Origin of the sequence: Agromyces lapidis (assembly GCF_009749405.1) — a bacterium.
GTDB classification, from domain to species: domain Bacteria; phylum Actinomycetota; class Actinomycetes; order Actinomycetales; family Microbacteriaceae; genus Agromyces; species Agromyces lapidis.
Window position 1 is genome coordinate 1 of the sequence record NZ_WBIQ01000002.1, and the last position, 56,125, is coordinate 56,125.

The window sequence follows — 56,125 nt, forward strand, 5'->3', positions numbered from 1 at the left end:
CAGGGCGGCCGCGGGCGCCGACAGCGGCTCGCCGGCTCGCCACACCGCCCGGAGCCGACGGCGCAGGTCGAGCCCGTCGACCGGCACCTCGACGAGCTCGCCGCGCGCGACCCACGGGCGCGCGGCGAGCTCGCTGAGCACGGCGGGCCCGGCGCCGGATGCCGCCGAGATGAGCACGGCGGCGTTGCTCGAGAGCACCATCGCCGGGGCGGCGAGCTCGTGCCCCTCTGCACCCGTCGCCGGGCCGAGCGCCTCGGCGAGCGTCGAGCGGGTGCCCGATCCGGCCTCGCGGGTGACGAGCGGCGTTGCGGCGAGTTCGGCCGCGGTGACGTGGGTGCGCCTCGTCCACGGGTGGGTGGGGGCGACGACCACGACGAGCCGGTCGCGCGCGACGATGCGGCTGCGCGGTCCGTGCGGCACCGACGGCGATTCGACGAAGCCCAGCTCGATCTCGCGAGCCGCCAGCAGCTCGAACACCTGGCTCGAGTTCTCGACGCGCACCCTGACGTCGAGCTCGGGGTGGGCGTGCCGGAGCCCCGCGATCCACGCGGGCAGCAGGTACTCGGCGACGGTGAGGCTCGCCGCGAGGTCGAGCCGGGCCTCGTGCCGTTCGCGCAGCGCGGTGGCGGTCGCGAGCAGTTCGGCGGCGCCGTCGACGAGGCGCCCGGCGAGTTCGGCGACGACGAGGCCGTCGGCCGTGAGCCGCGAGCCGCGGGGGTGGCGTTCGACGAGCGTGAGCCCGAGGTTGCGCTCGAGGTTCGCGAGCGAGCGGCTCGCATTGGGCTGCGCCATGCCGACGGCGCGGGCGGCGGCGCCGAGGCTGCCGTGCACGCCCACGGCGGCGAGCAGTTCGAGCACGGGCAGCTCCGGCCAGCGAGTGGGCATATCTGAATGATATGCCTCGATGCCTGAACGACGGCTACCGGAGGCGTGACCGCGCTGCGAGTGTGGAGGCATGCTCCACCCCGCACCACCGCCGACGCGCTCCCTCACCGAGCGGGTCGTCGCCCGGATCCGGCTGCTCGGCCCCGGCCTGGCGCTCTGCGCCGCCGCCGCGGGCCTCGCGCTCGCCGCGACGCTCGTCCTCCCCACCCTCAGCGCGCTGCTCACGGCGATCGTGCTCGGCGTGCTCCTGCGCAACCTCGTGCCCCTCTCGCCGCGGCTCGAGCCCGGGCTCGCGTTCGCGGCGAAGCCGCTGCTCCGCCTCGGGATCGTGCTGCTGGGCCTGCAACTCGTGCTCGGGGACATCCTCGCCCTCGGGCCCGGCATGATCGCCGTCGTGATCGCGATCGTCGTCGGCGGCATCGCCGCGACCCTCCTCATCGGCCGTTGGCTCGGAATCGGCGCGACCCAGCGCCTGCTCATCGCCTGCGGATTCTCGATCTGCGGCGCGGCCGCGGTCGCCGCAGTCGACGGGGTCGTCGACGCCGAAGAGGAGGAGGTCGTCACCGCCGTGGCCCTCGTCGTCATCTTCGGCACGCTCATGATCCCGCTCGTGCCCTTCGTCGCGGGCCTCATCGGCCTCGACGATCGGCAGGCCGGAATGTGGGCCGGCGGGTCGATCCACGAGGTCGCGCAGGTCGTCGCCGTCGGCGGCGCACTCGGCGGCACCGCGCTCGGCGTCGCGGTCGTCGTGAAGCTCGCGCGCGTACTCATGCTCGCCCCCGTGATGGCCGTCATCGGCCTGCAGCAGCGTCGGGCGCTCGCGAAGGCCGAGTTCGAGAGCGGTGCGGATGCCCCGGGCGGCCGTCGTGCCGTGAAGCGCCCGCCGCTCGTGCCGCTCTTCGTCGTCGGCTTCATCGTGATGGTCGCGATCCGCTCGCTCGGCATCGTGCCGCCCGCCGTCGTCGTCGGCGCGGGCGTCGCGCAGACGATCCTGCTCGCCGCCGCGATGTTCGCGCTCGGCACGGGCGTGCGGTTCAGCATGTTCCGGCGGGTCGGCGTGCGCCCCTTCGTTCTCGCCGGGGCGTCGACGGTCGTCGTCGCCGGCATCGCGCTCGCCGGGGTCGCGCTCGTCGGCTGAGGGGAGGGGAGGGGCAGGCGCCCCCCGCCGATCAGTCCTCGAGGCGCAGGTGACGCGAGGCCTGCTCGTCGCGCTGGCGCTGCTCGCGGTTCTCGGCGATGACGCGGTCGTCGCGGAGCGGCAGCTGCACCCGCTCCTCGGCGATGACACCAGCGCGCAACTGGCGGGCGCGTTCGACCTCGGTGTCGAGCACGCCGCCGAACAGCAGCGCGAGGTTCGACAGCCACACCCAGAGCAGGAACGCGATCGCCCCGCCGAGGACGCCGTAGTTGCGCTGGAACGCGCCGATGCCGAAGACGTACAGGCCGAACAGCGCGGTGACGATCACCCAGGCGAGCAGTGCGCCGACCGCGCCGATGCTGAACCAGCGCAGGTGCCGTCGCTTCACGTTCGGGGCCGCCCAGTAGAGGAGCGCGATCATGGCGATGCCGATCGCCGCGAGCACCGGCACCTTGCCGAGATCCCACCAGAAGGCGACGCCCTCGTCGAGGCCGAGCGTGCGGGCGAGCGCCTCGGCCACCGGCCCCGACACGACGAGACCGATCGCCGCGAGCGTCGCGAGCACCACGACGACGGCCGAGACCGCGAGCATCGCCGGTCGCATCGCCCAGAACGGGCGGCCCTCGTCGACGCCGTAGAGGCGGTTCAGGCCACGGCCGAGGGAGCCGACGTAGCCCGACGTCGCCCAGATCAGGCCGACGAGGCCCGTCGCGAAGGCGAGGCCCGCGTGCGAGGCGTCGAGCAGCTGCTCGAGCGGGGTGCGAAGGGCGGCGACGACCTCGTCGCCGCCGAGCTGGTCGACGACGTCGAGGAACACGCCGACCGCGGCCTCGGCGCTGCCGAAGATGCCGATCGCGGCGAGCACCGCGAGCAGGCCGGGGAGGGTCGCGAGCACCGCGTAGAAGGTGAGGGCGGCCGCGATGTCCTGCACCTGGTTGATGCGGTACTCGTGCGCGGTGCGGGTGAGGATGACCCGCCAGTCCTCGCGCGACAGCCGTACGGGTGAGTCGTGGTCGGGCATGCGCGGTCTCCGATCGGGGCAGTGCCGAGCCTATGGCGTGCCGCCCGCATGCGGCAGGGGGTTGCGGGGCGGTCGCGTTCGACACCGCGCCGCTCGTGGGCGAAGATATGCCGACGGCCACCGCCGCACGCGACCGACGCCCACTCGACTCGAACCCGAACGACAGACCGGAGCCGCAGCCCATGTACGACCTCCCCCGTCCCGACCGGCCCCCGGCCTACCAGCTCAACCCGCTGCGCGTGCGCCGGGCCTCGCTGAAGGTCGCCTTCGTGCTCGTCACGGGCGGCCTGCTGCTCGCGGTCATCGCGGGGCTCTCGGGCGCTGGGCTCGGCGGAACCATCACGCAGGTCGCACTCGAGGCCGGCTGGTGGATCATGCTCGCCAGGTGCCTGCGCTCCGAAGAGGAGGAGCTCGACCCGTCGCGGCCGTGGTGGCAGGCGACCTACCGCCCGACGGCGAGCTTCGCGATCACGGCCTACTTCGCGTTCGGCATCGCCTTCGCGACGATCAACTTCATGCCGCTCATCGAGCACCTGCCGATGGACGACGTGCTCGGCTTCGCGATCCGGCAGATCGTGAACATCCTGCTCGGGCTGTTCTACCTGCACTCCGCCGTGCGATTGAAGATCCGCGAACTCCGTCGACGGGCCGACGGCGCCGGTCGCTGAACCGGGCGGGTGAGCGCGAGAGCCAGGAGGGCGAGCGCGATCACCGCGGGCCCCGGGCTGAAGCCCGCGACGAGCAGCACCGCGACGCCGCCGACGGCGCAGATCGCCTCGAGCCCGGTCGTCGCAGCGCCTGGGCCGGTACGGGCACCCGCCTCCGAACCGCGCCCGCGCCGCCCGCCGGCCCGCTCGAACCGGGCGAACACGAGTACGACCGCCGCCACCACGACCGCCGAGACGACGAGCCAGATCGGACGACTCGCCCACCAGCCGGCGGTGAGCGGCTCGGGCAGCGCCAGCCCGAGCGCGGCGTTCGCGGCGAGCGCCGCACCCGCGAGGCCCACGAGCACCGGCATGTGCCAGAGGTAGACGGTCATCGCCCGTTCGCCGACGAACGAGATCGCGCGCGAGGCATCCCGCTCGGCGACCCAAGCGCGGATGCGCGGGCGGGCGAGCTCGAACAGCGCGAGCTGCGCGACGCCGAGCACGACGAGGCACAGGGTCGGCGGGTTGAGGTTCACGAGCATGTCGACCGGGTAGGGCCCGGCGAGCGTGAGCACTGCGAGCAGCGTCAGCGATGCGCCGGCGAGGCCCCAGAGGGTGCGGCGTGCGAGGCCGTCGAGGGCGCCGTCGGCGAGGTGGAAGCCGAGCTGCTGCACGAGCAGCCAGACGAGCAGCAGGTTGAGGTAGCCGATCGGTTCGACCCCCGTCGAGAGCCGCAGCAGGTCGACCGCGACGACGCCGCCGAGCAGGGCGATCGGGGCGAGCACCGGTGCTCGTTCGTGCAGCCTCACCATCGTCGGCACGAGCGCCGACACGGCGAGGTAGACGCCGAGGAACCAGAGCGGCTGCCCGACGCGGAACCCGGCGATGCCGACCGTCTCGGCCGGCACGCCCGCGAGCGACAGCGCAGCGAGCGCGGCGGCGACGACCGCGACGAGCACGATCGCGGGGCGCACGAGGCGTTCGACGCGGGCTCGCACGTACTCCGCACCGCTCGCGCCGCGGGTACGCATCGAGCGCCAGTGCGTGATGCTCGAGAACCCGCCGACGATGAAGAACAGCGGCATGATCTGCACGACCCAGCTCACCGGGCCGAACCAGGCCTGATGCTCGAGGGCGTTCTCGAGCACCGGCCCGTCGGGGCCGACGCTCACGCCGACCATCATCGCGTGCAGCGCGAAGACGACGGCGAGCAGCATCACACGGACCGCGTCCACGCTGACATCGCGTCGCACACCGGCGCGTTCGCGAACGGATGCCTCGGGGCGGGTCGTCGCCCGCGGACGTTCGACTGTCTGGCTCATGGCGAGAGGCTACGAACGCGGTGCCGTCGGCAGCATCACCCCGGCGAGCGGTTCGCGGGCGGTACCGCGGTACCGGCCCCGGCCGCCCGTCAGCCGGCGGAGGGAGTGACGAGACCGGTGTCGTACGCGAGCACCACCGCGTGCACGCGGTCGCGCAGGCCGAGCTTCTGCAGGATCTTCGAGACGTGCGTCTTCACCGTCTGCTCGGCGATGAAGAGCGCTGCGGCGATCTCGGAGTTCGACATGCCCCGGCCGACGAGGGTCAGCACCTCGAGCTCGCGCTCGGTGAGCTCGGCGAGTCGGTTGCCCGTGGGCTTCCGCGGCGGGCCCGATCGGGCGAAGTCCTCGATGAGCCGCCGGGTGACGCTCGGGGCCAGCAGCGCATCGCCGCCGGCCACGACGCGCACCGCCTGCACGAGCTCGTCGGGCGTGGCATCCTTCAGCAGGAAGCCGCTCGCGCCCGCCCGAAGCGCGTCGTACACGTACTCGTCGATGTCGAAGGTGGTGAGCATCAGCACCCGCGGCACGTAGTCGGAGCTGCGGGGCGGCGTCTGCAGGGCTCGAGTCGCCTCGATGCCGTTCTGCTGCGGCATCCGCACGTCCATGAGCACGACATCGGGGCGCAGCTCGTGCGCGAGCGACACCGCCTCGACCCCGTCGGCGGCCTGCCCGACGACCTCGATGCCGGGCTGTGCCGCGAGCACCGCCGCGAATCCCGCGCGCACCATCGCCTGGTCGTCGGCGATGAGTACCGAGATCGTCACCACTGGCCTCCATCCGACCCGAGCGGGAGGGTCGCGAGTACACGGTATCCGCCGCCGGGCCGGGGGCCGTGCTCGGCGCGCCCGCCGAGCAGCGCGGCGCGCTCGTCGATGCCGACGAGGCCGTGGCCGCCGCCGGTGCGTTCGGCCGGCTCGGCACCCGGTGCCGGCTCGCCCTCGACCGGCGCAGGCGGAGGCTCGTTCTCCACGGCGACGACGAGATCATCGCCGAGCAGCTCGACCGACACGTGCGTCGCCGCACCGGGCGCATGGCGCACGACATTGCTCAGCGCCTCCTGCACTATCCGGTAGGCGGCGGTGCCGGCCAGGCCGCCGGCCGGGAGCGCGGGGTCGACGTCGAGGGTGACCGGAACCCCGGCGCGCTCGACCGAGCCGACGAGCGCCGGCAGCTCGCCGAGACCGGGCTGCGGTGCGGTCTCGGCCTCGGCCTCGGCGCTGCGGAGGACGCTCAGGAGCTGTCGCATCTCGACCATCGCGGTGCGTGCCGAGTCGGCGATCTCGGCGAACTCGGTGCGAGCCGCGTCGCTCAGACCCTCGACCCGGTACGGTGCGCTCGTCGCCTGCACGTGGATGATCGAGAGGCCGTGCGCGACGACGTCGTGCAGCTCGCGAGCGATTCGGTTGCGCTCCTCGACGAGCACCCGGCGCTCCTGCTCCGCCGCGGAGACGGCGCGCTCGCGGAAGAGTTCGCCGGCGATCACCCGCCACTGGGCGACGAGCAGCGAGACCGGCAGGGCGATCGCGGTGAGCGAGGCTGCCGCGATCTCGTTCGCGGTCGCACCGGCATCGGTGAACGCGAACGGCAGCGTGACGACGACCCCCGCGAGCCAGGCGACGAACATGCCCCGCCAGCTCATGCCCAGCAGGCCGAGCACGAACAGCAGCGCGGCCTGGCCGATGATCGTCGTCACCGGCCACGGCCACGGTGCGCCGTCGGAGCCCGAGGAGAGCAGGGCGAACACGAGGATGCCGCTCGTCGCGATGACGACGGCGGTCTTGGGGAATCGCATCGCGAGCGGCAGCGGGATCGCGAGGGCGAGCCCCGTGCCGAACGCGGCGAGGAGGTGGACTTCGTAGATCGTCGCCGCGAGCGGCACGAAGACGACGAACAGCACCAGTGCGAGCAGGGAGGTCGCCACCCAGAGCCACGCGAGGAAGCGGCGCTCGGGGTCGCGCGGAGTCGACCTCGCGCGTGCCAGCGTCAGCTTCGGCCACTGCCGCGCGGGTCGGGTGCGCGACTCGGGCGCGGTCGGTGCAGGAGGGGTCGACGGCGCGGGAGGCGCGGGCGGCTCGGGCGCCCGCGGCGAAGCCGCCTGGCGACCGCTCGTCGGCTCGGGCTGGATGGTGTCCATGATGCGAGTCAGCCTGCCACGGTCGGTCGCCCGCAGCATCCCCCCGGGGAGCGATTTCCGCGACGGTACCGGCGTACGGGTTCGTCATCGCGATCCCCGACGCACCGTCTCCTCCAGCCGTTCGGCGAGGAAGGTCCGTTCGACCTCGTTGTCGGTCTGCTCGAGCGCTTCGCGATATGCCGCAGCCGCTTCCGTCCATCGGCACGACTGTCGAAGGAAGTCGGCGCGGGCAGCGCTGAGATAGGCGTACCTGGCGAGCACCGGATCGGCCGCCAACGGTGCCAGCGCGTCGAGACCCGCCTGCGGGCCGTCGCGCAGTCCCACGGCGACCGCCCGATTCAGCGCCACCACGGGCGACGGCCACCGCTCGTCGAGCAGGTCGTAGAGGCCCACGATCTCGTCCCAGTCGGTCTGCTCCCAGCTCGGCGCCTCGGCGTGCACGGCGGCGATCGCCGCCTCGACCGCGTATCGGGTCGGCGGCCGCTGCTGCAAGGCGGAGACCAGCAGGCCGATGCCCTCCGCGATCACCCGTCCGTCCCAGCGGGTCCGATCCTGTTCGGCGAGCAGCGCGAGCTGCCCGGAGTCGGAGACCCGGGTGCCGGCCCGCGCATCGATGAGCAGCATGAGTGCGAGCAGCGCGGCGACCTCGGACTCGGTCGGCATCAGCGAGTGCAGCAGTCGCGCGAGGCCCAACGCGCGGTCGACGAGGTCGCGGCGGACCAGCCGCTCGGCGACGGGTGCGGTGTGACCGGTCGTGAAGATCAGGTAGACGACGTCGAGCACGGCGCCGAGTCGCTCGCCGAGGCGATCGGGTGCCGGCACCCGATAGGCGATGCGCGCCAGGGCGATCTTCTTCTTCGCCCGGGTGATGCGCGCCGCCATCGTGGTCTCCGACACGAGCAGGGCACGGGCGACCTCGGCGGTCGACAGCCCGCACACGACTCGGAGCGTCAGGGCGATCTGCGCCTCGCGGGACAACGCCGGATGGCAGCACGTGAAGACGAGCCGCAGGCGGTCGTCGTCGAAGGCGTCCGCGTCGGGTTGCGCCGTCGCCGTCTCGTCGACGACGAGCTCCGGGAGTCGCTGCGCAAGCCGCGTGCGACGGCGAAGCTCGTCTCGTGCCCGGTTGCGTGCCGTGGTGGTGAGCCAGGCGCCGGGCCGGTCGGGCACGCCCGAGACCCGCCAGTGCTGCAGTGCCTGCACGTACGCGTCCTGGGCGCATTCCTCGGCGAGATCGAAATCGCGGGTCATGCGGGCGGTCGCGGCGAACACGCGGACCCATTCGTCACGATGGGCCCGCGCGACCGCGTCGGCGACCTCATCGGCCATCGGCGCCCGCCACCGGGCGGATCTCGACCCCGCCGTGATCGGCCGAGGCCTCGGAGAGCAGTGAGGCCAGCCCGATCACCTCGTCGAGGTCGTTCGCCTCGATCAGGTAGAACCCGCCCACCGCCTCCTTGGTCTCGAGGAACGGGCCGTCGGTCACGGTGACCGTCCCATCGGCGCCCGCGCGCAGCGTCGTCGCGACCTCGGCGGGCGTCAGCTCGCGGGTGTCGAGAACAGCCGGCCCGGCCGCCTCGACCAGTGCGCGATGGCCGGCCGCGAGGTCGCTGCGGGCCTGTGCCGACATCGCGGCCCACCGCTGCTCGTCGCCGTAGATCAGGATCAGGTACTTCGCCATGACATCTCCCATGCCCGTGGAGAGCCCCGGATGGGCTCACCTGAACAGACGACGATTTCCCCACCGCCGAAATCGACAGCTCGGGAGAAATGTCTCACGTCCGGGCGGAGTTGTCAGCCGAGGTGCTCGTGGAGGAACGCTGCGACGCGCACGCGCAGCGCCTCGTCGAGGATGCCGATCGAGTGCTCGCCGCCCGGCACGACGGCGAACTCGACGGGCACGCCCGCACTCCGAAGCTCGTCGGCGAGTCGCTGCGACTGGCCGAGCGGCACGATCTCGTCTTCGGCGTGCCCGATGAAGACGGGCGGGTCGCTCTCGTCGGCATGGGTCGCGGGCGAGGCATCCGCCGCCTGGGGGCATTGCTCGTCGTCGACGCCCGGTTCGCAGCCGAGGTACGCCGCGATGATGCTGCGCAGCCAGACGGATGCCCCGTCGGCGGCCAGCTCGTCGGCCCCGAGCCCGACGGGGCCCGAGAGCTCGACGACCGCGGCGACCCGCGATCCCTCGTCGAGCGCGCCCTCGCCCGAGGTGCCGAGCAGCGCCGCGAGGTTGCCGCCCGCCGATCCGCCGAAGGCGCCGATGCGCGCGGGGTCGATGCCGAACCGCTCGAACTGCTCGGGTTCGCGCAGCCACTCGACGGCGAGCGCCACGTCGTCGATCGCGGAGGGGAAGATCGCGTCGGGCACGAGCCGGTAGTCGACCGAGACGGCGACGAATCCCTCGCTCGCGAGCCAGCGGCAGACGTTCCGCCAGTCGGTGTTCGCCTTGTCGCCGCGCTGCCAACTGCCGCCGTGGATCGAGACGACGGCGGGCAGGCTCGGCGCGACATCGGTCGCGGCGCCGGCTTCGGCCGGGACCGCCGGGCCGGTGCCCGTATCGCCGAGGTCGGCGGCGGTGGAGACCGCGGTGACCGGGGTCGCCGGGTGGCAGACGTCGAGCGTCAGCAGGGTGCCGTCCTCGCGGACTCCGTACTCGAGGTCGGCGTCGACGACGATGCCCTCGGGCGGCGTGAAGGTGCGGATGCCGACGCGGTCGTTGCCGGCGACCTCGCTCGCCGAATCGAAGCCCGGCGGGTCGATCTCGCGAAGCTGCTGGTGGAAGCCCGAGAGCGCGACGATGCCCGCGATGGCGGCCGTCACGGCCGTCGCGGCCACTGCGACCCGCCTGCGGCGGTCGCCGGAGCCGCCTGTGCGTCGGGTCGAGTTCACACCGGGCTCCGGGTTCAGGGGTGGAGCGATGCTAACCCACGCGCAGGGACTTCGCCATGCAGACGCTGAACTGCTCGCCGACGTACGGGCCGAACTGCTCGATGTGCCGGTAGCCGTGCTTCTCGTACAGCGCGAGGGCGGCCAGGTGCCGCGGCCCCGTCTCGAGGACGATCTCGTCGAGGCCGAGCCCCGCGGCATCCGCCTCGATGCGCGCGAGCAGCGCGCCTGCGACGCCGAGTCCGCGACCCGACGGGGCGACGAACATCCGCTTGAGCTCGCCGCGGGCCGGCGATCCGGCCGAGCCGGCAGCACCGCCGCCGACCGTGCCGGCGACGAGCGCGGCGACGCCGAGGGCGGTGCCGCTCGCGTCGCGCGCGACGTACAGCCGCACGTCGGGTCGCTCGAGCTGCCCGACATCGAGCAGGAAGCAGGCCTCGGGCGGGTACAGGCTTCGCGAGTACTCGGTGCTGCCCTCGAGGAGGCGCTCCACCTCGGGTTGCCGGGGCGGTTCGATCGAGATCGCGACGGATGCTTCGGAGCGGAGTCGTTCGGACTGCATGCGCCGAGCGTAGGCGGGGCGCGTTTCGCGCAGGTTTCGCCCGGTGCACGGGGGTTTCCCAGCCGTTTTCCGCTATCGTGGTCGAGTCGGTTCTGGACACCGTGCGTTGCACGGATGGGTTTGTGAGTCTGTAGGGCCGGTTTCGAGACGTTCGGTCTCGGATAGTCACCGTATGTGAACGGCCCCGGTCGACGAAGTTCCGGGTTCTCAGTGTGCTGCGCTCGCAGTGGCGCTGCCATGTACATCGAGTACAACCCAGGAAGTCACCACCATGCCCAAGAACAAGAAGCCCAAGGGCGGCCGACCGGCCGCCAATTTCGACCCCTCGTACGCGAAGGGCGGCAAGGGCCGCGGCGCCCAGAAGACCGGCTCGCGCAGCCCCGGCCACCGCGGCTACCGCCCCGAGGAGGAGTCGCCCCGCAAGGAGCGCTGGTCGCGTGACGAGCGCGTCGCCTCGGGCCGCACCCCCCACCGCGCCGACCGTGAGGGCCGTGCCGCGAACGACCGCGACGACCGCGCCCCCCGCCGCGAGTACGGCGACCGCCCGGCCCGCCCGCACTACCGGGAGGACCGTCCCGCGCGTTCGTACGATCGCGACGACCGCGCCCCGCGCTCGTTCGACCGCAACGAACGTCCGGCCCGTTCGTTCGACCGCAACGACCGCAACGACCGTCCGGCTCGTTCGTACGATCGCGACGAGCGTGCGCCGCGTCGCTTCGACCGCGACGAGCGTCCTGCTCGCTCGTTCGACCGCAACGATCGCAATGACCGTCCGGCTCGTTCGTTCGATCGGAACGACCGCAACGACCGTCCTGCTCGCTCGTTCGACCGCAACGACCGTCCGGCGCGTTCGTACGATCGCGACGACCGGGCTCCCCGCCGCTTCGATCGTGATGAGCGTCCTGCGCGTTCCTTCGACCGCGACGAGCGCCCGGCTCGTTCGTTCGATCGGAACGACCGCAACGACCGTCCTGCTCGCTCGTTCGACCGCAACGATCGTCCGGCGCGTTCGTACGACCGCGACGACCGGGCTCCCCGTCGCTTCGATCGTGATGAGCGTCCCGCACGTTCCTTCGACCGCAACGACCGCGGCCCGCGCCGTGAGTTCGACCGTCCCGGCTTCCAGGACTCGGGCCGTCGCCCCTCGAACTTCTACCCGGCTCGCGACGAGGCCCCGCGCTTCTCGGCGAACGACGACGTCGTGCTCGAGCGTCTCGAGGCCCAGGCCATTCAGGCCGACGCCGTCGACGGCGTGAGCTTCGGCGACCTCGGCCTCGGCGGCAACGTCGTCGCCGCGCTCGGACAGCTCGGCGCCGTGTCGCCGTTCCCGATCCAGGCTGCGACGATCCCCGTCGTGCTCGAGGGTCGCGACGTGCTCGGCCGCGGCAAGACCGGCTCGGGCAAGACGATCGCCTTCGGCGCCCCCGCCGTCGAGCGGCTCATGCAGCTCTGGTCCGCCTCCGGCAAGGCCGGCGGCCGTCGCCAGATGGGCCGCAAGCCCCGCGCGCTCATCCTCGCGCCGACCCGTGAACTCGCCCTGCAGATCGACCGCACCGTGCAGCCCATCGCGCAGAGCGTCGGCCTCTTCACCACGCAGATCTACGGCGGCGTTCCCCAGGGGCGCCAGGTCGGTGCGCTGCAGCGCGGCGTCGACATCGTGATCGGCACCCCCGGCCGCATCGAGGACCTCATCGAGCAGGGCCGCCTCGACCTCTCCGAGGTCGTCATCACGGTGCTCGACGAGGCCGACCACATGTGCGACCTCGGCTTCCTCGAGCCGGTGCAGCGCATCATCCGACGCACCGCCGAGGGCGGCCAGAAGCTGCTCTTCTCGGCGACCCTCGACAAGGGCGTGGCGACGCTCGTCGACGAGTTCCTCGTCGACCCGGCCGTGCACGAGGTCGCCGGTGAAGACCAGGCCTCCTCGACGATCGACCACCGCGTCTTCGTCATCGAGAACCGCGACAAGCGCGACATCGTCGCCGAGCTCGCGAACCGCGAGGGCAAGACGCTCGTCTTCAGCCGCACCCGCGCCTTCGCCGAGGACCTCACCGACCACCTCGAGGACCGCGGCATCCGTGCCGTCGCCCTGCACGGCGACCTCAACCAGTCTCGCCGCACCCGTAACCTGCAGCAGCTCACGAGCGGCCGGGTCGACGTGCTCGTCGCGACCGACGTCGCAGCCCGGGGCATCCACGTCGACGACATCGACCTGGTGATCCAAGCCGACGCCCCCGACGAGTACAAGACGTACCTGCACCGCGCCGGCCGCACCGGCCGCGCCGGCAAGCAGGGCCGCGTCGTGACCCTCATTCCGCGCAACCGCCAGCGCCGCCTGAGCGAGCTGCTCGACCGCGCCGAGATCGACGTCGACTTCGTCGACGTGCGACTCGGCGACGACCTGCACGGCGAACTCGCGCGCGAAGCGTTCGTCGAGGCCGTCGAGGCCGTCGAGGTTGTCGAGACCGTCGAGGTCGTCGACACGATCGAAGCCATCGAGACCGAGGATGCCGCGGAGCAGACCGCCGTCTGAGTCGCGACCGACCGAGCCGAGGGCCCGCATCCGATGGATGCGGGCCCTCGTCGTTCCGGCACCTCGGGGTGCGAGCAGGGCGGGTCGTCCGTCGCGCGGCGGGCCGCATCGATACGATGGGCGCGACGCGCGGGGTCGTCGTCTCGGCGACCGGGTTCCGGCGTGAGACCTGGAGGTCGAGCATGAGTGATCCCGGCGCCGCGCAGAACTCCGAACCGGCCCACGCATCCGAACCGGCGGCTTCGTCCGCACCGCCGGCCGCGTCGGCAGCCGCACCGCCGGCGACGGTCAGCCGCACGATGCTCATCTGGTTCGGCATCGCGATCGTCGTGCTCTCGTTCGTCGCGGCGTTCCTCGGGTCGACGCTCGCCCGTTCGGCCGACGCCGCGGATGCCGCAGCCACGCCGACCCCGACGGTCGACGAGGCCGCCTACGAGGAGGCGCTCGAAGAGATCCTCCCGGCGGGCTCGGCCGTGCGTGCCGGCTCCGGCGCTCCCGAGTCCGGCAAAGGCTACGAGGGCGACGTCTACCTCGACATGGCCAGCTCCGACGTCTACGTGTTCCAGAACGGCGACTGGGCCATCGCCGGCAACATCCGAGCGGAGGCGGCTGAGAACCTCACGGGCGCGACCGGAGCGACGGGGGCGACCGGGGCGACGGGGGCGACCGGGGCGACGGGTGCGACCGGGGAGACGGGCGCCACGGGCGCTCCCGGGGCACCGGGCACGCAGGTCCTCCTCGGTGCGGGAACGCCCCAGGACGAGACCTGCACGGCCGACGGCGACGTCTACATCGACACCTCGGTTTCGGCCTTCTACCAGTGCGACGCCGGTGCGTGGGTGCTCTTCGGGCCGCCGTCCGCTCCGCCCACGGCCACCGACGAGGCCACCGAGGAGCCCGCCGAGGGCTGACCCGCACCGCGGCCGGCCGGAGGACGCGCCCGCGATGATCTGATCGTGGTGTCGTGGTGTCGTGGTGTCGTGGTGTCGTGGTGTCGTGGTGTCGTGGTGTCGCGATGCCGACTCAGGTGGCGATGACGGCGATCGGCTCGGTCGTGGGCTCCGGCGAGCCGCCCGCGGGTTCGACCGTGATGCCCACGGCGGTGCCCGAGGCGAACTCGCCCTCGAGGAGGCGCCAGGCCTCGTCGCCCCGCACATCGAACGTCCCGGCCGAGACCGCGCCGGACTCGTCGATGTACCAGAGCTCGTAGGTGTGCTCGTCGCCCACATCGGGGAGGCCCTCGGCGACGATCGCGCTGCGGCCCTGCTCGGCCGACCAGACGAGCGTCACCTCGCCGCCGCCGGGCACGTCGGCACTGGCCTGCTCGGCGTCGGGCGCTTCGGCGAGCGCCGTCATCTCGCGCTGCGCCCCCCATCCGTTGGGGCCGACCCAGTTCGTGCCGACGACCACGCCGACGACGAGCAGCACGAGGGCCGCAGCCGACGACAGCACCGCAGCGAGACGGCGACGGCGACGGCGTGCCGCGAGCTCGTCGACGAGCGGCGCAGGCTCGACCGGCGCGGGCTCGACCGGCGCGACATAGTCTGACCGCGGACGGCCGGACCCCCCGGCCGGGCGCTCCTGCGGGGCCGTGTCCAGGCGGGCGAAGAGATCGGCCTTCAGGCCCGGCGGCGGCGCGAGCGGCGGCAGTGACTCGCCGAGCGACGCGGCGGCAGCGCGGAACGCCTCGACCTCGGCCCGCAGCTCGGCCGAGCTCTCGAGCGCGTGCTCGAAGCGGAGACGGTCGGGTTCGTCGAGCGCTCCGAGCGCGTACGCCGGGGTGAGCTCGCGCAATTCGTCGAACTCGCTCCCTGGCCGGTCATCGGCTCCGCTCATGTCGTCACCCCCAGCAGTTCGCGCAATCGGATCATGCCATCGCGCAGTCGGGTCTTCACCGTACCGAGCGGGAGATCGAGGCGCGCGGCGATCTCGGATTGGGTGCAGCCGCCGTAGTAGGCCAGTGCGAGGCATTCACGCTGGGCAGGGCTGAGCTCGGCGAGCGCGCCGCTCACGCGTTCGTGCTCGACGGCGATCTCGGCCGCCTCTGCGACTTCGTCGACGGGCACCTCGAGGTCGCGGATGCCGGTGCGCAGGTCGCGCTCCCGCGACGCCTGCGCCGAGCGAACCCGGTCGACGGCGCGACGGTGCGCGAGGGTCAACAGCCAAGCGGTCGCAGCGCCCCGGGCGGGATCGAACCGGGCGGCGGTCTGCCATGCCTCGAGGAACACGTCCTGCGTCACCTCCTCGGCCTGGGCGGCGTCGACGAGCACTCGGCGGACCAGCCCGAAGACGCGGGGTGCGGTCTCGTCGTATAACCGGCTGAACGCGTCACGGTCGCCCGCCGCAGTCGCGACGAGCAGCTCGTCGAGCGTGGCGGAGCGCACCTCGAGTTGCTCTCCGTCGTCGACCACGGGATCCAGCATGCCAGAGCGCGTCGGTCCTGGCCCCCTCCTTCGCGGCGGCATCGATCGCGGTACCAGGACATGGGTCATCCGAACGTGAAGGAGAAGGCCTCGACCCCGACCGGGATCTCGACGGTGAGCGAGCCGGGTGCCGAAGCATCCGTCTCGTGCAGCGCATACGATCTCGGCACGCCCGAGACCTCGACCCGACGTACTTGGCTGCCCTCGCGGAGGATGACCGTCCCCTCGCCGGCGAGGACCATGCGAACCTCGCGCGCGCTGTATTCCAGGTGCACGGATGCCCCGTCCGAGCCTGCGCCGGGCGTGATCGACTGGGTGCCGAGCGCCCATTCGCCATCGAGCGAGAAGGTGTCCGCAGGCTGTTCCTCGGGCGTGGTGAAGGTCGTCGTCGATCGGCGATACTGCTCGTCGCCCGCGAAGTTCACCTGCTTCGTGGTGCCGAGATAGGTCTCGGGCGTCGTGGAGCCGGCCGGCGGGGTGTCGTCGTCGAGGTCGGTCGGCGACTGCAGCGCTACGTCGGAGTCGGCGTCGACGAGGAGCTCGCGGATCAGCCGCTCGGTGCGGTCGTAGTGCCCCTCGCCGAAGGAGACCTGCCGCACGGTGCCGTCGGCGTCGATCAGGTAGTGCGCGGGCCAGTACCGGTTGCGGTAGTTGGTCCAGGTGGCGAGAGAGTTGTCGAGTGCGACCGGGTAGTCGATGCCGAACGACTCGATGCCGGCGGCGACGTTGCGGGGCTCCTTCTCGAAGGCGTACTCGGGGGAGTGGACGCCGATGACGGTGAGCCCCGCCTCCCGATACGCCTCGTCCCAGGCGACGACGTGCGGAATCGAGCGCTGGCAGTTGATGCACGAGTATGCCCAGAAGTCGATGAGCACCACCCGACCGCGCAGATCGTCGAGATCGATCGCCGCGCCGTCGGCGGTGTTGAACCACTGCTGGATACCGCGGATCGACGGCGCTTCACCGCAGGACTCGAGTTCGGCCGCACCGTTCGTGCAGTTCGACAGCTCGCGGTTCTCGTCGGTGACGAGGCCGCCGAGATCGAGGGCCTCCGTGACCTCCTCGGATTGCGCGAGGCTGCGCTGCAGATCGGCCGTGTAGTCGGGCACGAGCCGCTGCAGCGCCTGCGGCAGGTTGAACGCGAGGCCCACCGCGAGCGCGATCATCACGATGCCGCCGGCGATGCGGATGCCTCGTTGATGACGCCGGAAGGTCGAGAGGCGCTCGGCCATCCGGCGGCCCGCGAGCGCGAAGAAGAGGAGGGGCGCGGCGGCGCCGATCGCGAAGGAGATCGTGAGCACGACCGTCTCGACGCCGATGCGGCCGGTCGAACCCGCGACGGTGATCGCCGCGAGCACGGGGCCTGCGCACGGCACGTACACCGCGCCGAGCGCGAAGCCGAGGCCGAAGCCTCCGCGGTCGGTGCCGACCGCCTTGCGCGGGATCCACGAGAACGGCTTCTCGAGCAGTTCCTCGAAGCGGGGCACGATGAGGCCGATGCCGATCAGGGCGAGCACGACGAGGCCGGCCCAGCGGAGCACGTCCTGCGGGAGTCCGAGGAGGCCGAGCAGCAACGATCCGGCGAGCGTCACCAGGCTGAAGCTCACGACGAGGCCGGCGATCACGAGGTAGGGGCGCCAGGGGCTCGGTGCGCGGATCTCGCCCGTGGTCGCGGACGACGCCCCGCTGCGCGCGCTCTGCGCGCCGCCGGAGAGCAGGATGACGGGCAGTACCGGCAGAATGCACGGCGAGATGCCGGTGATCAGGCCGCCGGCGAGTCCGATGAGAGCGAGAGCGAGCACGGGTTCCTCGTTTCGTGGGTCGAACGTGATTCGGAGCCGACGGCCGAACCGATTGGTCGAAGAAGTTCCAATCCGCGTCGGGGTCGCCTCCGAATCCCCTGTGACGGCCCGCTCGGGGCCGCGATCCGAAGGAGGAGATCCATGCGATCGATCCGCAGCACCCGCACCGCCCTCGCCGTGTTCTCGATCACGGCGGTCGCCGCACTCGGCCTCGCCGGGTGCAGCATGGGCGGCACCGCGACCGAGTCCGACGAGCCCGCCATGTCCGAGGAGGCGACGCCGAGTGAGGAGGCCATGGAGGTCGACCCCGCAGCCGACCTCGTCGGCCCCGGCTGCGCGGCCTATGCGGAGACGGTGCCCGACGGCCCCGGTTCCGTCGTCGGAATGTCCCAGGACCCCGTCGCCGTGGCGGCATCCAACAACCCGCTCCTGACGACCCTCGTCGCCGCCGTGTCGGGTCAGCTCAACCCGGAGGTCGACCTCGTCGACACCCTGAACGGCGACGAGTTCACCGTCTTCGCGCCCGTCGACGACGCCTTCGCGAAGATCGACCCGGCCACCATCGAGTCGCTGAAGACCGACACCGAGACGCTCAGCTCGATCCTCACCTACCACGTGGTGCCCGGTCAGCTCTCGCCCGACGAGGTGGTCGGAACGCAGACCACCGTGCAGGGCGGCACCGTCGAGGTCACGGGTTCGGGCGACGAGCTCATGGTGAACGACGCGGCCGTGATCTGCGGCGGCGTGCACACGGCGAACGCGACGGTCTACCTCGTCGACTCGGTGCTGATGCCGGCGATGTGAGCCCCGGTCGCCGCGCCGCGCCCGTCCCCCCGGCCCGACGGGAGCCGGCCGGCGCGGCGACCGGTACAGCACCACCATCCATGCGGCATCCGCCGCCTGCACTTCAGGAGGAACTCATTCGCAACTCACCGAACCGCATCGTCGGTACCGTCTTCGGCGCGGTCTACCTGCTCGTCGGCCTGCTCGGCTTCGCCGTCACCGGCGGCATGGACTTCATCGCGACCCAGGGCGGCCTGCTGCTCGGGGTGTTCGCCGTCAACCCGCTGCACAACGTCGCCCACCTGTTGATCGGTGGAGCTCTGCTCATCGCCGGGCTCGTGAGCGCACGCGCAGCGAAGGCGACCAACGCGGTCGTCGGGGCGGCCTACCTGCTGCTCGGCGTCGTCGGCTTCTTCCTCGCCGGGACGGCGGCCAACATCCTCGCGTTGAACACCGCCGACCACTTCCTGCATCTTGCGAGTGCGCTCGTGCTGCTCGGGGTCGGCCTCGGCACCGAGCGTGCGGGCGACGCGCGGCCGGTGACGGCGTAGGCCCGGTCGTGGCGGTGCGGTCGATGCTGCGCGACTTCGTGCGCGGCTGGCCGATGCTCGCCGCCCTCGGCGCCGGGCTCGTGCTGACCGCGACCGCTGCGGGCGTGAGCGGCACCGCCGGCAGCCCAGGGGGAACGGGTGCCGGCGGTGTCGTGGTGGGAGCCGTCCTGGCCGGGTGCGGCATCGCCGCGCTCGGCTGGGCGGTGTTCGCGTTGCGGAAGGGGAGCCTCGTGGCCCCACGGTCGGCACTCGCGGTCTCCCTCGGGGTGCTCGGGGCGCCGGGCGCCCTGCTCGCCACCGGCGCGGCGGCCGAGCTCGGCGTGGCAGTGCTGCCCATGCTCGCCGCAGGGCTCTTCGCCATCGTCGTGGCCGTGGGGGCAGCGGTCGAGATCCGGCGGCTGCGTCGCCGCCGGCGCACCGCCCTGCCGCCGAGGCGCCCGGCGATCGGCCTCGTCGCCGGTGCCGCCCTCGTCGCGGCGCTCGCGACCCCCGCGCTCGCCGGCACCGCTGCGGGCGAGCTCGCGGTGCCGCATGGCGAGCTGCACGGCACGGGCCACCAGCACCCGTGAGTGGCTCGCCCCGGCCGCCGAGTGGCGGACGGGGCATCCGTTTGCCATAATTACTTCCTGAACGGTCGGTCAGGAATTCCGACCGTGCGGATGCCGCGAACCCCTGCCTACGCTGGGAGCAGCGTTCTCGAAGACAGTGCGGTCAGGAGTGGACATGGCAGAGGCCTACCTCGTCGGCGGGGTGCGCACCCCGGTCGGCCGTTACGGCGGCGCGCTTGCAGGCGTGCGACCCGACGACCTCGCGGCGCTCGTCGTCGGCGAGGCCGTGCGGCGCGCAGGGCTCGACGTCGCCGGAGAGCTCGGCGCGATCGACGAGGTCATCCTCGGCGCGGCCAACCAGGCCGGCGAGGACAACCGCAACGTCGCCCGCATGGCCGTGCTGCTCGCCGGTTTGCCCGACGAGGTGCCGGGCGTCACCGTGAACCGCCTCTGCGCCTCGGGCATGTCGGCCATCACCATGGCCGCGCAGGCGGTGCGCGCGGGCGATGCCGACCTCGTCCTCGCGGGCGGCGTCGAGTCGATGACCCGTGCGCCCTGGGTGCAGCAGAAGCCCGAGCGGGCCTTCGCCAAGCCGGGTGCGCAGTACGACACCTCGATCGGCTGGCGGTTCCCGAACCCGAAGCTGCTCGCCCGCGACAAGGCCACCTTCTCGATGCCCGAGACGGCCGAGGAGGTCGCCCGGGTCGACGGCATCACCCGCGACGAGGCCGACGCCTTCGCCCTGCGATCGCAGCAGCGGGCCGTCGCGGCCATCGCGGCCGGGCGCTTCGAGGCCGAGATCGTCGGCGTGCCGACGCACCGCGGCGAGGTGCTCGTCGACGAGGGCCCCCGCCCCGAGACCACCCTCGAGGTGCTCGCCGGGCTCCGGCCCGTCGTCCCGGGCGGCTCGGTCGTGACCGCCGGCAACTCGAGCGCCCTGAACGACGGTGCGAGCGCGATCTTCGTCGCGAGCGGCGCGGCCGTCGAACGCTACGGGCTCACGCCCCGAGCGCGCATCGTCGTCGGCGCCTCGGCGGGCCTCGCCCCCGAGATCATGGGCCTCGGCCCGGTTCCCGCGACCGAGAAGGCGCTCGAGCGTGCCGGGATCGACCTCGACGACATCGGCTCGGTCGAGCTCAACGAGGCGTTCGCGACGCAGTCGCTCGCCTCGATGCGCCGCCTCGGGCTCGACCCCGAGCGGGTGAACGGCGACGGCGGTGCGATCGCCCTGGGGCATCCGCTCGGCTCGTCGGGCTCGCGCCTCGTCGTGACGCTGCTCGGCCGCATGGAGCGCGAGGGCTCGCGCTACGGCCTCGCCACCATGTGCGTCGGCGTCGGACAGGGCAGCGCCCTCATCGTGGAGCGCGTCTGATGCGGGCGGATGCCACGGGGCCGCTGCTCGTCGAACGGCACGACGACCGCGTGGTCGCCACGCTCAACCGGCCCGACAAGCGCAACGCGATCGACCAGTCGACGATCGACGCCCTGCACGTGCTCTGCGCCGAGCTCGAGGCGATCCCGCGCACGCTCATCCTCACCGGCGCCGGGGGAGTGTTCGCCTCGGGCGCCGACATCTCCCAGCTCCGCGATCGCCGTGCCGACGACGCCCGCGCCGGCATCAACGCGAACGCCTTCGTGCGCATCGCGCTGCTGCCGATGCCGGTGATCGCCGCGCTCGACGGCTACGCCCTCGGTGGCGGCGCCGAGCTCGCGTACGCGGCCGACATCCGCATCGCGACGCCCTCGCTCAAGATCGGCAACCCCGAGACCGGCCTCGGCATCATCGCGGCGGCCGGCGCGAGCTGGCGTCTCAAAGAGATCGTGGGCGACGCCCGGGCGATCGAGCTGCTGCTCACCGGCCGCGTCATCGGTGCCGAGGAGGCGCGCGAGATCGGGCTCGTCGGCGAGGTGCACCCCGCCGACGAACTGCTGCCCGCCGCGCACGCGATCGCCGACCGGATCGCCCGCAACGACCGCGCCGCGACGATGGCGACGAAGCGGGTGTTCCGCGCGCCGCGCGAAGCGCACCCCGCCGTCGACCTCGAGGAGCAGGCCGTGCTCTTCGAGAGCCCCGAGAAGATGCGGCGGATGACCGAGTTCCTCGAGAGGAAGCAGAAGTGAGCGACGTGCACGAACAGGGTCCGGCGACGGCGGCAGGCGCCCCCGCCGCCGTCGGCGTGCTCGGCGGCGGTCGCATGGGCGCGGGCATCGCGCACGCGTTCCTGCTCGCGGGCTCCCGCGTCACGGTCGTCGAGCGCGACGCCGACGCCGCCGCGGCGGCCGCGCAGCGCGTGCTCGACTCGGTCGAGGCCTCAGTCGCGCGCGGCACCGCCGACGAGGATGCCGCGGCGTATGCCGCCCGCTTCGCCACGAGCACCGAGGTCGCCGACTTCGCGAGCTGCGGGCTCGTCGTCGAGGCCGTGCCCGAAGACCTCGAGCTGAAGCTCGACGCCCTCACCCGCGTCGAGCGGGTGCTCGGCCCCGAGGCGGCCCTCGCCTCGAACACCTCGTCGATCTCGATCGACCAGCTCGCCGCCCTGCTCGACCGGCCCGCGCGCTTCGTCGGCATGCACTTCTTCAACCCCGTGCCGGCGTCGACCCTCGTCGAGATCGTGCGCGGCGAGGCATCCGACCCGGCGCTCGTCGACGAGGCGCGCGGCTGGGTGCGCGCGATCGGCAAGACGCCCATCGTCGTCGCGGATGCCCCGGGGTTCGCCTCGTCGCGCCTCGGCGTCATGCTCGGGCTCGAGGCGATCCGCATGCTCGAGGAGGGCGTCGCCTCGGCCGAGGACGTCGACGCCGCGATGACCCTCGGCTACAAGCACCCCGTCGGGCCGCTGAAGCTGACCGACCTCGTCGGGCTCGACGTGCGGCTCGGCATCGCCGAGTACCTCGCGCAGACGCTCGGCGACCGCTTCGAACCGCCCGCCCTGCTGCGACGCATGGTCGCCGAGGGCAAGCTCGGCCGCAAGAGCGGCGAGGGCTTCTACCAGTGGGATGCCTCGTGAGGCATGAAGGGAACACGATGACCGAGATGCTGCCGAGCTACGTCAACGGCGAATGGTGGACGCCCGACGCCTCCGCCGAGGGGGCCGCGACCGAGGTGCGCGACGCCTCGACCGGCGAGGTCGTCGCGCGGGTGTCGACCGAGGGACTCGACCTCGGCGCAGCACTCGAGTACGCGCGCACCGTCGGCCAGGCCTCGCTCGGTGCACTCACCTTCCACCAGCGCGCCGTGCTGCTGAAGCAGATGGCCCTCGTGCTGACCGAGCGCAAGGCCGAGCTGTACGCGCTGTCGAGCCGCACCGGCGCCACCAAGCAGGACTCCTGGGTCGACATCGACGGCGGCATCGGTGTGCTCTTCACCTTCTCGGGCAAGGGCCGCCGCGAGATGCCGAACGCCAGGGTGTACCTCGACGGTGCCGTCGAGAACCTCTCGAAGGACGGCTCATTCCTCGGCCGGCATATCTACACCCGCCTGCCCGGGGTGGCCGTGCAGATCAACGCCTTCAACTTCCCGGTGTGGGGCTCGCTCGAGAAGTTCGCGCCCGCCTTCCTCGCCGGCATGCCCACCGTGGTGAAGCCCGCCACCCCGACCGGCTACCTCGCCGAGGCGTTCGTGCGGATCCTCGCCGAGTCGGGCCTGCTTCCCGAGGGCTCGTTGCAGCTCGTCTCGGGCAGCGTGCCCACGCTCTTCGATCACCTGCGGCTCGGCGACCTCGTCGCGTTCACGGGTTCGGCGTCGACGGCCGAGCGGCTGCGCGCGCACGACGCCGTGCAGACCGGCGGGGTGCGCTTCACGAGCGAGACCGACTCGATCAACGCGAGCGTGCTCGGCACCGACGCGGTCGCCGGCACCCCCGAGTTCGACGCCTACGTCAAGCAGCTCGTCGTCGAGATGACGACGAAGGCGGGGCAGAAGTGCACCGCGATCCGCCGGGCGATCGTGCCCGAGGGCTCGGTCGACGCCGTCATCGATGCGGTGCGCGCGCGCATCGCCGAGCGGGTCGTCGTCGGAGACCCGCGCGCCGAGGGCGTCACCATGGGTCCGCTCGCCTCGACTGCCCAGCGCGACGAGGTGCTGCGCCAGGTCGGCCGGCTCACCGCCGCGGGCGGCGAGCTCGTGATCGGTTCGACGGATGCCCCGACGGTCGCACTCGCTGACGGCTCGACCGGCGCGGCGCCCGACGGCGCCTTCGTCGCGCCGATGCTGCTGCGATTCGCGGATGCCGCGAGCCCGGCCCTGCACGAGGTCGAGGCCTTCGGCCCGGTGTCGTCGATCGTCGGCTACGGCTCGCTCGCGGAGGCCTCGGCGCTCGTCGCCCGTGGTGGCGGTTCGCTCGTCACGAGCGTCGCGACCCACGACCCCGAGGTCGCGGTCGAACTCGCCTCGGGCATCGCCGCGTACAACGGCCGGGTGCTCTTCCTCGACCGCGACGACGCCCGCAGCTCGACCGGTCACGGCTCGCCGCTGCCGAACCTCGTGCACGGCGGCCCCGGCCGCGCCGGCGGTGGTGAGGAGCTCGGCGGCATTCGTGCCGTGCTGCACCACATGCAGCGCACCGCCGTGCAGGGCTCGCCCGAGATGCTCACGGCGCTCACGGGGGTGTGGCATGCGGGGGCCGCCTCGCAGCCCGGCGGCGAGCACCCGTTCCGCAAGTCGCTCGCAGAGCTGCGCCTCGGCGACCAGGTCGTGAGCGGCTCGCGCACGGTGACGCTCGACGACATCGAGACCTTCGCGAACTTCACCGGCGACACCTTCTACGCCCACATGGACGAGGAGGCCGCGGCGGCCAACCCGTTCTTCCCGGGCCGGGTCGCGCACGGGTACCTGCTCGTCTCGTGGGCGGCCGGGCTCTTCGTCGACGCGGCACCGGGCCCGGTGCTCGCGAACTACGGCCTCGAGAACCTGCGCTTCGTGACGCCCGTGTCGCCCGGCGACGCGATCCGCGTCGAGCTCACGGCCAAGCAGATCACCCCGCGCGAGACCGACGAGTACGGCGAGGTGCGGTGGGACGCGGTGCTGCGCAACCAGAACGACGAGCTCGTGGCCTCGTACGACGTGCTGACGCTCGTCGCGAAGGAGCAGGCGCCGGCTGCGTGAGGTGCGCCGTGACGGCGATAGCGGCGTCGCTGTCGCTGTCGCTGTCGCGGTCGCCACCGTGGTTCACACTCGGGGACTTCTCGTTCCAGGGGAGCGGTACCGGAGTGCCGAAGTACCGAGGCGCGGGAGTGGAGGCACCGCTGACCGGCCGTCGCGAACTCCGGGCGGCACCCTCCGGTCGGAGCGGGCGTCACGACTTCCGCGTTCGAACGAGCTGTGATCGGAGCCCGGCCAGGAGCGCGCTCCGGGTTCACCCTCGCAGCGCGAGGGCGAAGGGAAGCACCTCGGCCGCGCCCGCGAGGCGGAGCTCGCGGGCGGCGATCGTGAGGGTCCACCGGCTGTCGGCGAGGTCGTCGACGAGCAGCACCGGCCCGGCCGGCACCTCGAGCCCGGCGGCCGAGAACCGGCCCCACACGCCCGCGAGCCGGAACGCGCTGTTGCCGCCGGGCTGCCCGCTCGGCCCGCCGTCGACGGGTTCGAGCGCGCCGAGGTAGGGGAGCCGGCCGACCTCGGCGAGGCCGTGGGCGAGGGAACCGACGAGCTGCGGCTTCGAGCGCGACGGCATCGCCACGACCGCGACCGGCCGCTCGCTCCAGCCCCAGTCGGCGAGCACCCGCACGCAGGCGGCGAGCAGCTGCGGTGAGACCGGCGCATCTGCCGCGCCCGCCGCGAAGAGCTCGCGCAGCGTGCCGCCCCAGCCGAGGTCGGTGAGGCGGGCGAGCGCCCGACCCTCGCCAGCCTGCTCGGCCGGAGAGATGCGACCCTTCACCGGAACCCCGAGCCGGTCGGCGCCGGTCGGCCAGGCGCGGCGCGGCTCGATCGGAACGCCGACCCGGTCGAGCGCCTTCGCCGCGGTCGCCGACGCCTCAGCGCCGATCTCGGACGGATACCAGACGCCCGCGCAGTTGTCGCAGCGCCCGCACGGTGCTGCGGTGGCATCGTCGAGGGAGCGCTGCAGGAACTCCATGCGGCACCCGCTCGTCGTCTCGTACTCGATCATGTGCTGCTGCTCGGCAACGCGCTCGGCGGCGATGCGCCGGTAGCGCTCTTCGTCGTAGACCCACGGCTCGCCCGTCGCGACCCAGCCGCCCTGCACGCGCCGCACGGCGCCGTCGACGTCGAGCACCTTCAGCAGCAGTTCGAGCGGCGTTCGCCGGAGGTCGACCATCGCCTCGAGCGCCGGCGTCGACACGGGGGAGCCAGAGAGCGCCCCGATGACCCGCTCCGCCCGCTCGCGATCGGGCATCGAGGCGGTCGCGAAGTAGTGCCAGATCTCGCGGTCTTCGACGCCGGGCAGCAGGAGCACATCGGCCGATTCGGTCGCGCGGCCCGCGCGGCCGACCTGCTGGTAGTACGCGACGGGCGACGACGGCGCCCCGAGGTGCAGCACGAAGCCGAGGTCGGGCTTGTCGAAGCCCATGCCGAGCGCGCTCGTCGCGACGAGCGCCTTGACTTCGTTGCGCTTCAGCATGCCCTCGGACTCGGCCCGCTCGTCGGGGTCGGTCTGCCCCGTGTACGCCCGCACCTCGTGCCCGCGCTCGCGCAGCAGCCGGGCGGTGTCGTTCGCCGCAGCCACCGTCAGCGTGTAGATGATGCCCGAGCCGGGCAGCTCATCGAGATGCCCGACGAGCCATGCCAGCCGGCTCGCCGAGTCGGGCAGTCGCAGCACCCCGAGCCGCAGCGAGGTGCGGGCGAGGGGGCCGCGAATGGTGACGACCCCGCCGCCCGCACCGTCGGGCGAGCCGGATGCCTCACCGCCGAGCTGCTCGGCGACGTCGGCGACCACCCGGCTGTTCGCCGTCGCGGTGGTGGCGAGCACGGGCACCTCGGCCGGCATCTGCGCGATCAGCTCGCGCAGTCGCCGGTAGTCGGGGCGGAAGTCGTGCCCCCAGTCGCTGATGCAGTGCGCCTCGTCGACGACGAGCATGCCGATGCGGCGCACGAGCGCGGGCAGCTGCTCGTCGCGGAACGAGGGGTTGTTGAGCCGCTCGGGCGAGACGAGCAGCACGTCGACCTCGTCGCGCTCGAGCCGTGCGAGCACCTCGCCCCACTCGTGCGGGTTGGTCGAGTTGATGGCGACGGCCCGCACGCCCGCCCGCTCGGCCGCGGCGATCTGGTCGCGCATGAGCGCGAGCAGCGGCGACACGAGCACGGTGGGGCCGCCGCCCCGACGGCGCAGCAGCAGGGTCGCGACGAAGTACACGGCCGACTTGCCCCAGCCGGTGCGCTGCACGACGAGGGCGCGGCGCCGGCCCTCGACGAGCGCCTCGATCGCCTCGAACTGGCCGTCGTGGAACTCGGCGTCGTCGCGCCCGACGAGCTCGCGCAGTGCCCCGAGGGCGGCGGTTCGGGTCTCGGTCTCGGCCGGCGGCGTCATGCCCTCCAGCCTGCCCGATGCCGCCGACAGACCGGGCGCCGAGCGGCGCCGCGACGCTCCGATCTCGGCGCTCACAGGGGATTCTCAGGGGCATCCGTCGCGGAACCGCGTCATGAACCGGCCGCCCGGCCGTCTCCTCCATGACGGCGATGACCGCCGTCCGTCCTCACCCGAGGGGACCGTCTCTGCGGCCGCGCACCCGAATGCCCGGCCGTCTCGCACGCGCGCTTCCGCGCGCGTGCCGTGCTGCCGCGCCTTCCCGGGTCGCGGGATCGTCGCCCGTCGACGCATCCCGTTCCGGACGCCCGTAACGGAAGGAATGGTCTGTTGACGACCGTTGAGAGTGGAACACCCCCCAACCGCCTCGCCCGCGCGAGGAAGGCGATCGCGATGCTCGTCGCGATCCTGCTCGGCGTCGCGGCGAACGTGCTCGCCGTCGGCGTCGCGGCCAACGCGGCCGAGGGCTCGCCGATCTCGATCGACGACGTCGCATTCGTGAACAGCGAGTTCGACGACGGCAGCAGCCAGGAACTCACGGTGCGGTGGAGCGTGCCCGGCGAGGCGGTGAACCCCGTCAGCGTCACCATGGACCTGCCCGAGGGGCTCACCGGCCACGAGGACCGCTTCGCGATGCTGGACCCCGACGGCGAGCCCGCCGGCGAGTGCCTCGTGACCTCGTCGAAGATCACCTGCACGGTCGACCCCGACTACGTCGAGGGCCACGAGCTCGAGATGAGCGGCGAGTTCACCTTCCGTGCGCAGGTCTGGCTCGAGAACCTCGAGACCGAGGAGCACGTCTTCGACTTCGGCGACGTCGAGGCGCCCGCCACGGTGCATCCCAACCCCTCGCGCTGCTTCGAGGACTGCGCGTTCGGCGGCTGGAACGGCTGGAAGAGCGGCAGCTACCACAACCTCGACGACACCATCACCTGGTGGGTCATCCTGCCGACCGGGCCCGACGGCATCCCCGCCGGCCGGCACATCTCCGTCGTCGACGACCTCGACGAGTCCGCGTTCGAGATCATCGGCGACCCGCAGGTGCACGAGGCCCGCTCGCTCGCCTACGACTCCCTCGGCCGGCAGCAGCCGGTCTTCCGCGACAAGCCCGCCGGCGAGGTCACCGTCTCCGCCGACCGCACGCGCGTCGACTTCACCTCCGTCGCCGGGCTCGGCTCGGCCGCGCCCGAGGGCGAGCAGGGCATCTCGGGGTCGGCCTACGAGGTCGTGTGGAAGGTTCGCGTGCTCGACGAGGGCAAGGCGAAGACCTACAAGAACACCGCGAGCTACGAGATCGACGGCGTCGACCCCGGCACCCTCACCGGCACCGCCACCCGCTATTCGGGTTCGGGCACCGTCGTCGGACGCAACTTCGGCAAGTTCGAGCTCACCAAGGAGCTCGCCGGCGACACCACGCTGACGCCCGAGTTCACGGTGAACTACACGGCCTCGCTCGACGGCGAGGTCACCGAGCAGCGCACCATCTCGCTGCGCGCGGGCGAGTCGTTCATGAGCGACGAGCTCTTCAAGGGCACCACGATCACGCTCGACGAGGTCGTGCCCGTCGAACCGGCGAACGTCACCTGGGCCGACCCGGTGTTCGTGCTCCCCGACGGCACCGAGTCCGAGCGGCTGGAGCTGACGTTCTCGTCGGCGAACGGCAACCTCGGCAAGGTGACCGAGATCCGCCTCCAGAACCGGGCGACCCTCGACACCGGCTCGCTCGGTGCGCGCAAGGCCGTCGTCAACGACGACGGCATGCGGATCCCCGAGGACACGACGTTCACGCTGGGCTACCGCTGGGCCGCGAACCTCGCGAAGGGCATCCCGGCCGGCAGCGGTTCGGTGCAGCTGCCCCTCGGCGGTGAGCGGGTCGAGATCGGCGGGCTCCCGGTCGGTGCGGTCGTGACGTTCGACGAACCGGGCCCGGCGACGATCCCCGGCGCGAGCTGGCAGACGCCGGTGATCGAGCCCGCCCAGGTCACGATCGGTGCCGACACCGACGACGTCGAGGTGTCGGTGATGAACACCCTGGTCCGCGACCGCGGGGCGTTCGAGATCGTGAAGCGCCTCGACGGCGACGGTGCGGGGCTCGTCGACGACCCCACCTTCACCGTGAAGTGGTCGTACCCGGCCGACGTCGAACGGGGCATCTACGAAGGTGCGGAGGGCACCGTCGAGGTGACCGCCGGCGGCGACGCCGCACTCGTCGAGGGTCTGCCCGCCGGTGCCGTCGTCACGCTCGAGGAGGTGCTCGAGGAGGTCGAGGGCGGCACCTGGCAGGAGCCCGTCTTCAGCGAGAAGACCTTCACGGTCGTGAAGGACAACCGCATCACGGTCGACCTCGACAACGAGCTGACGCTCGACTCCGGGTACTTCTCGGCCGTCAAGGTGCTCGACGGCACCGGTGCCGCGCTCGTGCCCGAGACCGACACCTTCACCATCCGCTACGCGTACGACGCGGGCGTCGGCTTCCAGGCGGGCGAGGGCGAGCTCGCCGTCTCGGCCGACGGCTCGGTGGCGACGAGCGGGCCGCTGCCGTACGGCGCCGTGCTGCGCCTCAGCGAGGCGGAGCCGGCCCCCGTCGTCGGCGGCACCTGGACCGGGCTCGGCGGTTTCTCGCCCGAGACCGTCACGATCGGCGACGGCACCACCGTGGCCGTCACGGTGACCAACACGATCAGCCGCGATGTCGGCGCCTTCAGCCTGCAGAAGCGGGTCGAGGGCAGCGGCGCGCACCTCGCTGCACCCGATGACGAGTACACCTTCACGTACGAGTACCCCGCGGGGCCGGGCTTCGAGGCGCTCGAGCCGACCGAGCTCGTCGTGCCCGGCGACGGCAGCGCGGTGACGGTCGACGAGCTGCCGGCCGGCGCCGTCGTGACCCTGCGCGAGCTCGCCCCCGGCGCGGTCGACGGCGGAACCTGGACGACGCCCCGCTTCGAGGCGTCGAACACCTTCGTCGTCACGAAGGACGAGCAGCTCGACGTCGTCGCGGTGAACACGCTCGAGCTGAACTCGGGGGCGTTCTCGGTGCGCAAGGACGTGGTCGGCTCCGGCGCGGGCGAGCTGCCGGCCGACGCGCAGTTCACCGTGCACTACGAGTTCCCCGCAGGCACCGGCTTCGCGGGCGGCTCCGGCATGCTCACGGTGCGCGCCGACGGCGAGGCCGTGACGAGCGAGCCGATTCCGTTCGGCGCGGTCGTCACCCTGACCGAGGCCGTGCCGGCCGAGGTCGACGGCGCGAGCTGGACGGGCGCCGAGTTCAGCGAGGACACGGTCGTGATCGGCGACGGCACCGTCGTCGAGGTCACCCTCACGAACACGCTCGAACTGCCCGCAGCGAACCAGATCGCCTCGACGGGCGTCGAGGGTCTCGTGCCCGCGCTCGCCGCCGGCGCCCTGGCGATGCTCGCCGGCGCCGTGCTGTTCGTCGTGGCGCGCCGCCGCCGCGCATAGCGGCAGCCGACGAGCGGGCCGCGCATTCCTCGGGGTGCGCGGCCCGTTCCGGCTCCGGCTCAGGGGCTCGATCGCGAAGTTAAGGCGATCGCCGGATGCCGCGCCGCCGCCTCAGAGCGCAGTCTCGAAGTCGACCGAGCAGGAGGAGTCGACATGTTGATCTCGGAGAGCACCTTCCCCCACCTTCGCGCCGCCGAGGAGGCCCGGCTCGCGCACGAGCTCGAGCGCCGCCGGGTCGCGGCCGAACGGCTGGCCGAACCGGCACGCCCCGAGCCGCGGCGGCACCGCCCGCGGCGTGCTCGCCGCGCGGCCGCCGCAGCGGGTGGCTGGGCGACGGCCTGACGCCGCGCGTCAGCCGAGCAGCTCCTGCACGCGGTTCGAGGCGGGCATGCGCAGCCCGTCGAGTGCGATCGCGATGACGTCGTCGGCGAGCTTGTCGGCATCTTCGCGGCCGCCCGGCCGGTACCACTCGACGATCGAGTTGATCATGCCGAAGACGAGTCGCGCGACGACGCTCGCGTCGAGGTCGCTGCGCAGCGTGCCCTCGGCCTGCGCCTCTTCGACGAGCGCCGTGATGGCCCGGTCGAAGGCGCGCCGGCGTGCGAGGGCGCGGCGCTCGACCTCGGTGTTGCCGCGCACGCGCAGCAGCAGCGTGACGGTCGGCAGCTTCGCGACGAGCACGTGCACCGCACCGCGGAGTGCGAGGTCGAGGCGATCGGCCGGGCGGCCGCCCGAGGCATCCGCGTCGTGGAGCACCCCCTCGAGTGCGCTCAGCGCGTCGTCGAGGGCGCGCTCGAGGATCTCGTCCTTCGAGGCGAAGTGGTGGTAGATGGCCGACTTCGAGAGGCCGAGCCGATCGGCGAGCACGCCCATCGAGGTCGCGTCGTAGCCGTACTGGTTGAAGGCGGCGACGGCGACGTCGAGGATGCCCTGCTGGTCGTAGCCCGGGCGGCCCCGTCGGAGTGATCCGTTCTCGCTCATCGCCCCAAGTCTCTCACCCGTCGGCCGCGGCGCCCGCTGCGCCACCTCGGCGCGCGGCGACCGCCCTCACTGGCCCCGCAGGTCGTAGACCCGCTTGTACTTGCCCTCGCTGCGCGGCAGCGCACCCGGCTCCTCGAGCCGCACCTCGACGGTCGAGCCGATGAGCACCTTGATGCGCTTCGCGAGCACCTCGGTCGCCGCCTCGCACACCTCGCGCGAGAGGTCGGGGTGCCGCTCGATGCGCACCGCCATGGCGTCCATGCGGCCCTCGCGGGTGAGTTCGAGGATGAAGTGGGGGGTGAGCTGCTCGATGCCGAGCACGATCTCCTCGATCTGCGTCGGGAAGAGGTTCACCCCGCGCAGGATGATCATGTCGTCGTTGCGGCCCGTGATCTTCTCGATGCGGCGCATCGCGGGGCGCGCGGTGCCGGGCAGCAGGCGCGTGAGGTCGCGCGTGCGGTAGCGGATGACCGGGAAGGCCTCCTTCGTGAGCGAGGTGAAGACGAGCTCGCCCATCTCGCCGTCGCCGAGCACCGCGCCCGAGTCGCCGTCGATGATCTCGGGCAGGAAGTGGTCCTCCCAGATGTGCGGGCCGTCCTTCGTCTCGATGCACTCGTTGCCGACGCCCGGCCCCATGACCTCGCTGAGCCCGTAGATGTCGAGCGCGTCGATGCCGAGCCGCTGCTCGAGTTCGTGGCGCATCTCGTTCGTCCAGGGCTCGGCGCCGAGCACGGCCGTCTTGAGCGAGGTCGAGCGCGGATCGACGCCCGCCGCGATCATGGCGTCGGCGATCGTGAGCAGGTAGCTCGGCGTGCAGAGGATCGCGTCGGGCTCGAAGTCGACGATGAGCTGCACCTGGCGGGCCGTCTGGCCGCCCGACATCGGGATGACGGTGGCCCCGAGCTTCTCGATGCCGGCGTGGGCCCCGAGGCCGCCGGTGAACAGCCCGTAGCCGTAGGCGTTGTGCACCTTCATGCCGGGGCGCACGCCGCTCGCGCGGAGCGAGCGGGCGATGAGCGTCGCCCACCGTTCGAGGTCGCCCTTCGTGTAGCCGACGACCGTGGGGCGCCCGGTGGTGCCGCTCGAGGCGTGGATGCGCGCGACCTCGGCCATCGGCACGGCGAACATGCCGAAGGGGTAGGTCTGGCGCAGGTCCTCCTTCGTCGTGAAGGGCAGTTTCGCGACGTCGGCGAGGCGCTGGATGTCACGGGGGTGCACCCCCGCCGCGTCGAACTTCGCCGTGTAGAGGGGCACGTTCGCGTACGCGTGCGCGACGGTCTGCTGCAGCCGCTCGAGCTGCAGCGCCTCGAGCTCGGAGCGGGTCATCCGCTCTTCGGGGTCGAGCTCGTCGGGGCGAGGGGGCACGAGGCCCGAGACGGTGGGGGAGGTGGTCGTCGTCGACACGTGGGACTCCGTGCTGCTCAGAGGGTGCGGTTGGTGGAGAGGGAGCGGCCGCGGAACTCGGCGACCGCGTCGCCGTGCTCGTCGACGACCGAGACGTCGTAGAGTCCGGTGCGGCCCGACCGGGTGCGGCGGACGGCGGTCGCGGTGAGGGTCTGCCCCGCGACGGTGGACTTCAGGAAGGTGATGTCGGCGCCCGCGGCGACGGTGACGGTCTCGTCTTCGTTGCAGGCGATCGCGAAGGCGGTGTCGGCGAGGGTGAAGACGAGGCCGCCGTGGGTGATGCCGAAGCCGTTGGTCATGTCGTCGCGCACCTGCATCGACACGACGGCGTGGCCGGGGTCGTCGTGCTCGACGACCATGCCGAGCGCCGCTGAGGCGAGGTCGCGCTGCATCATCGCGCGGTTCGGGGCGGTCGCGGCATCCGTCATGTTCGACTCCTCTTCGAGTTCGGCGTCGTTGCTGCGACGCTGACGATGACTATATACTAACTGAACGATCGGTTAGTAATGCCGGATGCCCCGTGGTGCCGTCATTCGCGAATCACCCGATCCCCACGAAGACACAGGAGTCGATGATGACCGCAGCCGCCGTGCTCAGCCCGGTCGCCGATCAGGCGTCCGACGAGGAAGGCCGGGCCCTCTTCGACGAGCTCATCGCGAAGGACTCGCGCATCGAGCCCCGCGACTGGATGCCCGAGGCGTACCGCAAGACCCTCATCCGCCAGATCAGCCAGCACGCCCACTCCGAGATCATCGGCATGCAGCCCGAGTCGAACTGGATCACGCGGGCGCCGAGCCTCAAGCGCAAGGCCATCCTCATGGCCAAGGTGCAAGACGAGGCGGGCCACGGGCTCTACCTCTACTCGGCGGCGCAGACCCTCGGCATCGGCCGCGACGAGATGATGGACCAGCTCATCGAGGGGCGTGCGCGCTACTCGTCGATCTTCAACTACACGACCCCGACCTGGGCCGACATGGGCGCGATCGGCTGGCTCGTCGACGGCGCTGCGATCTGCAACCAGGTGCCGCTCTGCCGCGCCTCGTACGGCCCGTACGGCCGCGCGATGGTGCGCATCTGCAAAGAGGAGTCGTTCCACCAGCGGCAGGGCTTCGAGATCCTGCTCGAGCTCATGCAGGGCACCCCCGAGCAGCGGCAGATGGCCCAGGACTCGGTGAACCGCTGGTACTGGCCGGCGCTGCAGATGTTCGGCCCGCCCGACGACCAGTCGCCGAACTCGGCCCAGTCGATGGCGTGGAACATCAAGCGCTTCTCGAACGACGAACTGCGCCAGCGCTTCGTCGGCATGCTCGTGCCGCAGGCCGAGGTGCTCGGGGTCACCCTGCCCGACCCGAACCTCGCCTGGAACGAGGAGAAGCAGGCCTACGACATGAGCGAGATCGACTGGACCGAGTTCAACGAGGTGCTCGCCGGCCGCGGCCCCGCCAACGCCGAGCGCCTGCGCCGTCGCCGCGAGGCGCACGAAGAAGGCGCATGGGTGCGCGAGGCCGCCGCCGAGTACGCCCGAAAGCAGTCCGAGCGAGTGAAGGCGGTGGCGTGATGTCGACCCCCGGTGAGATGGGAACCGAGCCCTGGCCCCTGTGGGAGGTCTTCGTGCGCGCCAACCGCGGCCTCAGCCACGTGCACGTCGGCTCGCTGCACGCGCCCGACGCCGACATGGCCGTGCGCAACGCCCGCGACCTCTACACCCGTCGCAACGAGGGCGTCTCGATCTGGGTCGTGCCGGCCGACGCCGTCACGACGAGCGACCCCGACGCGAAGGGCGCCTTCTTCGAGAGCCCGGCCGGCAAGAACTACCGGCACGCGGTGTACTACACGAAGAGCGAAGGGGTGAAGCACCTGTGAGCGGCGCCGATCTCGACCCGCACGGCGAGGTCTCGGTCGACCGGCTCGCGCTCGCCGAGGAGCTCGCCGGCGCGGGCGCGGGCGAGGGCGCGGTCGCCTCCGAGGATGCCGCGGAGTACGCCCTTCGCCTCGGCGACGACGCGCTCGTGCTGGCCCAGCAGCTCGGCATGTGGATCACCCGTGCGCCCGAGCTCGAGGAGGACATCGCCCTCGGCAACATCGGTCTCGACCTCATCGGCCACGCCCGCTCGCTGCTGCACTACGCCGGCAGCGCCACGGGCCGCAGCGAAGACGAGCTCGCCTACTGGCGCGACGAGCCCGAGTGGCGCAACGCCTGGCTCTTCGAGCAGCCGAACGGCGACTTCGCGTGCACGATCGCGCGTCAGCTCGTGGCATCCCTCTACCTCTTCGAGCTGTACAGCGCGCTCGCCGATTCGACCGACCCGACCCTCGCAGCGATCGCCGCGAAGTCGGTGAAGGAGGTCGACTACCACCGCGACCACTCGACGCAGTGGGTGCTGCGGCTCGCGGGCGGCACCGAGGAGTCGCGCCGCCGCATGATTCGCGGCGTCGAGGTCACCTGGCCGTACGTCGACGAGCTGTTCGCCGACGACGAGCTCACCGAGCGGCTCGCCGCCGACGGCGTCGCCGTGCTGCCCTCGACGCTGCGACCCGCCTTCGAGTCGGCCGTCGACGAGGTCTTCGCGGAGGCCGCGCTCGAGCGGCCCACCGGCCGAACCGCCTACACCGCCTCGGGCGGCGGACGCCGGGGCTCGCACACCGAGCACCTCGGGCCGCTGCTCGCCGAGATGCAGGTGCTCGCCCGCCAGCACCCGGGGGCATCGTGGTGACCGCGACCGGTGGTCTCGATACGGCGCTGCGCGCCCACTCGACCGACCATGCCTGGCAGGTCGCGGCGACCGTGACCGACCCCGAGATCCCCGTGCTGACCATCGAAGACCTGGGCGTGCTGCGCACGGTCGAGGTCGCCGACGACGGCGCGGTGCACGTCGAACTCACGCCGACGTACAGCGGATGCCCCGCGATGGACGCCATGCGCGACGACGTCGTGCTCGCACTCACCCACGCGGGCTACGACGAGGTGCGGGTCGACCTCGTGCTCGCTCCCGCCTGGACCACCGACTGGATGACCGACGCCGGCAAGCAGAAGCTGCGCCGCTACGGAATCCAGGCGCCCACGGGGCTCGCCGCCGCGCGCGGCGCGGGACCGGTGCGCGTGCAGCTCGCCGTGAAGTGCCCCCGCTGCGACTCGCTCGACACCCGCGAGATCGCCCGCTTCGGCTCGACCTCGTGCAAGGCGCTCTACGAGTGCCGCGCCTGCCTCGAGCCCTTCGACTACTTCAAGGTGATCTGATGGCGGCGAGAAACCTGGGCTCGACCGAGACGGCGGCCGAGGCGTTCCTCAACGCGACCGTCGGCGGCGAGGCTGCGACCACCGAAGCGGCGACGAAGCGCCGTCGCGCACGATTCCACTCGCTCGAGGTCGCCGAGGTGCGCCCGCTCACGAGCGATGCCGTCGAGGTGACCTTCACCGTGCCGGTCGAGCTGGCCGAGGAGTACAGCTACCTGCCCGGGCAGTACGTCGCCCTCCGCAAGGAGCTCGAGGGGCACGAGCGCCGCCGCAGCTACTCGATCTGCCGCCCGCCGCGGGTCGCCGACGACGGCACCGGCCTCATCTCGGTCGGCATCAAGCGCGACCTCGGCGGCATCTTCTCGAGCTGGGCGAACAGCGAACTGCAGCCGGGCGACACCCTCGACGTGATGAGCCCGCAGGGCACCTTCACCTCGACCCTCGACGCGCTCGACGGCAAGCACGTCGTCGCGATCGCGGCGGGCTCGGGCATCACGCCGCTCATGGCGCTCGCGCAGACGGTGCTCGCCCGCTCCGAGACCTCCGAGTTCGAGCTCGTCTACACGAACCGCTCGACGCTCGACGTGATGTTCCTCGAGGAGCTCGCCGAGCTCAAGGATCGCTACCCCTCACGGCTCGCGCTGCACCACGTGCTCTCGCGCGAGCAGCGCACGGCGCCGATCCTCTCCGGGCGCATCGACGCCGAGAAGCTCGGGACGATGCTCGACGTGCTGATCCGGCCCGAGACGGTCGACGAGTGGTTCCTCTGCGGGCCGTTCGAGCTCGTGCAGCTCGCCCGCGACACCCTCGAGGCGCGCGGCGTGCCCGCGGCGCACGTGCGCTACGAGCTGTTCACGACCGACGCCGATCGGGTCGAGCCGCGCCACGGGCGGCCGGTCGAGGTGAAGCAGGGCGAGGACACGGTCGCGATCGAGTTCACCCTCGACGGGCAGTCGTCGACCGTCGAGAGCCCGGTGTCGGCGAACGAGTCGATCCTGAACGCCGCGCTGCGGGTGCGTCCCGACGTGCCGTTCGCCTGCGCCGGCGGCGTGTGCGGCACTTGCCGTGCGCGGGTCGTCGAGGGCAGTGTGAACATGACCGAGAACTACGCGCTCGAACCCGACGAGCTCGAGCGCGGCTACGTGCTCACCTGCCAGTCGCACCCGAAGTCCGAGCGCGTCGTCGTCGACTACGACGTCTAGCAGTTCGCGCCTGGCGCTCCGGGGGTCGTTCTCCGGCAGAGGCAGCGTGCGTGGCCCATGCGGGTGGCGGAGAACGACCCCCGGAACGCAATTGGAGGATCGAAGATGATCGAACTGAGCACCATGGACGGCGTCGCCGAGATCGTGCTGAACGCGCCCGAGAAGCTCAACTCGCTCGATGCGGCGGCGCTCGGCGAGCTCAGCGCCGCCTACGCGGAGGCAGAGCGCCTCGCGGGAAGCGGAGACATCCGGGCGCTCGTGCTGCGCGGCGAGGGGCGCGCGTTCTGCGCGGGCCGCGACATCTCGGGCGTCGACCCCCGCGAGGACGACGTGCAGGGCTACCTCGGCGGGCTCGTCGAGCCGCTGCTGCAGCGCATGGCCGCGATCCCGGTGCCGACGTTCGCCGTCGCGCACGGTGCGTGCCTCGGCGTCGGACTCGGGCTGCTCATCGCGAGCGACATCGTCTACGTCGCCGACACCGCCAAGATCGGCTCGCCGTTCGCGAACCTCGGCGCGACCCTCGATTCGGGCGGCCACGCCCTCTTCGTCGAGCGCCTCGGCGCGCACCGCACGATGGACCTCATCGTCAGCGGCCGGCTCATGACGGGTGCCGAGGCAGTCGCCGCGGGCCTGTTCTCCCAGGTGTTCCCCGCCGACGAGGTGCTGGATGCCACCCGCTCCGCGGCAGCTCGGGCGGCGCAGGGCGCCACGCAGGCGTTCGTCGCCTCGAAGCGGCTCGTCGCGTCGCTGCGCGACCAGCGGCTCGGGCTCTGGGCGTCGATGGTCGAGGAGAACCGTGCGCAGGCCGCGCTCTGCGACACCGCCGACTACCGCGAGGGCTTCGCCGCGTTCCAGGAGAAGCGGAAGCCCGAGTTCACGGGGCGCGGCTGAGCCAAGAGCGGAGGAGCGCGCCGTGCCCGCTAGGCTGGCGGTCACGTTCATCGGAGCTGTGGGGGATTGTGCCGAATCTGCTGATCGAGCGCTCAGCGCTCGACGAGGTGACGCGCGGGCTCGAGCGCACGGCTGAACTCATCGACCGCCGCCGCGAGGTCGCCCGGTGCGAGGGCGCGATGTTCGGCTCGACGATCGTCGAAGCCGCCGTCGAGGAGGCCGTCTCGGTGCTCGAAGCGCGTCGCTCGGTCATCGAACGACTGCTTCGCGAGTTCGCCGCACATCCCACACGAGTGGTCGACGACTTCGCCGACCTCGACGTGGCGATCGCCGGTGGCATCTGATGGCGTGGACCTGGGAAAATCCCGGCGCTGGTTCGCCCGGTTCGGTCCGCGAGGCGGCCGGTGTGCGCAGCGACGCCGCCGTCGACGCCGGTGAAGCGAGGCGGCGTGTGGGCGAAGCCGGGGCCGTGTCCGACGAGGTGTGGCTCGGTGCGGCGAAAGAGAGGTTCTCGGCCAGGGCCTCGGAGATCGGTCCCGAACTTCGGCACCTCGCCGACGGCTGGAGCGAGCAGGCCAAGGTGCTTGCGGTCTTCGCCGACGAACTCGAAGCGTTGCGTGCACGCCAGGCATCGCTCGATCGGGAGCGCCTCAACACCGACGAGGAGCTCGCGACCCTCTTCGCGGAGCTCGCGACGGTCTCACGCGACGAGGCACTCATGATGAAGGACCCGCTGCTCTTCGCCGATTGGGATCGCAACCGCGATGACGTCCAATGGCGGATCGATCGAGCCGAGGCGCGGCAGGCCCAACTGACCGCGAACTGGAACCGACTCGTCGCAGATCGCGAAGACCTCGACCGTCGCACGGTCGCGGCGTTGCAGTCGCGTGAGATCGTCGGCGGTATGTGGGGCTTCGGCGCAGCGGCGAGTTCTCCCAGCGGTCGAGCGCTTCGATCGAATGGCACGGATGTCCGAAGTCGAGCTTGCGATCCTCTTCGAGAGCCACCCCGAACTGCTCGCAGAAGCTGAAGCGAACGATCCCTCGGTGATCGCCGAATGGTGGGGCTCGCTCGACAACGGTCAACGTGTGTCGCTGTTCGCCGGTGCGACCGCGCTCGTGGGCGCACTCAACGGGCTTCCGATCCTCGTGCGCGTCGCGGCGAACCGGCGAAACGCGAGGCGCATCCTCGATGCGTCCCGGCAGCGACTGGACACCTTGGAAGAACGGCGCGAACTCCGCGAGCGAGTGCCGCACGGTGGGCGGAGCGAGGAGACAGACCTCCTGAGGAAACAGATCGCCTACCTCGAACAAGTGGTCGACGGAGACATCCAGCTGTACCTCTACCAACCCGAGAACGATCGCATCATCGAGTTGATCGGCGACCCGACGACCGCGAAGCGCGTCATGTCATTCATGCCGGGCACGAATGCCAGTCTGGAGCTCATGTACGACGGACTGGTCGATCCGGATGATCCCTACCGTTCGGGTTCTCAACAGGAGTTCACCGCATGGCAGGTCGCGAACGGCGGCGGGGACCTGCTCGGCTTCGTGTTCAAGGACGGGACCTTCCCGCAGCTCGATGAGTTGGTGTGGAACGGCCCGCAGCTGAACGGAGCCGCCGATTCGATCGGGTCGAAGTACGCGGCGTTCCACCAGGGGCTCGATTCCGTCGGCTTCGCCGATTTTCCGCGGGCCAGCATCGAGCACAGTTTCGGCTCGGCCCCCGCCGGAGAGGCAGAGAAGGTGGTCGACTTCGATACCAGAGTCCTGTTGGCGCCGATCGGGATGAAGGCCGGCTGGCAAGCCGACCCGAAGACCGAGTACTTCGTGTACGCGGCCGAGGATGACATCAACAAACGCTTCTACAACGCGCACATTCCGTTGCCTGTGATCGACGGGCTCGGCTACGGGTTCTCGCCTGAGTCGGGAGGTGCGCTCGTGGTCCGCGAGAGCGGTATCCCGGCAGAGAACGAGTTCTGGAAGGGGGCCACAACGGTCGGCGGTCCGGTAGGTGCGTTCGTCGGCGAGGTCTGGCGGATCGGCGACTCGATCGATCATCACAATCGGATCATCTCCTCGACGGACAATCAACGAGTTCTAGGCGATGTCCGCGAGCTGATCCGGAGGACGAGATGAGACAGAACTACTGCCTCGGCGTGACGTTGGTCGTCGCGGGCCTTTCGCTGACCGGGTGCGCGACTGTACCTGACTTTGATTCGGCGCGCGACGAGGTGCGTGACGACATGCAGACGATCGTCGATCTACTTCCGGCAGGCTCGGTCGATCACGTCGAGGACCCGATCCCACGAGGATTCGTCTCGTGCGATGGAGGCGGCATGTACACAGGCAGGTGGCTCGTCTACCTCGACGATCCACGCCGCGTCGGTGTGGAGGTGGCCGCGCTCCGTGTGGCGGCGGCCAGCGAAGGCTATGTCGAGGATGCGAAGCTCGAGAGCGACGATCAGTTGTTCCGAGTCCGACAGCCCACAGATCCGGAGGGCGTCCTCGTCTCAGTCGGACAGTATGAAGACCTCGGTGGCACCCCATACATCGAGATCATGGGATTCGCCCGCTGCAGTCAGAAGCCGGAAGGCGTCGAATGAGTGGAGACGGCATGAGCGATCGGGCGCCCGAGGCGCAGCGCATCGAAGGCGACGCCGACATCGGGGGCGCCCGGGTGCACCCCGAGCCGATCGTCGGCGGCAAGGCCAGTTCGGTACCGGCATCGACGGGGGGTGATGCGGTCGGCGCGGTGATCCTGCTCGTGGTGATGGGGGTCGTCGCGCTCGTTGCGATCTTCTACGGAATTCTCATCGCGGCTGCTTCGTCTTGCTATGGGGACTGCAACGCGATGCTGATCGGTGCGGGTGCCGTCATCGGAACCTTCGGCCCACTGGTCATCGCCATCGTCGCCCTCGTGTTCACCCTCATGCAGATCGGGCAGCGCAAGCACGCCGTCGGGGTACCGCTGCTCGCGACCTTCGGGATCGTGTTCATCGCGATCTTCGCCAACGGCATCGCCTCAGCCGGGGTCGGGTAGCACCGCCAGCACGACGAGCGTGGGCGAGCGCTGCGGTCGGGCCGCGGCGTCAGGCGAGCGATTCGAGCAGCGGGATGCAGAACCAGATCCCGACCATGACGACGATCGGCAGGAACGCGAGCAGCGGGATGCGCTGCTTCAGCCGCCGACCCTGTGGAGCGACGCCGCGGGGCATCGAGGGGATCGGGCCGAGGGTCGGCGCGACGTCGGCGCTCTGCTCGGCGAGGCGCTCGTCGCGCCAGCGCTCCCACCGCGCGAGCTTCGCGTTCAGCGCGTCGACGGTCGAGAAGACCCACTCCCACATCGCCGGGTCGGCGCTCGAGAACGATCGTCCGCCGCTGGCGTACACGTAGAGGCGGTCGTCGACGATCTCGACATCGAGATCGGCGCCGGCATCGACGAAACGCGCCATGACGTCGGGCGTGAACAGGTAGAGGGCGTCGGCCTCGTAGCCTTCTGGGCAGTACAGGGCGAACGAGCGGTCGAAGTCGCCCTCGAGTGAAAGGCGCTGCGCGGACGCGAGGGCGACGGGCAGGTTCGAGCCGAGCAGTTTCGAGTCGTTGCCGACCCCGTCGAGCACGATGTGCGGCAGCGTGCGGTCGAGCGCGAACGCGAGGTACGACCAGCGGAACGTCTCGTGCGTCTTCGTCGTCTTCTGGACGTACCGGTAGTTCGCGATCTCGACGGCCCGCGGGTGCGACAGGCGCACGATCTCGCTCGCAGCGCGATCGCTGCCGAGCGCGAAGATCATTCCGGGTGCCTCCGGCTCGGCGATGCGCGGCACGAACTCGAATCCGTTCGCGGCAGCGAAACGACTGACCCTGAAGCGCGCCTCGCCCTCGAGGCGGGACGACTTCACCGCGTACCAGCCGAAGCCCGCGATGATCGTCACGGCACCGGCGAACGCGATCGGGAACACCAGGTCGCCGGGGATCCCGACGCCCGTGGAGGCCTCGAGCACTCCGTCGACGAGCATCACGACGAAGAGGAGCGGCAGGGCGACGATGACCGCCGCGAACCCGCCGAGGAGGAGCCCGAAGAGCACGCCGTACCAGCGGATGCCGCCGCCACTCGCCCGGAGGCCGTTGCGGACCTCGTAGTCGCGCACGGCGGCGTGATCGACCGGATCCAGGAGCGGGGCGGGGTCGAACCGCGGGTTCGTGGTCTGCCGGATGTCGCTCATCCCGCAGATCGTACCGGTGCCTGCGCGCGGCGCGGGTGCTCGCCGCTCGGGTGTCGATGCCGGGCTTCGGGACCTTCCGTTCGAGACAGCCCCTCTGCTAGCATCCGACGGTAATCTTGCAGCAAATTTACAGAAGATCGTTGGAAATCAGCAGGCCATCACTCGAAGGAGAGTCCATGCCGGCACGACCCCATCGTCCAACCCGACTCAGCGGGACCGAGCATCGTGCGCCGCAGGCAGGCGTGCGTTCCGCCGTCGCCTCGATCGCCGCGGGCGCGGTCGTCGCGGCGGGCCTCGCCCTCGGCTCGGCGCCCGCGGCCGCCGCCGAGGCGTCACTGCTCGTCAACGGCGGCTTCGAACTCGGCGCCGCACCCTGGATGTTCGCCGGCGGTGCTGGCATCGCGACGAACAACCCGCACTCCGGATCCGCGCTCGCCTATCTCGACGATGGCGCCGCGAACTCGATCTCGCAGGACCTCGCCGTGCCGACCGGCGGCGAATACCGCGCCGAGGCGTGGGTGGCGACCGGGGGCGCCGGCGGCGTCTTCGGGCTGCGCGACGCGAACGGGGTGATCGCCTCGCTCGAACTGCCGAGCGCGGCGGGCTATCGCCACTACAGCCTGCCCGGCGTCGACCTCCCGGCGGGCGCCGACGTGCAGGTGTTCTTCACCGGCGGAAGCGAGTGGACGAACATCGACGACGTCACCCTGACCCGTGACATCCGAGTGCTCGACACGTTCGCGATCGCCGGTCAACAGGGGCCGACGTCGATCGACGCGGAGGCCGGGACCATCTCGCTCCAGGTGCCGTACGACCGCGACGTCACGAGTCTCGCGGCCACGGTCGAGCTCGCCGACGGCGCCCTCATGCAGCCCGACCCGAGTGAACCGCGCGACTACCGCGAACCGGTCGAGTTCACGGTGCGCGACCGCGACGGCGCCGAGACGCGGTGGACCGTCACCGTCGTCCGCGAGCCGAAGAGCATCGTCATCCAGAGCGCCGACCAGGCGCTCACCGACGCGTTCAACTGGTCGAAGTGGCGCGCCCGTCAGCACGTGCAGACCGGCAGGTCCGGCCCGATCAACGTGAACGGCGACACCCCCGGCCCGACCCGGGTGGACTACATCCCCTCGTACTGGGCCGGCTACGCCCACCGCACCGCGTTCTACTCGCGCGACTTCGTGCACCAGGCGAGCGGCGCCCACCTGCTCGGTCTCGAAGCCGAGAACAAGTCCATGCTCACCGCATTCGCGGGCACCGCGAACGCATCGCGGAAGTGGTACCCCCTCTGGGCGCTCAACTTCGACGGCAGCCCGTACACGATCGACTACAAGAGCGACGACAACTTCGTGCGCGAGGTGCCCGCCGTGTTCGAACTCGTCGAGGAGGCCGCCGAGCAATACCGCTGGACCGGCGACGCCGACTATCTCGACGACCCGGTGCTCTGGCAGTACTACTCGAAAGCGGTGACCGACTTCGTCGCCCTGCATGATGCGCGCCTCCCGAACGGCGTCGCCGAGGGCACCGGCCGGGGCATTTTCGCCGGTGCGGCGAGCTACGACGAGCGGCCAGGCGTCGAGGCGATCGAGGCCGGCGACGGCATCGCCTCGCAGTACGCCGCCTATCGGGCGTTCGCCTCCATGGCCGCGGCCAAGGGCGAGCAGGCACTCGCCGACGAGTTCACGACGAAGGCCGATGAGCTGCAGCGCTACTTCAACGAGGAATGGGGCATCACCGATGCGCAGGCCGAGTACGTGCGGGCGCGCAACGGCGAAGGCGAGCCGGTGCTCGGGTTCGGGCGCGAGCCGAGCGCGTTCGAGGCGATCAAGAAGATCATCGACCCCGACGCCAAGCGCAGTTACGACTTCCTGCCGTATCTCGACCGGATGTTCGCCGAGGACCGTCCCGAGAACATCGAGGCGCTCACCTACGTTCCGGACGCGCTGTTCGAGTACGGGCACGACGCGGAGGCCTACGCCTGGATGCAGGACATCGTCTCCCACCTGCACGAACCCCACGTGGTCTCGCAGCAGGGCGTGAACGGCGACTACCCCGAGACCAGCTTCACGCTCGTGTCGCAGACGGTCGAGGGCCTCGCCGGCGTCGAGCCGAACGCGCCCAAGCACGCCGTCGCGGTCGAGTCCCATCTGCCCGAGGCGCTGCCGTGGCTCGAGCTCGACCACGTCGCGGTCGGCGAGCACCGCTTCGGCGTCCGTCACGAGGGACGCACCTCGACCGTCGTGACCCACGAGGAGGGGCCGCAGCGGCTGGCCACCACGGTGCGATTCGACGGCGGGTGGAAGTGGATCGTCGTGGAGGGTGGGAAGACCAAGCCCGAGCTGCGGCACGTCAACGGCCGTGCGGTCAGCGAGCTGACCGTCGACCTCCCCGTCGGCGCGTCGGTCGAGTTCCGGGCGCAGGGGGCGCTCCGCGAGCAGCAGCACGGCGACACCATCCTCACCCACCCCGCCGAGTTCGAGCTCGCAGCGCCCGCCGACGAGGCGGTGCGCGTGGCGACCACCCCCAAGCTCGACTGGCAGCGCTCGGAGAACGCCGACGAGTACCGGGTCGTCGTCGCTCGCGACCGCGCGCTGTCCGACGTCGTCAACGAGCGCACCGTGCGCGGCAGCTCGGTGCGCCTGAAGCAGGAGCTCCAGCCGGATCGGCGCTACTTCTGGTCGGTCACGGCCGTGAACTCCGAGACGGGGCAGCGCCTCGCCGCGAGCGAGGTGCGCTCGTTCCGCACGAAGCCGACCACGGCGCCCGCGGCCCCGACCGGCGTCGAGGCGTACCGCTCGGGCGACAAGGTCGTCGTGCTGTGGGAGACGGCCGAGGACGCCGTGAGCAGCGTCGTCTGGCGGGCGCCCGCCGGGTCCGATGACTTCGTCGAGCTCGCCTCCGGCGTCGGCGGATCGTCGTTCGTCGACACGGATGCCCCGGGAGGGCCGTACCGCTATCGGGTCGCCGCGGCGAACGAACTCGGCACCGGCGAGGCGACCACGGTCGAGGAGGTGAGCTCGCCCGATGAGGTGGACTCGTACCTCAGCGACCGCGAATGGCTCTCCGCGACGACCGGCTGGGGCACGATCGGTCGTGACCGCTCGGTCAGCGGCGGCACGCTGCGTATCGAGGGCCAGAGCTTCGCGAAGGGCATCGGGACGCACGCGAACAGCGACATCGTGTTCGCCCTCGCCCCGAGCGATGCGTCGTTCTCGGCGATGGTGGGAATCGACGACGCGTCGTCCGCGCAGTCGCCGGCCTCGGTCGTCTTCCAGGTGCTCGCCGACGGCGTCGTGGTCTACGACAGCGGCGTCATGCGGGCGACCTCGCCGGCGCAGGCGATCGAGCTCGACGTGCTCGGCGTGCGGGAGCTGACCCTCCGCGCCGCCGACGCCGACGGCAGCAACAACAGCGACCACGCGGACTGGGGCGACGCCCGCATCCGATCGTTGGGGTAGCGGGTTCCCGGAGGGCGGGGCGGCGGGCGCACGAGGGCCCGCCGCCCCGCCTTCTCTCCCGCCGTCGCTCCCGACGAGCGCGTCGGGCCCGACGGGCGGAGGCCGCTCACGGGGCGAGAGGGCTCAGCGCGCCGCCGGGTCCTCGTGCTCGGCGATGTCGCGGGCGAGGTCGTCTTCGATGAGCAGGTCGCGGCGCACGTGGTCGGTGCGGTACGCCGAGCGGCCGAGCATGTGCGCCGTCATCGGCTGGGTGAGCAGCTGGAACGTCATGATCACGATGACGGTCGAGATGACGCCCCACGTCGGCGCGCGCAGCGCGATCGCGAGCAGCACCGTCGCGAGCCCGAGCACCTGCGGCTTCGTCGCGGCGTGCAGGCGGGTGAGCACGTCGGGGAAGCGGATGATGCCGATGCCCGCAGCCATCGACAGGAACGCGCTCACCAGGATGAGCAGCCCGACCGTGACCTCGACGGCGCTCACGAGGCATCCTGCTTCGCCATGAAACGTGCGATCGAGATCGAACCGACGACCGCGAACATCGCGAGCACCAGCAGCACGACGAGCGTGTCGGTGTGCCGGTTGATCGCCATCTCGGTGCCGAGCGCGCACATCGCGATCGCGAGCAGCACATCGGTCGCGAGGGCCCGGTCGAGGATCGACGGCCCCTTGATGATGCGCACGACCGCGGCGATCGCGCCGATGCCGAACATGAGGCCGGCGAGGATCGAGACGAGGGTGAGGAAGGTCACGGGGTGCCTCCGTTCTGGTCGGATGCCTCGTGGTGGTGCATGTCGGAGTGGCGGGCCGTGGTGCCGCCCGCGCGGCGAGCCCGGCGCTCGGCGCGCACCACCTCGGCCTGCTCGTGCGTGCCCATCGCGAGCACGATGCGTTCTTCGATGCCGAGCACATGGCGGTGGGTGCGGTCGATGTCGGCCTGCGTGCGGGTGCCGAGCGCGTGCAGGTAGAGCAGGCCGCGCTCGCGGTCGATGTCGACGACCACGGTGCCCGGCACGACCGAGATCGCCTCGGCCGTGAGCGTGGTCACGAGGTCGGAGCGCGTGTGCAGCTGCACGACGATGATCGAGTTCATCGGCTTCCACCACGGCCAGATCGAGTACGCCGCGACCTGCAGCGAGGCGAAGACCACGTCGACCATCATGCGCAGCCCGAGCAGCAGGCCCCGCCACGGGTTGAACCGGCCGCTCAGCAGCACGGGCGGCAGGTACAGGGCGCGGGTGACCGCGACCGCGAGCAGCAGTCCGGTGACGACGCTGAGCGCATCGATGTGGTCCCAGAGCAGCAACCAGAGCACGAGCAGTGCGACGAGCAGCGGCAACTGTCGCCAGACCGAGCGCCAGCGCGAGACGGGCTCGTTCGTGTGGGTCATCGCACCCCCTCGGGGAAGACGATCGAGACGTACACCGACGGGTCGCTGAGCCCCTCGGCCGCGCGCCCCGCGAGATCGAACAGCGGGCCCGCGAACACGGTGAGGCACACGGTCACCGCGACGAGCGAGGCGGTCGCGACGACCATGAGCACGGGCGTCGTGCGGGTCGCGGTGACCGTCGCGCCCTCCGGAGCCTCGAGCACCGAGCCGAGCAGCACCGACTCGTAGCCCTCGAGCTCCTCGCGTCCGCGCCAGAACGCCATGTTCCAGAATCGCGTGAGCGCGTAGAGGGTGATGAGCGAGGTCGCGGCGCCGGCCGCGATGACGACCCAGATGAGCCAGTCGGGGCCCGACGGCGCATCCGCCGCGGTGCCCTGCGCGCCCGCGAGGAACAGGCCCGCCTTGCCGAGGAACCCCGAGAACGGCGGGATGCCGCCGAGGTTCATCGCCGGGATGAAGAAGAGCACCGCGAGCAGCGGCGAGGCCTTGAGCAGCCCGGCGAGGCGGGTGATCGACGTCGCCCCGCCGAAGCGCTCGATGAGCCCCGTGGTGAGGAACAGCGCGGTCTGCACCGTGATGTGGTGCACGACGTAGTAGATCGTGGCCGTCAGCCCGATCACGCTCGAGAGCCCGATGCCGAAGATCATGTAGCCGATGTGGCTCACGAGGGTGAACGAGAGCAGTCGCTTGATGTCGGCCTGCGTGAGCGCGCCGAGGATGCCGATGAGCATCGTCAGCCCGCCGATCACGAGCAGCAGCGTCGACACGTCGCTCTCGACGAAGAGCACCGTCTCGGTGCGGATGATCGCGTAGACGCCGACCTTCGTGAGCAGGCCCGCGAACACCGCCGTGACGGGGGCGGGCGCCGTCGGATAGGAGTCGGGCAGCCAGAACGACAGCGGGAACACGGCGGCCTTGATGCCGAACGCCATGAGCAGCAGCAGGTGCAGGATGAGCTGCACGTCCTGCGGGAGTTCGGCGAGCCGCACCGAGAGCTGGGCGATGTTCGCCGTGCCCGTCGCGCCGTAGATGAGGGCGATCGCGCTGAGGAAGAACAGCGAGGAGACGAGGCTCGTGATGATGTACGTGACGCCGGAGCGGATGCGCTCGCCGGTGCCGCCGAGGGTGAGCAGCACGTAGCTCGCCGCGAGCAGGATCTCGAAGCCGACGTACAGGTTGAACAGGTCGCCCGCGATGAAGGCGTTGAACACGCCCGCCGACAGGATCAGATAGCTCGGGTGGAAGATCGAGACCGGGGTCTCGCGATGCTGGTCGGCGACGCCCTGGCCGACCGAGTACACGAGCACGACGAGCAGCATGACGGCCGAGATGACGAGCATGATGGCCGACAGCCGGTCGACGACGAGCGTGATGCCCCAGGGGGCGTCCCACGCGCCGAGGTAGACGACCGCGGGGCCGGTCGTGTCGACGGCGACGAGCAGCACCGCCGCGATGACGGTGACCGCGGCGAGCACGGCGATGCCGACGGCCATCTGCGCGCGCCGGTGGCGACCGAGGATGAGCGCGGTCGCGGCGCCGAGGAGCGGCAGGAGCACGACGAGCGGGACGAGCACGGCGGTCATCGGCGGGCCCCCTCGTCGTCGGTGTCACGGGTGGATGCCTCGCGCTCGAGCTCTTCGTCGAGCGGGTCGAACTCTTCATCGCTGGCCTCGATGAGCGACTGGATCGCCTCGTCGTCGGCCGCGGAGGAGCGGATGAGGTCGGCCGTCTCCTCGGCGTCCTCGGCGAGTTCCGCCTCGTCGTCGACGAGGTCGCCCTTCGCCCCGAGCTTCGCGAGCCACCAGGAGCGGTAGATGAGCGCGAGCATGAAGGCCGTGATGCCGAGGTTGATGACGATGGCGGTGAGCACGAACGCCTGGGGGAGCGGATCGGAGATCTCGCCCTCGTCGACGCCCTCGCCGAGGATCGGCGCGAGGCCGGGCGCGCCGCTCATCAGGTAGATGAGGATGTTGACCGCGTTGCCGACGAGCAGGAACCCGATGAGCACGCGGGTGAGGCTGCGCTCGAGCATCACCGAGATGCCGGCGCCGAAGAGCACGGCCATCAGGATGACGAGGGTGAGGGAAGCGGTCATGCCGGGGCCCCCTCGCGGTCGGCGGCGGTCGGGTCGGATGCCTCGGGGTCGGCCTCGACCTCCTCCTGGTGCCGATCGACCTCGGCGCCGAGCGAGCGCAGGATGTCGAGCACGAGGCCGACGACGACGAGGTACACGCCGATGTCGAAGAGCGTCGAGGTGCCGATCGAGAGGTGCCCGAGCACGGGGACGTCGGCCTCGAACCACGTCGACTCGAAGGCGGTGAGGCCGAACAGGAGCGAGGACGCGGCGGTGCCCGCGGCGAGCAGGAGACCCGTGCCGAGCAGGTGTCCTGCGTCGACCGGTGCGGCCTCGCCGAGCTCGTAGCGGCCGCCGGCGAGATAGCGGGCCACCAGGGCGAGCCCCGCGAGCAGGCCCCCCGCGAAGCCGCCGCCCGGCGCGTTGTGGCCGACGAACAGCAGGTACACCGACACGATGATCGCCGGGTGGAAGAGGAGCCGAACGAGCACCTCGATGAGGATCGAGCGGTTGCGGGGCGAGAGCGTGCGGCCCGCCAGCAGCCAGGTCTGGCGACTGCCGTGGGCCTCGGCCGCGGCATCCGTCTCGTCGTCGACCTCGGCCAGGCGCGGCTTCGCCGCGCGGATCGACGACGCCGGCTCGAGCACGGGCTGCAGCCGGTTGCGGCGGTCGGGCAGCTCGTCGAGGCGCGGGGCGCCGCCAGTGCGGCCCGAGACGAAGATGAGGCTCGCCACACCCGTCGCGACGGCGACGAGCACCGAGATCTCGCCGAGCGTGTCCCACGCGCGGATGTCGACGAGCATGACGTTCACGATGTTCTTGCCGTGCGCCTCGAGGCTGAGCGCCGGCAGGCCCTCGGCGATCGTCGGCTCGACCCTGGCGCCGAGCGCGACGAAGCCGATGACGCCCATCACGAGTCCCGCGAGCACGCCGATCACGGTGCGCGTCGCGCGGCCGACCGCGGTCGGGTGCACGGCGCTCTGCTTCGGCAGGCGTCGCAGCACGAGCACGAACACGACGATCGTGATGGTCTCGACGAGCGCCTGGGTGAGCGCGAGGTCGGGCGCTCCCGACATGCCGAAGAGCAGCACGAGCCCGTACCCCGTGACGCCGACGAGCAGCACCGAGGTCACGCGACGGCGCACGATCGCGGCGGCGACGGCGGCGATCGCCATGATGAACGCGATGAACGGCTGCGCGGGGTAGTCCCAGAGCCGCACGCCGTCGGGCCACGATTCGTTGAGGATCGCCGCGGTGCCGAGCCCGCCGATGAAGACCACCACGATGATCGCGAGGTAGCCGGCGAGCCCGCGTACCTGGAACGCGGTCGTCACCCGGGCGGCGAGGCGGTCGACGACCGACACGATGCCGAGGTAGCCGCGCGCCGAGTCGAGCGCGGGCGGCACGGCCGCCTGCATGCGGGCGACCTGCTGCCGGCCCCAGACGAGCAGTGCGGCGAGGGCGAACACGGCGGCCGACAGCGCGAGCGCCGGCTCGAGGCCGTGCCAGAGCGCGAGGTGGTACTCGTGGCCGCCCGGCAGTTCGTCGGCGTAGGCGGCGAGGAGCGGTTCGATGAGCGGCACGGCGAAGGCGAAGACGACGGATGCCCCGGCGAGGAGTGCGGGCGCGACCCCGATCGCGGGACTCTCGCGGTGCAGGGGGGTGGAGGGGACATCCGCCTTGGTGAAGAACGCGCCCCAGACGAACCGTACCGTGTACGCGACCGTGAGCACCGAGCCGAGGAACGCGGCGACGAGGGCGATCCATCCCCAGGCGTCGCCCGCGAGCGCCGCGTCGAGTTCGGCCGTGAAGACCGCCTCCTTCGCGACGAAGCCGAGGAGGGGCGGCAGGCCCGCCATCGAGGCGGCCGCGACGAACGCGATCGCGGCGATCACCGGCATGCGGCGGCCCAGGCCCGAGAGCTTGCGCCAGTCGCGGGTTCCGGCCGCGTGGTCGACGATGCCGACGACGAGGAAGAGGGTCGCCTTGAAGAGGGCGTGCGCGAGCAGCAGCGCGACGCCCGCGAGCGCGGCGTCACGGGTGCCGAAGCCCGTGACCATCACGAGGAACCCGAGCTGGCTCACCGTGCCGTAGGCGAGCAGGAGCTTGAGGTCGTACTGGCGCAGTGCTCGCCAGCCGCCGACGAGCATCGTGAGCCCACCGAGGCCGATGACGATGGGATGCCACACCTCGAGCTCGGCGTAGCCGGGGGCGAGGCGCGCGACGAGGTACACGCCGGCCTTCACCATCGCCGCGGCGTGCAGGTAGGCGCTCACCGGGGTCGGTGCGGCCATCGCGGCCGGCAGCCAGAAGTGGAAGGGCACGAGTGCGCTCTTCGAGACCGCGCCGAGCAGCACGAGGGCGATCGCCCATTCGCCGGCCGCACCCGTCACGGGGTTCGCGACGAGCTCGGCGAGGCCCGTCGTGCCGCCCTCGACCGAGAGGATGACGAGGCCGACGAGCATCGCGAGCCCGCCGAAGGTCGTCACCGTGAGCGCTTGCAGCGCCGCACCACGGCTCTCCTTGCGACCGGTGTAGTGGCCGATCAGGAGGTACGAGAGCACGCTCGTCGCCTCCCAGAAGGTGAACATCACGAAGACGTCGTCGGCGGTGACGAGCCCGAACATGACTCCGGCGAACGCGAGCAGCAGCGCGGCGAAGCGGCCGAGCGCGGGCTCGTCGTCGGCGAAATAGTTCATGCAGTAGAGCAGCACGAGCGCGCCGACGCCCGTCACGATCAGCGCGAGCAGCAGGGCGAGCGCGTCGAGCCGGAAGCTCAGCGCGATGTCGAGCGCGGGGATCCATGCGACGGTCTCGACGACCGGGGTGCCGGCGAGGACGCCGGGCATCCAGGTGAGCAGGAGCACGAAGACCGCGGCCGGCAGCAGGGCGATGACGGCGAAGACGCGTCGGCCGAGGAGGCGCGTGAGCAGGGGAGTGACGAGGGCCAGGGTGCCGAAGAGGGCGAGGCAGAAGATCATTCACCCTCCTCGCGCTCGCACCGTCCGTCCGTCCGCCCAGTTTACTTGGCGTCGCGTTTGCGACGACGGAGCGTCATATGCCGAGAGCGGAATCGGATCGGCGGGGATGCGAGGCAGCTCGGGTGGCGTCGTCGCACGGAAACGGGTTCGCGGCGCCGCTGAGGGGCGCCTTATTCCGAACTCCTAAAACTGCATAAAGCTTGAAATCCGGCGCCGACGGCTCACCGCCGGATGATGCGCCGCTCGATCGCGGCGGCGACGGCGCCTGCGCGGGTGTCGACGCCGAGCTTCGCGTAGATGTGCGAGAGGTGCGACTTCACGGTCGCCTCCGAGACGAGCAGCTCGCGCGCGAGCTCACGGTTCCCGAGCCCGTCGGCGAGCAGTTCGAGCACCTCGACCTCTCGCTCGGTGACGACGGGCCCGGGGGCGGCCGCGCGGCGCACGAGCGTCGCGGCGACCGATGGCGCGAGCACCGTCTCGCCGCGGGCGACGGCGCGGATGCCCGCGAACAGCTCCTCGGGCGGGGCATCCTTCAGGAGGTAGCCGCCGGCCCCGGACTCGAGCGCGCGGAGGATGTCGGCCTCGGTGTCGTAGGTCGTCAGCACGAGCACCGCGGGCGGCTCGTCGAGCGCCCGCAGCCGGGAGGTGGCCTCGACGCCGCCGGGCCCGGCGCCGAGGTTGAGGTCCATGAGCACCACGTCGGGTCGGTACGCTCGCGCCTTCGAGATCGCCTCGTCGGCGTCGCCCGCCTCGGCGACGACCTCGAACCCCGCCCTGCCGCCGAGCAGCGCGGCGAGCCCCGCGCGGACGACCGGGTGGTCGTCGACGAGGACGACGCGCACTTCCGCCGCCTGTGACGCTCCGGATGCCCCGGTCACGACGCACTCCGCTCGCTCGCGCCATTCGCCAACGGGAACGAGACCGACACCGTCGTGCCGTCGCCCGGGGAGCTCTCGATCTCGGCTCGGCCGCCGAGCTCCTGGGCGCGTTCGCGAAGTCCGCGCAGTCCGTGGCCGCGCTCGCCGGCGCCGCGCTCAGGCGAGCCCCGCCGGCTCGCCCCGGCGAGATCGAAGCCCACGCCGTCGTCGCGCACGTCGAGGCGCACCTCATCGGGGTGGAACGTCAGGCTCACCACGATGCGCCGCGCCTGAGCGTGCTCGAGCGCGTTGGCGAGCGCGCCCCTCGCGCTGCGCAGCAACGCACCCGCGACGACCGCGGGCACAGCCCGGGCGTCGCCGTGGCGGTGGAACTCGATTGCGGCGCCCGCGCCCGTGGCGGTGGCATCCGCGACCAGCCGTTCGAGCGCCTCGGGCAGCGCCTCGGCGCTGCCGCCCTCGAGCGAGGCGGGTGCGAGGTCGCGCACCACCCGGCGCACCTCGTCGAGGCCCTCGCGGGCGGTCGCGGCGGCCGTGCGCACGTGGCCGCGCGCCGCCTCGGGGCGTGCCGACCAGTCCTGCTCGGCGGCCTGCAGCAGGAGGTTGATGCTCGAGAGCTGCTGTCCGACCGAGTCGTGGATCTCGCGCGAGAGCCGTTCGCGCTCCGCGAGCGCCCCGGCACGGTGCTGCGCGGCGAGCAGTTCGTCCTGCGCGTCGGTGAGCTCGTCGAGCAGCCGCTGCCGCGCGGCCGACTCCCGCTGGAGGGCCCGGTAGACGAGCACGGTCACGACCGCGATGCCGATCGGGCCGGCGATGACGGTCGGGTCGACGCCGTCGGCGATGCGCAGTTCGGCCACCGTGACGAGGCCCGTCATGAGCACGACGACGATCACCGCCCCACGGAACGGCAGCACCTGCAGCACGGCGAAGCCGAGCGGCACGGCGCACCACGCGAATGAGGGTGCCGCCAGGGTGAGCAGGGCCCACAGCACGGTGACGGTCACCACCCACGCCGTCGGCCACCACGAGCGGGTCGGCAGCAGCGGGCGAACCGAGTATGCGACCGCGAGCAGGGCCGCTCCAGCGAGCACGAGCACGCCGTCGGCGCCGAGACCGTGACGTTCGAGATAACGCACGGCCGAGGTCGCGAGCAGGGCGAGGAACACGATCTGCAACCAGCGGTCGAGGCTGGCGACGGGCGCGAGGATGCCCCGGAGGCCGGTCTGGTCGGAGACGGACATGATCGCCAAGCCTAGGCACAGGCCCGGCGCGCGGGCATCATCCGATCGGCTATCCAAGTGCAGCCGATCGCCCGACGCCCGAGCCGCATCCCGCATCGAGGCTGGAAGCACACGTCGAGACCCGGCGTGACAGAGACGAGGGAAACCATGAAGCGCACCATCGCCATCGCACTCGCCACGGCGAGCCTCACCGCCGGCATCGCCGGCGCGGGCCTCACGGCCGCACCCGAGGCGGCCCGGGCGCAATCGCACGACCATGGCCGACCCGACCGCTACACGGTGCCCGGCGATGCTGCCGGCTCGCGGTTCGAGGGCATCGGCGTCGACGAGCGCCGCGGACTGTTCTACGTGAGCGAGGTCACGGGCGGGGAGATCCACCGCGGCGATGCGAAGCACCAGCAGGCCGAGGAGTGGCTCGCGGGCGACGGCACCGACGGGCGTTACACGGCGCGCGGCGTCACCGTCGACCGCGCCGGCAACGTCTACATCGCCGGCGGCCCGAACGGCATCGGCAACCCCGACCGCCCCGACCTGTGGGTCTACTCGGACGACGGCGCACTGCTCGCCGCGCTCCGCGTGCCGGGCACGCCCGACGCGTTCCTCAACGACGTCGCGATCGGCCCCGACGGCGCTGCGTACTTCACGAACTCGAACGACCCGCAGATCTTCCGTGTCGCCCAGCGGGGCGGCGCCTGGCAGGCCGAGCTGTGGGCCGACGCCGCCGGCACCGTCGAGCGTGCGGCCGGGTTCAACCTCGGCGGCATCGTGCTCTCGGCCGACCGCAGTGCGTTCGTCGTGGCCCAGGGCAACACCGGGCGGCTCTGGCGCTTCGCCACCGCCGACGGCACGGTCTCCGAGATCGACACCCACGGCGCCGACCTCGTGAACGCCGACGGACTCGTGCGCCAGGGCAACCGGCTCACCGTCATCCGCAACTTCTCGAAGACGGTCGCGACGATGCGCGTCTCGGCCGACGGCGACGCCGTGTTCGGCGTCGAGCAGCGCGCGAGCGACCCCGACCGCGTCTACACGACGGCGAAGATGCTGAACGGGCGTCTGCTCGCCGTCGACAGCAAGTTCGACGAGCAGCCCGCGGCCTCGGGTCCGTACGACATCGTCGGTTCGCCGTGGGGATGACCCGCAGTGCTCGCAGCAGCGCCGTCGCGATGGTCGCGGCAGCGCTGCTGCTCACGGGCTGCGCGGCAGGCGGCGTGCCGGGCGCGTCCCCCGCCCCCGATGCCTCGCGGTCCGCGTCCGTCCCGCCACGAGAGGATGTCACCATGACCGAGACCCTCGCCCCCGTGCTCCCCGATCCCGACGGCACCCTGCTCAGCGCTGCGGCCGCCGGCGACGCCGCGACCGTCTCCCTCGCCATCCGGGCCGGAGCCGCGCTCGAGGCGCGCGACGGTCGCGAGCGCACGGCACTGCTGCTGGCCTCCGCGGCCGATCACGTCGAGGCCGCGAGCGTGCTCGTCGCGGCGGGCGCCGACCCCGACGCGCTCGACGACCGGCGCGACACCCCGTGGCTCGTCACCGGCGTCACCGGCAGCGTCGCGATGGCCGAGGTGCTGCTCGCCGCCGAGCCCGACTTCACGATCGTGAACCGCTACGGCGGCATCTCGATCATCCCCGCGGGCGAGCGCGGCTACGTCGAGTACCTCGAGCGGGTGCTGCAGACCGACATCGACGTCGATCACGTCAACGACCTCGGCTGGACGGCGCTCCTCGAGGCCGTCATCCTCGGCGATGGCGGCCCGCGCCACCAGGAGACCGTGCGGGTGCTGCTCGAGGGCGGCGCCGACCGGTCGATCGCCGATCGCAACGGCGTCACCGCGCTCGAGCACGCCCGCGCGAGCGGCTACGACGAGATCGTCGCCCTGCTCGGCTGAGACGCGAACGGCGGTGGATGCCTCGCCGGAACTCGCGAGGCATCCACCGCCGTGGGCGTGATCTGCCGCTAGGCAGCCGCCCCGCCCAGGTAGGCGTTGCGCACCTC

At 71.7% G+C, this 56,125-nt stretch carries 53 protein-coding genes (1 of these 53 cut by a window edge); 27 read left to right on the forward strand and 26 right to left on the reverse strand.

Annotation, left to right across the window (positions count from 1 at the left end; genetic code table 11):
- A partial coding sequence (locus GQQ93_RS03215; protein ID WP_157422810.1) for a LysR family transcriptional regulator occupies positions 1-885 on the reverse strand: 885 nt, incomplete at its 3' end.
- Positions 886-955: 70 nt separating this feature from the next.
- Here GQQ93_RS03215 and GQQ93_RS03220 point away from each other — a divergent pair.
- Positions 956-2,023 (forward strand): YeiH family protein, encoded by a 1,068-nt coding sequence (locus GQQ93_RS03220; RefSeq protein ID WP_157422811.1) that lies wholly within the window; start codon positions 956-958, stop codon positions 2,021-2,023.
- 31 nt (positions 2,024-2,054) lie between these two features.
- Here GQQ93_RS03220 and GQQ93_RS03225 read toward each other — a convergent pair whose 3' ends face one another.
- Entirely contained in the window at positions 2,055-3,044 is a 990-nt protein-coding gene (locus GQQ93_RS03225; RefSeq protein ID WP_157422812.1) for a YihY/virulence factor BrkB family protein, read from the reverse strand.
- Positions 3,045-3,226: 182 nt separating this feature from the next.
- On the opposite strand from GQQ93_RS03225, the gene GQQ93_RS03230 reads away from it, so the two are divergent.
- Positions 3,227-3,712, forward strand: a complete 486-nt coding sequence (locus GQQ93_RS03230) for a hypothetical protein (protein ID WP_157422813.1) — start codon at positions 3,227-3,229, stop codon at positions 3,710-3,712.
- Here the strand turns inward: GQQ93_RS03230 and GQQ93_RS03235 are convergent.
- From GQQ93_RS03235 to GQQ93_RS03265, 7 genes are all read right to left on the reverse strand, one after another.
- Positions 3,643-5,016 carry an acyltransferase family protein gene (locus tag GQQ93_RS03235; RefSeq protein WP_157422814.1) on the reverse strand — a complete coding sequence of 458 codons (1,374 nt, stop codon included), beginning with the start codon at positions 5,014-5,016 and terminating at the stop codon, positions 3,643-3,645. The two genes, GQQ93_RS03230 and GQQ93_RS03235, sit on opposite strands and share 70 nt — an antisense overlap.
- A gap of 89 nt (positions 5,017-5,105) precedes the next feature.
- Positions 5,106-5,780 (reverse strand): response regulator, encoded by a 675-nt coding sequence (locus tag GQQ93_RS03240; RefSeq protein ID WP_157422815.1) that lies wholly within the window; start codon positions 5,778-5,780, stop codon positions 5,106-5,108.
- Positions 5,777-7,150: a sensor histidine kinase gene (locus GQQ93_RS03245; RefSeq protein ID WP_170296106.1), complete on the reverse strand. Its 1,374-nt coding sequence runs from the start codon at positions 7,148-7,150 to the stop codon at positions 5,777-5,779. The genes GQQ93_RS03240 and GQQ93_RS03245 overlap by 4 nt, the downstream gene beginning before the upstream one ends.
- Before the next feature lie 84 nt (positions 7,151-7,234).
- Positions 7,235-8,479 carry an RNA polymerase sigma factor gene (locus tag GQQ93_RS03250; protein ID WP_157422817.1) on the reverse strand — a complete coding sequence of 415 codons (1,245 nt, stop codon included), beginning with the start codon at positions 8,477-8,479 and terminating at the stop codon, positions 7,235-7,237.
- Positions 8,469-8,831, reverse strand: a complete 363-nt coding sequence (locus tag GQQ93_RS03255; protein WP_157422818.1) for a YciI family protein — start codon at positions 8,829-8,831, stop codon at positions 8,469-8,471. Before GQQ93_RS03255 ends, GQQ93_RS03250 begins: the two co-directional genes overlap by 11 nt.
- Positions 8,832-8,944: 113 nt before the next feature.
- Positions 8,945-9,985, reverse strand: coding sequence for an alpha/beta hydrolase (locus GQQ93_RS03260; RefSeq protein ID WP_170296107.1), 1,041 nt, complete (start codon positions 9,983-9,985; stop codon positions 8,945-8,947).
- Positions 9,986-10,070: 85 nt separating this feature from the next.
- Positions 10,071-10,598, reverse strand: coding sequence for a GNAT family N-acetyltransferase (locus GQQ93_RS03265; protein WP_157422820.1), 528 nt, complete (start codon positions 10,596-10,598; stop codon positions 10,071-10,073).
- Positions 10,599-10,869: 271 nt separating this feature from the next.
- Here GQQ93_RS03265 and GQQ93_RS03270 point away from each other — a divergent pair, with 271 nt between their 5' ends.
- Together GQQ93_RS03270 and GQQ93_RS03275 are read left to right on the forward strand one after the other, a co-directional pair.
- Entirely contained in the window at positions 10,870-13,131 is a 2,262-nt protein-coding gene (locus GQQ93_RS03270) for a DEAD/DEAH box helicase (protein WP_157422821.1), read from the forward strand.
- Between the two features lie 182 nt (positions 13,132-13,313).
- Positions 13,314-14,042 carry a hypothetical protein gene (locus tag GQQ93_RS03275; protein WP_157422822.1) on the forward strand — a complete coding sequence of 243 codons (729 nt, stop codon included), beginning with the start codon at positions 13,314-13,316 and terminating at the stop codon, positions 14,040-14,042.
- Between the two features lie 112 nt (positions 14,043-14,154).
- On the opposite strand, the gene GQQ93_RS03280 is transcribed toward GQQ93_RS03275, so the two are convergent.
- The 3 genes from GQQ93_RS03280 to GQQ93_RS03290 all read right to left on the reverse strand — a co-directional run bounded on the left by GQQ93_RS03280 (position 14,155) and on the right by GQQ93_RS03290 (position 17,356).
- Positions 14,155-14,967 (reverse strand): anti-sigma factor, encoded by an 813-nt coding sequence (locus GQQ93_RS03280; protein WP_157422823.1) that lies wholly within the window; start codon positions 14,965-14,967, stop codon positions 14,155-14,157.
- Positions 14,964-15,554 (reverse strand): ECF RNA polymerase sigma factor SigK, encoded by a 591-nt coding sequence (sigK, locus tag GQQ93_RS03285; RefSeq protein ID WP_157422824.1) that lies wholly within the window; start codon positions 15,552-15,554, stop codon positions 14,964-14,966. Before sigK ends, GQQ93_RS03280 begins: the two co-directional genes overlap by 4 nt.
- A gap of 65 nt (positions 15,555-15,619) precedes the next feature.
- Positions 15,620-17,356 carry a cytochrome c biogenesis protein CcdA gene (locus GQQ93_RS03290; RefSeq protein WP_157422825.1) on the reverse strand — a complete coding sequence of 579 codons (1,737 nt, stop codon included), beginning with the start codon at positions 17,354-17,356 and terminating at the stop codon, positions 15,620-15,622.
- 141 nt (positions 17,357-17,497) lie between these two features.
- On the opposite strand from GQQ93_RS03290, the gene GQQ93_RS03295 reads away from it, so the two are divergent.
- From GQQ93_RS03295 to paaZ, 7 genes are all read left to right on the forward strand, one after another.
- Positions 17,498-18,160, forward strand: coding sequence for a fasciclin domain-containing protein (locus tag GQQ93_RS03295; protein ID WP_170296108.1), 663 nt, complete (start codon positions 17,498-17,500; stop codon positions 18,158-18,160).
- Between the two features lie 116 nt (positions 18,161-18,276).
- Positions 18,277-18,690, forward strand: coding sequence for a DUF4383 domain-containing protein (locus tag GQQ93_RS03300; protein ID WP_157423358.1), 414 nt, complete (start codon positions 18,277-18,279; stop codon positions 18,688-18,690).
- 8 nt (positions 18,691-18,698) lie between these two features.
- Positions 18,699-19,259, forward strand: coding sequence for a hypothetical protein (locus tag GQQ93_RS03305; protein ID WP_157422826.1), 561 nt, complete (start codon positions 18,699-18,701; stop codon positions 19,257-19,259).
- A gap of 154 nt (positions 19,260-19,413) precedes the next feature.
- Positions 19,414-20,610: a thiolase family protein gene (locus tag GQQ93_RS03310; RefSeq protein ID WP_157422827.1), complete on the forward strand. Its 1,197-nt coding sequence runs from the start codon at positions 19,414-19,416 to the stop codon at positions 20,608-20,610.
- Entirely contained in the window at positions 20,610-21,359 is a 750-nt protein-coding gene (locus GQQ93_RS03315; RefSeq protein WP_157422828.1) for an enoyl-CoA hydratase/isomerase family protein, read from the forward strand. The genes GQQ93_RS03310 and GQQ93_RS03315 overlap by 1 nt, the downstream gene beginning before the upstream one ends.
- A complete protein-coding gene (locus tag GQQ93_RS03320) occupies positions 21,356-22,246 on the forward strand; it encodes a 3-hydroxyacyl-CoA dehydrogenase family protein (RefSeq protein ID WP_281349869.1) in 891 nt (296 codons plus the stop codon). The genes GQQ93_RS03315 and GQQ93_RS03320 overlap by 4 nt, the downstream gene beginning before the upstream one ends.
- Positions 22,247-22,263: 17 nt before the next feature.
- Positions 22,264-24,342 carry a phenylacetic acid degradation bifunctional protein PaaZ gene (gene paaZ, locus GQQ93_RS03325; protein ID WP_157422829.1) on the forward strand — a complete coding sequence of 693 codons (2,079 nt, stop codon included), beginning with the start codon at positions 22,264-22,266 and terminating at the stop codon, positions 24,340-24,342.
- 250 nt (positions 24,343-24,592) lie between these two features.
- Here paaZ and GQQ93_RS03330 read toward each other — a convergent pair whose 3' ends face one another.
- Positions 24,593-26,719 (reverse strand): RecQ family ATP-dependent DNA helicase, encoded by a 2,127-nt coding sequence (locus GQQ93_RS03330; protein ID WP_157423360.1) that lies wholly within the window; start codon positions 26,717-26,719, stop codon positions 24,593-24,595.
- 390 nt (positions 26,720-27,109) lie between these two features.
- On the opposite strand from GQQ93_RS03330, the gene GQQ93_RS03335 reads away from it, so the two are divergent.
- Together GQQ93_RS03335 and GQQ93_RS03340 are read left to right on the forward strand one after the other, a co-directional pair.
- The gene (locus tag GQQ93_RS03335; RefSeq protein ID WP_157422830.1) at positions 27,110-30,175 is read left to right on the forward strand and encodes a DUF5979 domain-containing protein; all 3,066 of its coding nucleotides are present in this window, start codon (positions 27,110-27,112) and stop codon (positions 30,173-30,175) included.
- 153 nt (positions 30,176-30,328) lie between these two features.
- Positions 30,329-30,517 carry a hypothetical protein gene (locus GQQ93_RS03340; protein WP_157422831.1) on the forward strand — a complete coding sequence of 63 codons (189 nt, stop codon included), beginning with the start codon at positions 30,329-30,331 and terminating at the stop codon, positions 30,515-30,517.
- 9 nt (positions 30,518-30,526) lie between these two features.
- On the opposite strand, the gene GQQ93_RS03345 is transcribed toward GQQ93_RS03340, so the two are convergent.
- The 3 genes from GQQ93_RS03345 to paaI all read right to left on the reverse strand — a co-directional run bounded on the left by GQQ93_RS03345 (position 30,527) and on the right by paaI (position 32,988).
- The gene (locus GQQ93_RS03345) at positions 30,527-31,156 is read right to left on the reverse strand and encodes a TetR/AcrR family transcriptional regulator (RefSeq protein ID WP_157422832.1); all 630 of its coding nucleotides are present in this window, start codon (positions 31,154-31,156) and stop codon (positions 30,527-30,529) included.
- Positions 31,157-31,222: 66 nt separating this feature from the next.
- On the reverse strand, positions 31,223-32,482 hold the full coding sequence (gene paaK, locus GQQ93_RS03350) for a phenylacetate--CoA ligase PaaK (protein WP_157423361.1): 1,260 nt from the start codon (positions 32,480-32,482) through the stop codon (positions 31,223-31,225).
- A gap of 95 nt (positions 32,483-32,577) precedes the next feature.
- Positions 32,578-32,988 (reverse strand): hydroxyphenylacetyl-CoA thioesterase PaaI, encoded by a 411-nt coding sequence (gene paaI / locus GQQ93_RS03355; protein ID WP_157422833.1) that lies wholly within the window; start codon positions 32,986-32,988, stop codon positions 32,578-32,580.
- A 146-nt stretch (positions 32,989-33,134) separates the two neighbouring features.
- Between paaI and paaA the strand changes: the two genes are divergently transcribed.
- The 11 genes from paaA to GQQ93_RS03410 all read left to right on the forward strand — a co-directional run bounded on the left by paaA (position 33,135) and on the right by GQQ93_RS03410 (position 40,930).
- A complete protein-coding gene (gene paaA / locus GQQ93_RS03360; RefSeq protein WP_157422834.1) occupies positions 33,135-34,118 on the forward strand; it encodes a 1,2-phenylacetyl-CoA epoxidase subunit PaaA in 984 nt (327 codons plus the stop codon).
- Positions 34,118-34,423, forward strand: a complete 306-nt coding sequence (paaB, locus tag GQQ93_RS03365) for a 1,2-phenylacetyl-CoA epoxidase subunit PaaB (RefSeq protein WP_157422835.1) — start codon at positions 34,118-34,120, stop codon at positions 34,421-34,423. Before paaA ends, paaB begins: the two co-directional genes overlap by 1 nt.
- Positions 34,420-35,274, forward strand: a complete 855-nt coding sequence (gene paaC, locus GQQ93_RS03370) for a 1,2-phenylacetyl-CoA epoxidase subunit PaaC (protein ID WP_157422836.1) — start codon at positions 34,420-34,422, stop codon at positions 35,272-35,274. Before paaB ends, paaC begins: the two co-directional genes overlap by 4 nt.
- Positions 35,271-35,798 (forward strand): 1,2-phenylacetyl-CoA epoxidase subunit PaaD, encoded by a 528-nt coding sequence (paaD, locus tag GQQ93_RS03375; RefSeq protein WP_246192069.1) that lies wholly within the window; start codon positions 35,271-35,273, stop codon positions 35,796-35,798. The genes paaC and paaD overlap by 4 nt, the downstream gene beginning before the upstream one ends.
- Positions 35,798-36,997, forward strand: a complete 1,200-nt coding sequence (paaE, locus tag GQQ93_RS03380; protein ID WP_157422837.1) for a 1,2-phenylacetyl-CoA epoxidase subunit PaaE — start codon at positions 35,798-35,800, stop codon at positions 36,995-36,997. Before paaD ends, paaE begins: the two co-directional genes overlap by 1 nt.
- A gap of 105 nt (positions 36,998-37,102) precedes the next feature.
- Positions 37,103-37,888, forward strand: a complete 786-nt coding sequence (locus tag GQQ93_RS03385; protein WP_157422838.1) for an enoyl-CoA hydratase/isomerase family protein — start codon at positions 37,103-37,105, stop codon at positions 37,886-37,888.
- Between the two features lie 68 nt (positions 37,889-37,956).
- Positions 37,957-38,232 carry a hypothetical protein gene (locus GQQ93_RS03390; RefSeq protein WP_157422839.1) on the forward strand — a complete coding sequence of 92 codons (276 nt, stop codon included), beginning with the start codon at positions 37,957-37,959 and terminating at the stop codon, positions 38,230-38,232.
- 62 nt (positions 38,233-38,294) lie between these two features.
- The gene (locus GQQ93_RS03395; protein WP_170296109.1) at positions 38,295-38,918 is read left to right on the forward strand and encodes a hypothetical protein; all 624 of its coding nucleotides are present in this window, start codon (positions 38,295-38,297) and stop codon (positions 38,916-38,918) included.
- Positions 38,857-40,026: a hypothetical protein gene (locus GQQ93_RS03400; RefSeq protein WP_157422841.1), complete on the forward strand. Its 1,170-nt coding sequence runs from the start codon at positions 38,857-38,859 to the stop codon at positions 40,024-40,026. Before GQQ93_RS03395 ends, GQQ93_RS03400 begins: the two co-directional genes overlap by 62 nt.
- Positions 40,023-40,493: a hypothetical protein gene (locus tag GQQ93_RS03405; protein ID WP_157422842.1), complete on the forward strand. Its 471-nt coding sequence runs from the start codon at positions 40,023-40,025 to the stop codon at positions 40,491-40,493. Before GQQ93_RS03400 ends, GQQ93_RS03405 begins: the two co-directional genes overlap by 4 nt.
- Before the next feature lie 11 nt (positions 40,494-40,504).
- A complete protein-coding gene (locus GQQ93_RS03410; protein WP_157422843.1) occupies positions 40,505-40,930 on the forward strand; it encodes a hypothetical protein in 426 nt (141 codons plus the stop codon).
- Between the two features lie 49 nt (positions 40,931-40,979).
- Here GQQ93_RS03410 and GQQ93_RS03415 read toward each other — a convergent pair whose 3' ends face one another.
- On the reverse strand, positions 40,980-42,113 hold the full coding sequence (locus GQQ93_RS03415) for a hypothetical protein (protein WP_157422844.1): 1,134 nt from the start codon (positions 42,111-42,113) through the stop codon (positions 40,980-40,982).
- Positions 42,114-42,355: 242 nt separating this feature from the next.
- Between GQQ93_RS03415 and GQQ93_RS03420 the strand changes: the two genes are divergently transcribed.
- Positions 42,356-45,571 (forward strand): NPCBM/NEW2 domain-containing protein, encoded by a 3,216-nt coding sequence (locus GQQ93_RS03420; protein WP_157422845.1) that lies wholly within the window; start codon positions 42,356-42,358, stop codon positions 45,569-45,571.
- Positions 45,572-45,694: 123 nt separating this feature from the next.
- Here the strand turns inward: GQQ93_RS03420 and mnhG are convergent, their stop codons facing one another.
- From mnhG to GQQ93_RS03460, 8 genes are all read right to left on the reverse strand, one after another.
- The gene (gene mnhG, locus GQQ93_RS03425) at positions 45,695-46,051 is read right to left on the reverse strand and encodes a monovalent cation/H(+) antiporter subunit G (protein ID WP_157422846.1); all 357 of its coding nucleotides are present in this window, start codon (positions 46,049-46,051) and stop codon (positions 45,695-45,697) included.
- Positions 46,048-46,320, reverse strand: a complete 273-nt coding sequence (locus tag GQQ93_RS03430) for an MrpF/PhaF family protein (protein WP_157422847.1) — start codon at positions 46,318-46,320, stop codon at positions 46,048-46,050. Before GQQ93_RS03430 ends, mnhG begins: the two co-directional genes overlap by 4 nt.
- Positions 46,317-46,958, reverse strand: coding sequence for a Na+/H+ antiporter subunit E (locus GQQ93_RS03435; protein WP_157422848.1), 642 nt, complete (start codon positions 46,956-46,958; stop codon positions 46,317-46,319). Before GQQ93_RS03435 ends, GQQ93_RS03430 begins: the two co-directional genes overlap by 4 nt.
- Positions 46,955-48,541 (reverse strand): Na+/H+ antiporter subunit D, encoded by a 1,587-nt coding sequence (locus tag GQQ93_RS03440; protein ID WP_157422849.1) that lies wholly within the window; start codon positions 48,539-48,541, stop codon positions 46,955-46,957. The genes GQQ93_RS03435 and GQQ93_RS03440 overlap by 4 nt, the downstream gene beginning before the upstream one ends.
- Positions 48,538-49,053 carry an NADH-quinone oxidoreductase subunit K gene (locus GQQ93_RS03445; RefSeq protein WP_157422850.1) on the reverse strand — a complete coding sequence of 172 codons (516 nt, stop codon included), beginning with the start codon at positions 49,051-49,053 and terminating at the stop codon, positions 48,538-48,540. Before GQQ93_RS03445 ends, GQQ93_RS03440 begins: the two co-directional genes overlap by 4 nt.
- Positions 49,050-52,013, reverse strand: a complete 2,964-nt coding sequence (locus GQQ93_RS03450) for a Na+/H+ antiporter subunit A (protein ID WP_157422851.1) — start codon at positions 52,011-52,013, stop codon at positions 49,050-49,052. Before GQQ93_RS03450 ends, GQQ93_RS03445 begins: the two co-directional genes overlap by 4 nt.
- A gap of 221 nt (positions 52,014-52,234) precedes the next feature.
- Positions 52,235-52,855, reverse strand: a complete 621-nt coding sequence (locus GQQ93_RS03455) for a response regulator (RefSeq protein ID WP_157422852.1) — start codon at positions 52,853-52,855, stop codon at positions 52,235-52,237.
- A gap of 32 nt (positions 52,856-52,887) precedes the next feature.
- Complete coding sequence (locus tag GQQ93_RS03460) at positions 52,888-54,129, reverse strand: sensor histidine kinase (protein WP_157422853.1); 1,242 nt, start codon at positions 54,127-54,129, stop codon at positions 52,888-52,890.
- A gap of 147 nt (positions 54,130-54,276) precedes the next feature.
- Here GQQ93_RS03460 and GQQ93_RS03465 point away from each other — a divergent pair, with 147 nt between their 5' ends.
- The gene (locus tag GQQ93_RS03465; protein WP_157422854.1) at positions 54,277-55,266 is read left to right on the forward strand and encodes an SMP-30/gluconolactonase/LRE family protein; all 990 of its coding nucleotides are present in this window, start codon (positions 54,277-54,279) and stop codon (positions 55,264-55,266) included.
- Positions 55,267-55,409: 143 nt separating this feature from the next.
- Positions 55,410-56,018 (forward strand): ankyrin repeat domain-containing protein, encoded by a 609-nt coding sequence (locus GQQ93_RS03470; protein WP_212277243.1) that lies wholly within the window; start codon positions 55,410-55,412, stop codon positions 56,016-56,018.
- Between the two features lie 68 nt (positions 56,019-56,086).
- Here the strand turns inward: GQQ93_RS03470 and GQQ93_RS03475 are convergent, their stop codons facing one another.
- Positions 56,087-56,125, reverse strand: partial view of an ABC transporter ATP-binding protein gene (locus GQQ93_RS03475; RefSeq protein ID WP_157422856.1) — the final stretch only. It continues 666 nt past the right edge of the window; 39 of the gene's 705 nt are visible here — the last part of the coding sequence; the start codon falls outside the window, past its right edge — the gene reads right to left on this strand; the stop codon is at positions 56,087-56,089.

What these genes read in the sequence shown, in the direction of transcription:
- GQQ93_RS03250 (WP_157422817.1), bottom strand. Translation starts at nt 8,479, where the DNA reads ATGGCCGATGAGGTCGCCGACGCGGTCGCGCGGGCCCATCGTGACGAA.
- GQQ93_RS03220 (WP_157422811.1), top strand. Translation starts at nt 956, where the DNA reads ATGCTCCACCCCGCACCACCGCCGACGCGCTCCCTCACCGAGCGGGTC.
- GQQ93_RS03415 (WP_157422844.1), bottom strand. Translation starts at nt 42,113, where the DNA reads ATGAGCGACATCCGGCAGACCACGAACCCGCGGTTCGACCCCGCCCCG.
- GQQ93_RS03345 (WP_157422832.1), bottom strand. Translation starts at nt 31,156, where the DNA reads ATGAGCGAGAACGGATCACTCCGACGGGGCCGCCCGGGCTACGACCAG.
- GQQ93_RS03400 (WP_157422841.1), top strand. Translation starts at nt 38,857, where the DNA reads ATGTCCGAAGTCGAGCTTGCGATCCTCTTCGAGAGCCACCCCGAACTG.
- GQQ93_RS03255 (WP_157422818.1), bottom strand. Translation starts at nt 8,831, where the DNA reads ATGGCGAAGTACCTGATCCTGATCTACGGCGACGAGCAGCGGTGGGCC.
- paaA (WP_157422834.1), top strand. Translation starts at nt 33,135, where the DNA reads ATGACCGCAGCCGCCGTGCTCAGCCCGGTCGCCGATCAGGCGTCCGAC.
- paaB (WP_157422835.1), top strand. Translation starts at nt 34,118, where the DNA reads ATGTCGACCCCCGGTGAGATGGGAACCGAGCCCTGGCCCCTGTGGGAG.
- GQQ93_RS03435 (WP_157422848.1), bottom strand. Translation starts at nt 46,958, where the DNA reads ATGACCCACACGAACGAGCCCGTCTCGCGCTGGCGCTCGGTCTGGCGA.
- paaI (WP_157422833.1), bottom strand. Translation starts at nt 32,988, where the DNA reads ATGACGGATGCCGCGACCGCCCCGAACCGCGCGATGATGCAGCGCGAC.
- GQQ93_RS03275 (WP_157422822.1), top strand. Translation starts at nt 13,314, where the DNA reads ATGAGTGATCCCGGCGCCGCGCAGAACTCCGAACCGGCCCACGCATCC.
- GQQ93_RS03405 (WP_157422842.1), top strand. Translation starts at nt 40,023, where the DNA reads ATGAGACAGAACTACTGCCTCGGCGTGACGTTGGTCGTCGCGGGCCTT.
- paaZ (WP_157422829.1), top strand. Translation starts at nt 22,264, where the DNA reads ATGACCGAGATGCTGCCGAGCTACGTCAACGGCGAATGGTGGACGCCC.
- GQQ93_RS03445 (WP_157422850.1), bottom strand. Translation starts at nt 49,053, where the DNA reads ATGACCGCTTCCCTCACCCTCGTCATCCTGATGGCCGTGCTCTTCGGC.
- GQQ93_RS03245 (WP_170296106.1), bottom strand. Translation starts at nt 7,150, where the DNA reads ATGGACACCATCCAGCCCGAGCCGACGAGCGGTCGCCAGGCGGCTTCG.
- GQQ93_RS03270 (WP_157422821.1), top strand. Translation starts at nt 10,870, where the DNA reads ATGCCCAAGAACAAGAAGCCCAAGGGCGGCCGACCGGCCGCCAATTTC.
- GQQ93_RS03295 (WP_170296108.1), top strand. Translation starts at nt 17,498, where the DNA reads ATGCGATCGATCCGCAGCACCCGCACCGCCCTCGCCGTGTTCTCGATC.
- GQQ93_RS03265 (WP_157422820.1), bottom strand. Translation starts at nt 10,598, where the DNA reads ATGCAGTCCGAACGACTCCGCTCCGAAGCATCCGTCGCGATCTCGATC.
- GQQ93_RS03230 (WP_157422813.1), top strand. Translation starts at nt 3,227, where the DNA reads ATGTACGACCTCCCCCGTCCCGACCGGCCCCCGGCCTACCAGCTCAAC.
- GQQ93_RS03450 (WP_157422851.1), bottom strand. Translation starts at nt 52,013, where the DNA reads ATGATCTTCTGCCTCGCCCTCTTCGGCACCCTGGCCCTCGTCACTCCC.
- GQQ93_RS03315 (WP_157422828.1), top strand. Translation starts at nt 20,610, where the DNA reads ATGCGGGCGGATGCCACGGGGCCGCTGCTCGTCGAACGGCACGACGAC.
- GQQ93_RS03225 (WP_157422812.1), bottom strand. Translation starts at nt 3,044, where the DNA reads ATGCCCGACCACGACTCACCCGTACGGCTGTCGCGCGAGGACTGGCGG.
- GQQ93_RS03460 (WP_157422853.1), bottom strand. Translation starts at nt 54,129, where the DNA reads ATGTCCGTCTCCGACCAGACCGGCCTCCGGGGCATCCTCGCGCCCGTC.
- GQQ93_RS03335 (WP_157422830.1), top strand. Translation starts at nt 27,110, where the DNA reads ATGCTCGTCGCGATCCTGCTCGGCGTCGCGGCGAACGTGCTCGCCGTC.
- GQQ93_RS03385 (WP_157422838.1), top strand. Translation starts at nt 37,103, where the DNA reads ATGATCGAACTGAGCACCATGGACGGCGTCGCCGAGATCGTGCTGAAC.
- GQQ93_RS03440 (WP_157422849.1), bottom strand. Translation starts at nt 48,541, where the DNA reads ATGACCGCCGTGCTCGTCCCGCTCGTCGTGCTCCTGCCGCTCCTCGGC.
- GQQ93_RS03330 (WP_157423360.1), bottom strand. Translation starts at nt 26,719, where the DNA reads ATGACGCCGCCGGCCGAGACCGAGACCCGAACCGCCGCCCTCGGGGCA.
- GQQ93_RS03310 (WP_157422827.1), top strand. Translation starts at nt 19,414, where the DNA reads ATGGCAGAGGCCTACCTCGTCGGCGGGGTGCGCACCCCGGTCGGCCGT.
- GQQ93_RS03470 (WP_212277243.1), top strand. Translation starts at nt 55,410, where the DNA reads ATGACCGAGACCCTCGCCCCCGTGCTCCCCGATCCCGACGGCACCCTG.
- GQQ93_RS03410 (WP_157422843.1), top strand. Translation starts at nt 40,505, where the DNA reads ATGAGCGATCGGGCGCCCGAGGCGCAGCGCATCGAAGGCGACGCCGAC.
- GQQ93_RS03465 (WP_157422854.1), top strand. Translation starts at nt 54,277, where the DNA reads ATGAAGCGCACCATCGCCATCGCACTCGCCACGGCGAGCCTCACCGCC.
- paaK (WP_157423361.1), bottom strand. Translation starts at nt 32,482, where the DNA reads ATGACCCGCTCCGAGCTCGAGGCGCTGCAGCTCGAGCGGCTGCAGCAG.
- paaE (WP_157422837.1), top strand. Translation starts at nt 35,798, where the DNA reads ATGGCGGCGAGAAACCTGGGCTCGACCGAGACGGCGGCCGAGGCGTTC.
- GQQ93_RS03235 (WP_157422814.1), bottom strand. Translation starts at nt 5,016, where the DNA reads ATGAGCCAGACAGTCGAACGTCCGCGGGCGACGACCCGCCCCGAGGCA.
- sigK (WP_157422824.1), bottom strand. Translation starts at nt 15,554, where the DNA reads ATGCTGGATCCCGTGGTCGACGACGGAGAGCAACTCGAGGTGCGCTCC.
- GQQ93_RS03280 (WP_157422823.1), bottom strand. Translation starts at nt 14,967, where the DNA reads ATGAGCGGAGCCGATGACCGGCCAGGGAGCGAGTTCGACGAATTGCGC.
- GQQ93_RS03340 (WP_157422831.1), top strand. Translation starts at nt 30,329, where the DNA reads ATGTTGATCTCGGAGAGCACCTTCCCCCACCTTCGCGCCGCCGAGGAG.